Source organism: Stenotrophomonas sp. STEN038 (assembly GCF_056759895.1).
In genome coordinates, this window is record NZ_JBRRDW010000023.1 from 1 (window position 1) to 57,671 (window position 57,671).

Annotated in this window: 51 protein-coding genes and 1 other RNA gene (1 of these 52 running past the window's edge); 17 read left to right on the forward strand and 35 right to left on the reverse strand. The window is 63.1% G+C overall.

Going from position 1 to position 57,671, the window contains the following annotated elements; translation table 11 throughout:
• Positions 1-10: 10 nt before the first annotated feature.
• A complete protein-coding gene (locus tag ACVOLS_RS11085) occupies positions 11-574 on the reverse strand; it encodes a DUF262 domain-containing protein (RefSeq protein WP_481545652.1) in 564 nt (187 codons plus the stop codon).
• 466 nt (positions 575-1,040) lie between these two features.
• On the opposite strand from ACVOLS_RS11085, the gene ssrA reads away from it, so the two are divergent.
• Positions 1,041-1,394, forward strand: a transfer-messenger RNA (tmRNA) gene (ssrA, locus tag ACVOLS_RS11090).
• Positions 1,395-2,348: 954 nt separating this feature from the next.
• Here ssrA and ACVOLS_RS11095 read toward each other — a convergent pair.
• Positions 2,349-2,726 (reverse strand): DUF7079 family protein, encoded by a 378-nt coding sequence (locus tag ACVOLS_RS11095; protein ID WP_481545653.1) that lies wholly within the window; start codon positions 2,724-2,726, stop codon positions 2,349-2,351.
• Positions 2,727-2,930: 204 nt separating this feature from the next.
• Here ACVOLS_RS11095 and ACVOLS_RS11100 point away from each other — a divergent pair, with 204 nt between their 5' ends.
• From ACVOLS_RS11100 to ACVOLS_RS11130, 7 genes are all read left to right on the forward strand, one after another.
• Positions 2,931-3,380, forward strand: coding sequence for an N-acetyltransferase family protein (locus ACVOLS_RS11100; RefSeq protein ID WP_481545654.1), 450 nt, complete (start codon positions 2,931-2,933; stop codon positions 3,378-3,380).
• A gap of 247 nt (positions 3,381-3,627) precedes the next feature.
• Positions 3,628-3,915 (forward strand): hypothetical protein, encoded by a 288-nt coding sequence (locus ACVOLS_RS11105; RefSeq protein ID WP_481545655.1) that lies wholly within the window; start codon positions 3,628-3,630, stop codon positions 3,913-3,915.
• Positions 3,916-4,115: 200 nt separating this feature from the next.
• A complete protein-coding gene (locus ACVOLS_RS11110) occupies positions 4,116-5,111 on the forward strand; it encodes a C13 family peptidase (protein WP_481545656.1) in 996 nt (331 codons plus the stop codon).
• Positions 5,112-5,198: 87 nt separating this feature from the next.
• Complete coding sequence (gene dbpA, locus ACVOLS_RS11115; RefSeq protein WP_481545657.1) at positions 5,199-6,575, forward strand: ATP-dependent RNA helicase DbpA; 1,377 nt, start codon at positions 5,199-5,201, stop codon at positions 6,573-6,575.
• A 36-nt stretch (positions 6,576-6,611) separates the two neighbouring features.
• Positions 6,612-7,703 (forward strand): sensor histidine kinase, encoded by a 1,092-nt coding sequence (locus tag ACVOLS_RS11120; protein ID WP_481545658.1) that lies wholly within the window; start codon positions 6,612-6,614, stop codon positions 7,701-7,703.
• Positions 7,700-8,413 carry a LytR/AlgR family response regulator transcription factor gene (locus tag ACVOLS_RS11125; protein WP_481545659.1) on the forward strand — a complete coding sequence of 238 codons (714 nt, stop codon included), beginning with the start codon at positions 7,700-7,702 and terminating at the stop codon, positions 8,411-8,413. The genes ACVOLS_RS11120 and ACVOLS_RS11125 overlap by 4 nt, the downstream gene beginning before the upstream one ends.
• 113 nt (positions 8,414-8,526) lie before the next feature.
• On the forward strand, positions 8,527-9,864 hold the full coding sequence (locus tag ACVOLS_RS11130) for an acyl-CoA thioesterase/bile acid-CoA:amino acid N-acyltransferase family protein (RefSeq protein ID WP_481545660.1): 1,338 nt from the start codon (positions 8,527-8,529) through the stop codon (positions 9,862-9,864).
• A gap of 7 nt (positions 9,865-9,871) precedes the next feature.
• On the opposite strand, the gene ACVOLS_RS11135 is transcribed toward ACVOLS_RS11130, so the two are convergent.
• From ACVOLS_RS11135 to ACVOLS_RS11160, 6 genes are all read right to left on the reverse strand, one after another.
• Positions 9,872-10,216 (reverse strand): hypothetical protein, encoded by a 345-nt coding sequence (locus tag ACVOLS_RS11135; RefSeq protein WP_481545661.1) that lies wholly within the window; start codon positions 10,214-10,216, stop codon positions 9,872-9,874.
• On the reverse strand, positions 10,216-10,998 hold the full coding sequence (locus ACVOLS_RS11140; protein WP_481545662.1) for a thioesterase family protein: 783 nt from the start codon (positions 10,996-10,998) through the stop codon (positions 10,216-10,218). The genes ACVOLS_RS11135 and ACVOLS_RS11140 overlap by 1 nt, the downstream gene beginning before the upstream one ends.
• 34 nt (positions 10,999-11,032) lie before the next feature.
• Positions 11,033-11,575 (reverse strand): adenine phosphoribosyltransferase, encoded by a 543-nt coding sequence (locus ACVOLS_RS11145; RefSeq protein ID WP_481545663.1) that lies wholly within the window; start codon positions 11,573-11,575, stop codon positions 11,033-11,035.
• Positions 11,576-11,590: 15 nt separating this feature from the next.
• Positions 11,591-13,153 carry a protein adenylyltransferase SelO gene (locus ACVOLS_RS11150; RefSeq protein WP_481545664.1) on the reverse strand — a complete coding sequence of 521 codons (1,563 nt, stop codon included), beginning with the start codon at positions 13,151-13,153 and terminating at the stop codon, positions 11,591-11,593.
• A 51-nt stretch (positions 13,154-13,204) separates the two neighbouring features.
• Complete coding sequence (locus tag ACVOLS_RS11155; RefSeq protein WP_481545665.1) at positions 13,205-13,897, reverse strand: glutathione S-transferase family protein; 693 nt, start codon at positions 13,895-13,897, stop codon at positions 13,205-13,207.
• A 162-nt stretch (positions 13,898-14,059) separates the two neighbouring features.
• Entirely contained in the window at positions 14,060-14,269 is a 210-nt protein-coding gene (locus ACVOLS_RS11160; protein WP_054659637.1) for a cold-shock protein, read from the reverse strand.
• A 309-nt stretch (positions 14,270-14,578) separates the two neighbouring features.
• On the opposite strand from ACVOLS_RS11160, the gene ACVOLS_RS11165 reads away from it, so the two are divergent.
• Positions 14,579-15,064, forward strand: coding sequence for a YaiI/YqxD family protein (locus tag ACVOLS_RS11165; protein ID WP_481545666.1), 486 nt, complete (start codon positions 14,579-14,581; stop codon positions 15,062-15,064).
• A gap of 3 nt (positions 15,065-15,067) precedes the next feature.
• Here ACVOLS_RS11165 and ACVOLS_RS11170 read toward each other — a convergent pair whose 3' ends face one another.
• Positions 15,068-15,937 carry a pseudouridine synthase gene (locus ACVOLS_RS11170; protein WP_481545667.1) on the reverse strand — a complete coding sequence of 290 codons (870 nt, stop codon included), beginning with the start codon at positions 15,935-15,937 and terminating at the stop codon, positions 15,068-15,070.
• A gap of 63 nt (positions 15,938-16,000) precedes the next feature.
• Here ACVOLS_RS11170 and ACVOLS_RS11175 point away from each other — a divergent pair, with 63 nt between their 5' ends.
• The 3 genes from ACVOLS_RS11175 (at position 16,001) to ACVOLS_RS11185 (ending at position 20,023) form a co-directional block, all read left to right on the forward strand.
• Entirely contained in the window at positions 16,001-16,549 is a 549-nt protein-coding gene (locus ACVOLS_RS11175; RefSeq protein WP_481508481.1) for a YaeQ family protein, read from the forward strand.
• 6 nt (positions 16,550-16,555) lie between these two features.
• Positions 16,556-17,746, forward strand: coding sequence for a BaiN/RdsA family NAD(P)/FAD-dependent oxidoreductase (locus tag ACVOLS_RS11180; protein ID WP_481545668.1), 1,191 nt, complete (start codon positions 16,556-16,558; stop codon positions 17,744-17,746).
• A gap of 207 nt (positions 17,747-17,953) precedes the next feature.
• The gene (locus tag ACVOLS_RS11185) at positions 17,954-20,023 is read left to right on the forward strand and encodes an EAL domain-containing response regulator (protein ID WP_481545669.1); all 2,070 of its coding nucleotides are present in this window, start codon (positions 17,954-17,956) and stop codon (positions 20,021-20,023) included.
• Positions 20,024-20,263: 240 nt separating this feature from the next.
• Here ACVOLS_RS11185 and fabV read toward each other — a convergent pair whose 3' ends face one another.
• The 10 genes from fabV to ACVOLS_RS11235 form a co-directional block, all read right to left on the reverse strand.
• Positions 20,264-21,523, reverse strand: coding sequence for an enoyl-ACP reductase FabV (fabV, locus tag ACVOLS_RS11190; RefSeq protein WP_481545670.1), 1,260 nt, complete (start codon positions 21,521-21,523; stop codon positions 20,264-20,266).
• A 189-nt stretch (positions 21,524-21,712) separates the two neighbouring features.
• Positions 21,713-22,681: a protein translocase subunit SecF gene (gene secF, locus ACVOLS_RS11195; protein WP_481516205.1), complete on the reverse strand. Its 969-nt coding sequence runs from the start codon at positions 22,679-22,681 to the stop codon at positions 21,713-21,715.
• A 61-nt stretch (positions 22,682-22,742) separates the two neighbouring features.
• A complete protein-coding gene (gene secD / locus ACVOLS_RS11200) occupies positions 22,743-24,587 on the reverse strand; it encodes a protein translocase subunit SecD (RefSeq protein WP_481545671.1) in 1,845 nt (614 codons plus the stop codon).
• 57 nt (positions 24,588-24,644) lie between these two features.
• A complete protein-coding gene (yajC, locus tag ACVOLS_RS11205; protein ID WP_481513552.1) occupies positions 24,645-24,974 on the reverse strand; it encodes a preprotein translocase subunit YajC in 330 nt (109 codons plus the stop codon).
• Positions 24,975-25,100: 126 nt separating this feature from the next.
• A complete protein-coding gene (gene tgt, locus ACVOLS_RS11210; protein WP_481545672.1) occupies positions 25,101-26,240 on the reverse strand; it encodes a tRNA guanosine(34) transglycosylase Tgt in 1,140 nt (379 codons plus the stop codon).
• 74 nt (positions 26,241-26,314) lie between these two features.
• Positions 26,315-27,316: an ABC transporter ATP-binding protein gene (locus ACVOLS_RS11215; RefSeq protein ID WP_481545673.1), complete on the reverse strand. Its 1,002-nt coding sequence runs from the start codon at positions 27,314-27,316 to the stop codon at positions 26,315-26,317.
• On the reverse strand, positions 27,306-28,958 hold the full coding sequence (locus ACVOLS_RS11220; RefSeq protein ID WP_481545674.1) for an ABC transporter permease: 1,653 nt from the start codon (positions 28,956-28,958) through the stop codon (positions 27,306-27,308). The genes ACVOLS_RS11215 and ACVOLS_RS11220 overlap by 11 nt, the downstream gene beginning before the upstream one ends.
• A gap of 72 nt (positions 28,959-29,030) precedes the next feature.
• Positions 29,031-30,113, reverse strand: a complete 1,083-nt coding sequence (locus ACVOLS_RS11225; RefSeq protein WP_481545675.1) for a Fe(3+) ABC transporter substrate-binding protein — start codon at positions 30,111-30,113, stop codon at positions 29,031-29,033.
• 93 nt (positions 30,114-30,206) lie between these two features.
• Positions 30,207-31,250: a tRNA preQ1(34) S-adenosylmethionine ribosyltransferase-isomerase QueA gene (gene queA / locus ACVOLS_RS11230; protein WP_481545676.1), complete on the reverse strand. Its 1,044-nt coding sequence runs from the start codon at positions 31,248-31,250 to the stop codon at positions 30,207-30,209.
• Between the two features lie 93 nt (positions 31,251-31,343).
• Positions 31,344-31,775 carry an Lrp/AsnC family transcriptional regulator gene (locus ACVOLS_RS11235; protein WP_481545703.1) on the reverse strand — a complete coding sequence of 144 codons (432 nt, stop codon included), beginning with the start codon at positions 31,773-31,775 and terminating at the stop codon, positions 31,344-31,346.
• 118 nt (positions 31,776-31,893) lie between these two features.
• Here ACVOLS_RS11235 and ACVOLS_RS11240 point away from each other — a divergent pair, with 118 nt between their 5' ends.
• Positions 31,894-33,390, forward strand: coding sequence for an aminotransferase class III-fold pyridoxal phosphate-dependent enzyme (locus tag ACVOLS_RS11240; protein ID WP_481545677.1), 1,497 nt, complete (start codon positions 31,894-31,896; stop codon positions 33,388-33,390).
• Between the two features lie 110 nt (positions 33,391-33,500).
• Here the strand turns inward: ACVOLS_RS11240 and ACVOLS_RS11245 are convergent, their stop codons facing one another.
• The 4 genes from ACVOLS_RS11245 to ACVOLS_RS11260 all read right to left on the reverse strand — a co-directional run bounded on the left by ACVOLS_RS11245 (position 33,501) and on the right by ACVOLS_RS11260 (position 40,259).
• On the reverse strand, positions 33,501-34,925 hold the full coding sequence (locus ACVOLS_RS11245) for an efflux transporter outer membrane subunit (protein ID WP_481545678.1): 1,425 nt from the start codon (positions 34,923-34,925) through the stop codon (positions 33,501-33,503).
• The gene (locus tag ACVOLS_RS11250) at positions 34,919-35,656 is read right to left on the reverse strand and encodes an SDR family oxidoreductase (RefSeq protein WP_481545679.1); all 738 of its coding nucleotides are present in this window, start codon (positions 35,654-35,656) and stop codon (positions 34,919-34,921) included. Before ACVOLS_RS11250 ends, ACVOLS_RS11245 begins: the two co-directional genes overlap by 7 nt.
• Before the next feature lie 130 nt (positions 35,657-35,786).
• On the reverse strand, positions 35,787-38,957 hold the full coding sequence (locus ACVOLS_RS11255; protein WP_481545680.1) for an efflux RND transporter permease subunit: 3,171 nt from the start codon (positions 38,955-38,957) through the stop codon (positions 35,787-35,789).
• A gap of 105 nt (positions 38,958-39,062) precedes the next feature.
• On the reverse strand, positions 39,063-40,259 hold the full coding sequence (locus ACVOLS_RS11260) for an efflux RND transporter periplasmic adaptor subunit (protein WP_481545704.1): 1,197 nt from the start codon (positions 40,257-40,259) through the stop codon (positions 39,063-39,065).
• A 513-nt stretch (positions 40,260-40,772) separates the two neighbouring features.
• On the opposite strand from ACVOLS_RS11260, the gene ACVOLS_RS11265 reads away from it, so the two are divergent.
• Entirely contained in the window at positions 40,773-41,795 is a 1,023-nt protein-coding gene (locus ACVOLS_RS11265) for a LysR family transcriptional regulator (RefSeq protein WP_481545681.1), read from the forward strand.
• A 75-nt stretch (positions 41,796-41,870) separates the two neighbouring features.
• Here the strand turns inward: ACVOLS_RS11265 and ACVOLS_RS11270 are convergent, their stop codons facing one another.
• The 5 genes from ACVOLS_RS11270 to ACVOLS_RS11290 form a co-directional block, all read right to left on the reverse strand.
• Positions 41,871-42,350, reverse strand: coding sequence for a hypothetical protein (locus ACVOLS_RS11270; protein ID WP_481545705.1), 480 nt, complete (start codon positions 42,348-42,350; stop codon positions 41,871-41,873).
• A 208-nt stretch (positions 42,351-42,558) separates the two neighbouring features.
• Positions 42,559-43,170, reverse strand: a complete 612-nt coding sequence (locus ACVOLS_RS11275) for an inorganic diphosphatase (protein ID WP_481545682.1) — start codon at positions 43,168-43,170, stop codon at positions 42,559-42,561.
• 4 nt (positions 43,171-43,174) lie between these two features.
• Entirely contained in the window at positions 43,175-44,530 is a 1,356-nt protein-coding gene (locus ACVOLS_RS11280) for a purple acid phosphatase family protein (protein WP_481545683.1), read from the reverse strand.
• A 32-nt stretch (positions 44,531-44,562) separates the two neighbouring features.
• On the reverse strand, positions 44,563-45,672 hold the full coding sequence (locus ACVOLS_RS11285; RefSeq protein WP_481545684.1) for a phytase: 1,110 nt from the start codon (positions 45,670-45,672) through the stop codon (positions 44,563-44,565).
• Entirely contained in the window at positions 45,669-48,188 is a 2,520-nt protein-coding gene (locus ACVOLS_RS11290; RefSeq protein ID WP_481545706.1) for a TonB-dependent receptor, read from the reverse strand. The genes ACVOLS_RS11285 and ACVOLS_RS11290 overlap by 4 nt, the downstream gene beginning before the upstream one ends.
• 204 nt (positions 48,189-48,392) lie before the next feature.
• On the opposite strand from ACVOLS_RS11290, the gene upp reads away from it, so the two are divergent.
• Both upp and ACVOLS_RS11300 read left to right on the forward strand, forming a co-directional pair.
• The gene (gene upp / locus ACVOLS_RS11295) at positions 48,393-49,025 is read left to right on the forward strand and encodes a uracil phosphoribosyltransferase (RefSeq protein WP_481545685.1); all 633 of its coding nucleotides are present in this window, start codon (positions 48,393-48,395) and stop codon (positions 49,023-49,025) included.
• 56 nt (positions 49,026-49,081) lie between these two features.
• Complete coding sequence (locus ACVOLS_RS11300; protein WP_481545686.1) at positions 49,082-49,492, forward strand: g-type lysozyme inhibitor; 411 nt, start codon at positions 49,082-49,084, stop codon at positions 49,490-49,492.
• Positions 49,493-49,631: 139 nt separating this feature from the next.
• On the opposite strand, the gene ACVOLS_RS11305 is transcribed toward ACVOLS_RS11300, so the two are convergent.
• The 7 genes from ACVOLS_RS11305 to rsmD form a co-directional block, all read right to left on the reverse strand.
• A complete protein-coding gene (locus ACVOLS_RS11305) occupies positions 49,632-50,429 on the reverse strand; it encodes an alpha/beta hydrolase family protein (RefSeq protein ID WP_481545687.1) in 798 nt (265 codons plus the stop codon).
• 135 nt (positions 50,430-50,564) lie between these two features.
• The gene (locus tag ACVOLS_RS11310; protein ID WP_481545688.1) at positions 50,565-51,455 is read right to left on the reverse strand and encodes an MBL fold metallo-hydrolase; all 891 of its coding nucleotides are present in this window, start codon (positions 51,453-51,455) and stop codon (positions 50,565-50,567) included.
• Between the two features lie 492 nt (positions 51,456-51,947).
• The gene (ggt, locus tag ACVOLS_RS11315; protein ID WP_481545689.1) at positions 51,948-53,690 is read right to left on the reverse strand and encodes a gamma-glutamyltransferase; all 1,743 of its coding nucleotides are present in this window, start codon (positions 53,688-53,690) and stop codon (positions 51,948-51,950) included.
• Entirely contained in the window at positions 53,687-53,971 is a 285-nt protein-coding gene (locus tag ACVOLS_RS11320; protein WP_481510864.1) for a YfhL family 4Fe-4S dicluster ferredoxin, read from the reverse strand. The genes ggt and ACVOLS_RS11320 overlap by 4 nt, the downstream gene beginning before the upstream one ends.
• 313 nt (positions 53,972-54,284) lie before the next feature.
• Positions 54,285-54,773, reverse strand: a complete 489-nt coding sequence (locus ACVOLS_RS11325) for a hypothetical protein (protein ID WP_481513534.1) — start codon at positions 54,771-54,773, stop codon at positions 54,285-54,287.
• Positions 54,774-54,812: 39 nt separating this feature from the next.
• Positions 54,813-55,316: a pantetheine-phosphate adenylyltransferase gene (gene coaD, locus ACVOLS_RS11330; RefSeq protein ID WP_303746714.1), complete on the reverse strand. Its 504-nt coding sequence runs from the start codon at positions 55,314-55,316 to the stop codon at positions 54,813-54,815.
• Positions 55,313-55,933, reverse strand: coding sequence for a 16S rRNA (guanine(966)-N(2))-methyltransferase RsmD (gene rsmD, locus ACVOLS_RS11335; protein ID WP_481545690.1), 621 nt, complete (start codon positions 55,931-55,933; stop codon positions 55,313-55,315). Before rsmD ends, coaD begins: the two co-directional genes overlap by 4 nt.
• A 215-nt stretch (positions 55,934-56,148) precedes the next feature.
• Between rsmD and htpG the strand changes: the two genes are divergently transcribed.
• Positions 56,149-57,671 carry the 5' portion of a molecular chaperone HtpG gene (gene htpG, locus ACVOLS_RS11340; RefSeq protein WP_481545691.1) on the forward strand. 382 nt of this gene lie beyond the right edge of the window, so only the first 1,523 of its 1,905 coding nucleotides appear in the window; its start codon is at positions 56,149-56,151; its stop codon lies beyond the right edge, outside the window.

Genomic DNA, 57,671 nt, shown 5'->3' on the forward strand with positions numbered 1-57,671 from the left:
CTTCGGCAGATCAATGGCCGGCGTGACCACCGGCGTCTTCTTCTTGCGTGGCATACATGCTCCTTGGCAGCATCATGGTATGCCTCTCACACAAAATTTCTGACACCCTCAAGGTTCGCCGTTCATTGTCGTCCAGATTCTTATAGGCCTTCCCCTTGAACTGAGTCTGCACGTGTTTGAGCTCAAATTCCTTCTGATTGAGCACGCCTTCGTAGAAAGCTCTCATTGTCAATAGGCGCTGCTGGCCATCGAGAACGAGCAGGCGTTTGTCTGATTGTTGCACCAGAAAAATTCCAGGCACAGGCAACCCAAGCAATAGTGACTCGACAAACCGGTCACATTGAACCTTCGACCAAATGAACTTTCTTTGGAACGCCTCGACCTCAAACGCAAACTCGTTGGCGGGATCAAACGAAGGAATGATGATGTCCTTCTGATTGAGGCGCTTCACCAAACCGTCAACGGGATAGTCCGCTCCATAGAACGTAAGGTCGAATTTGTACTCAACTGATTCCTCATCAGTATCATCTTCGACCACAGCAACGGGATTCTCCGTCTGCTCTTCCTGACTCATTCCTTGCTCCTATCCTTTGACTTGCACATCTGACCAGGTCCGACACTTGGCTTCCAGGCAGCCGTACCCAGAGAGAAACTTTGCTACGGTCCATAGAGCCACTTAAAAAGGCCTAGTTACCTCTCACGCCCGGTGGGCATGAGTCGAAAAAAAAGCGACACGCAGCTATTCTGCATGCACGGCTGTTCCGAGTACACGGGGATCTAGCAGCACGCTGCTGCGCCTCAAGGTGCGCCATGCTGTCGACACCCTCATGGCTGAGGAGAGCCAAAGCGTGATGACCGCCCTTGTTGGCCCCCTGCCCCCCCCCCCGCGAAGAAGAGGTGGCGGCTCCGTGCACCAAGCGAACGGCCCCATCGATGGTGACGATTCAGGCTTTTCCCTGTAGCATTCACGCCGTCAGCGAGACTTTTGGCAGCTTTTCGTCACGTTTCACCCAAAAGTCGTTACAAATCAACGTTAAACCGGGGGTGCACTGGTTTCGACGGGGGTTGTGAAGTCGCTTGGCGCATGCCGAGGGGGTAGCTTTCCTCGTAAATCCAGCTGCAAAACTCTAGTTGCCAACGACGACAACTACGCTCTCGCCGCTTAAGGCGTAAGCCCCGAACCCACTTGTGCCCGTGCTCGTGGATGTAGGGTCATTATCACGGAACCGGCTGTGACGGCTGCCTGTCAGTCACGGCTTAACCAAAACAGGCTGGTCCTGGGGTGCGCTTTGCACACCGTGCTGCCACAGGACGAGACCCAACGGTGAGCTAAGCATGTAGTGCCGGGGATGGAGTGCCTTCGGACGGCGGTTCAATTCCGCCCACCTCCACCATTAGATGGACCGTCAAGGTCCCGATCAGGCCGGAAACCCAATAGCAGCACGGGTTTCCGGCCTTTTTTGTTTCCGCGCCTTTGTACGTTTCAGTCGATGGAACGGTTGGAGACGGCGGGATGCAACATCGGGTATCCAGGACATTCCCAGAATCCATACCCCTTATCGACCCTGGCTACCAAAACGGTACTGTCGCCGGGCATAGCTTCCATGCCACCGCCCATACGATCCTCGACGAGATGCTGGGCTTCCGGCCACCCATCACCGAGCACCAGCTCGCATCGAGGTTCGCGAGCCCAACGGCTGGCCCTACAGCCGGACCTCACACCCGCCATGGCCCAGGGAGATGAGGCAGGAATGGGCGGCGCATCCCGCTTACGTCACTCCCGATGTCGGCTGGTGGCTGACTGGATCGCAATATGCGCCAGTCGGCATGCCATTCAACGGGCGCCCAAACAAGAAAAGCCACCAAAGGTGGCTCTCCGTTTCTACCTACTATCCCATCAACCCGGTGCGGGTGGTTGCGTCGTGCCGTAAGGCTTACAGCCAGTGAGACCACACACGTACCAAACTCCACCGATCTGGATCGTGAAGGCTGCTGCCGTTCCTGCAATTCCCAAGAGGCTCAAGCCCAGAAGCAAACAAGCAATCTTCCTGCGAGACTTCAACATGGTGCTGTCCTTGTCATTGCGCCAGTTCCTTACTGGCAGGCCGAGATTAGCCCAGCTTCCCCAGATCTTTGCAAGTTGCCCATAAATCGAAGGCGCCTTGCGTCCTGAGCGCCTTGCCTTGGTCCTCAGCCGCACAAGATCGTTCGATGCGGCTACAGGTTGGAGTGCCGACCACAGTTGCTATGGGCTACAGAGCCGGATTGTCGACTCCCCACAGTTCAATGCCAGTCCAACGACGGGCGCCCACTCAGATTCACTGGAAAGCGCCGTTGGTTTGAATGCCTCACCTGCGCGCACGCTCGTCACTTCTGTGCTGGACAATGCCGGCGCTGAGCTTGCACCACCAGCTTGCCGAGTATGGATACAGCCATTTGCGAGGCAAGGGTTTGCCGAACCGGGATTTGCGAAGCACGCGCGCCTTGAGCCAGTCGATCTCGAATCCGGCCCACTCGGGCGCAGGAAGCATCGCGATGTTGAATGAAACGGCAGGGCGCACTTCGTTCCAAAAGATGGCTTCCAGTTCTTCAAGCGAGTACTTGGACATCGCGCAGGCGCGAGTAATGTCTGCAAGCAAAATCGACGGATCAGTGTCCATCCAGAAATTCTGCAGTTGATCCCACACCGGAGCGCGATCTTGAATGTCCTCGTATGGTGGTCTCATGCAAGCAAGCTACCAGATAGCTGCTGCCGTGCCGCCCGTCGTCGGAGATGGTGCACACAGCACCTGTAGCTTGCTTGGATCTGGATCGAGTCGCACCATGACCTGTTCTTGCTACGCGCAGATGATCGGTTGCATTGTCCGCTCTTCGAGCTGTCAGCTTAGTCACCGTCGAAGCCATCAGAACCAATCGCAAGGAAATAGAAAATGGGAATTTCCGTTCGCCCAGCCACTGCTGCTGACATGGAGCCCGTCGCCTCGCTCTTTGATCAATACCGGCGGTTCTATGGTCAAGTTTCCAATCCCGGCTTGGCCCGCGAGTTCATTGGTGCCCGCCTGCGGGAGGGATCTTCCCTGATCCTGGTTGCCGCTGGTTCCGAAGGCCATCTTCTCGGTTTCACCCAACTCTATCCGCTGTTCGATTCCGTTGGAGCTACGAAGAGCTACGTTCTCTACGACCTGTTCGTATCTCCAGACGCTCGCCGCCTGGGCGCAGCCAGAAAACTGATGGTTGCTGCTGTTTCTGTTGCAAAGGAACTTGGCGCTGGACGCATTGAGCTGCAGACCGCAAAGGACAACGTTCCAGCGCAAAGACTCTATGAGGGTCTCGGGTGGGCGCGAGACAACGACTTCTACATCTACGCGATCACACCGTAAGACAGCACCGATCTTGGTCGACCAGACAAGCCGCCCAGATCGGCCCATCCACACGACCCTCACGTCGATATCGGCGCACGCCTGGTTGGCGATTCAAGCGCCCTTTGGCACCCGTCCAGCCCTCTTCGACATACGGCCTTGTCAGATAAATCCTAGTCTCAGTGAGGTGTATCCCTCATTGATGTAAGGGTACCCCCGACAGCACCATTACAGACTCTTGGCTGTCCGCCATCGCACCAGGTGCTGTATGGACTACGACAAGTTGCGTGACCACTTCGATGTTCTGGCGCAGCAGGTCGTGCAGGACGCCACCTCGCTTGGCGAATACGAGCGCAAGCAGAAGCTGCTGGAGATGCATCAGCTTGTCGACAGGATCGTCGAAGTGGTGCCGGACGATGATGAGCAGGCCAGCATCCTGTGCAGGCTGGAAGACCTGGTCTACCGCGCCAACAGCGCCATCAATGCTGCCGAGCAGCTTGAGAACCTCAGGAAGAAGTCCGCACTGGCCTATGGCTGGTCATTGCAGCCGGACTGAGCATCAACCCGACCGATGGGAAATAGCCCTGACGGCATTTGCCCGGCTGCAGCGCGCGCTCCAGACATCCTCCAGCAGTCCACTACGCATCCAGGCTTCAACTCCGGCACCATAGCCATCAAGGCTGCCTGCTGGCAGCCACTGGATGCAGCACGGTCGACACGACCTTGCCGCCATACCCACCGTCATGGATAACGGCAATGGCAGCCCAACGCAGCTCGCAGCATTCCCCTTCTCGGCTGGTCAAAGCCATTGCAAGCGTATTGCTGACGGCCTGTGCGGCATGGCCTGCACTCGCTGGCGCCGCCGCAGCACCCGAGCGGCAAGCCACCACACCCAAACTCGAAGGCAGCCAACTCACGATGCTGGACGCCGCATTGGCGGGCTTGCCTGCCCAGCGCCCGGGCGTGACCGATATCTACGTGCTCGGCGTGGCCGGTGATACCGACGAAGATGTCTTCACCAATGAGGTCGCCTATCTGCGCGAGCTGTCGGCCAAGCGCTGGGGTGCCGAAGGCCGCATGATCAGTCTGGTCAACCGGCCCGCCCTGGGCCATGGCGGCCCACCGCAGGTTCTGGCTACCGCCGACAGCATCGGCCATGCGCTGAACGGGCTCGGGCACAAGCTGGATCCGAATGAAGACGTGCTGTTCCTCTACCTGACCAGCCACGGCCTGCATGACAATAGCGTCTACCTGCACACCGGCCGCGACCAGGAAGACTATCTGGCACCGGCACAGCTCGCGCGGATGCTGGATCAAGCCCAGATCGGCAATGCGGTGATCGTGGTCTCGGCCTGTTTCTCGGGCGCTTTCGTACCGGCACTGATGTCTCCGCAGCGCATGGTGATCACCGCCGCGCGCAAGGACCGCCCATCCTTTGGCTGCGGCAATACCGACAGCGCCACCTGGTTTGGCCGCGCCTTCCTGGTCGAGGCCCTGAACACCACCAATGACTTCGCCCACGCCTACACACTGGCTGCAGGCACCGTCCGCCGCCGCGAGAAGGAGCAGGGCGAGCTCCCCTCCGAACCGCAGTTCAAGAACGGCAGGACGGTGGTAAACGTGCTCGAACAATGGCGCGCGGGCTTGCCAGAGGCTCCCGCCGTGCCCTATCCCTTCGTTTACCAGCGCCCATCCGGGACCAAGACCGTCACACCCAAGAGCAAACCTGCCACCAATAATCGCAAGGGGTGAAGCCTCCCCTTGGCCGCTGGATGAAGCCTGCGGTGCTACCCATTCAGGATGGCAAGCGCCGCCGGCCGGCTTCTGCGAAAATATGGCATGACTGACTTCTCTTCCCTGCCGCTGTCGCCGGCACTCGCTCCTGGCATCGACGCGCTGGGCTATACCTCGATGACGCCGGTACAGGCGTTGGCCCTGCCGCCAATCCTGGAAGGCCGCGACGTGATCGCGCAGGCACCGACCGGCAGCGGCAAGACCGCCGCCTTCGGCCTGGGCCTGCTCAACCGGCTTGACCTGTCGATCAGCCGCACCCAGGCGCTGGTGCTGTGCCCTACCCGCGAACTGGCCGACCAGGTCGGCAAGCAGCTGCGCAAGCTGGCCACCGGCATCCCCAACCTGAAACTGCTGATCCTCACCGGCGGCATGCCGCTGGGCCCGCAGCTGGCCTCGCTGGAAGCGCATGACCCGCAGGTGGTGGTCGGCACCCCCGGCCGCGTGCAGGAACTGGCGCGCAAGCGCGCGTTGAACCTGGGTCAGGTCCGCACTTTCGTGCTGGATGAAGCCGACCGCATGCTCGACATGGGCTTCGAAGAGCCGATCCGCGAAATCGCCGGCCGCACCCACAAGGAACGCCAGAGCCTGCTGTTCTCGGCCACCTTCCCGGAAGCGATCCGCGAACTGGCCCGCGCCCTGCTCAACGAGCCGGCTGAAGTCACTGTCGATGGCCAGGCCGAAGCCCCGGCCATCCAGCAGCTGTTCTTCGAAACCGAGCCGGCCAACCGCCAGAAGGCATTGGGCGGCTTGCTGCTGAAGTACACGCCGGAGTCGGCGGTGGTGTTCTGCAACACCCGCAAGGACGTCGACGAAGTGGCCAACTCGCTGCGCCAGTTCGGCTTCTCGGCGTTGGCGCTGCACGGTGACATGGAACAGCGCGACCGCGACGAAGTGCTGATGCAGTTCTCCAACCGCAGCTGCAACGTGCTGGTCGCCAGTGACGTGGCCGCACGCGGCCTGGACGTGGAAGACCTGGCTGCCGTGGTCAACTACGAGCTGCCGACTGACATCGACACCTACCAGCACCGCGTAGGCCGTACCGGCCGTGCCGGCCGCAACGGCCTGGCATTGAGCTTGGTTGCCGGCCGCGAGCGCAATCGCGCCGATGCACTGGAAGCCCAGCAGGGCAAGCCGCTGAACTGGCAGAAGACCCCCCTGGCAACCTCGCGTCCGGCAGAGCTGCCGCAGGCGGCGATGACCACCCTGCGCATCGATGGCGGCAAGACCGACAAGCTGCGTGCTGGCGATATCCTTGGCGCACTGACCGGTGATGCCGGGCTGTCGGCCAAGGCGATTGGCAAGATCGACATCTTCCCCACCCGCTCCTATGTGGCCATTGCCCGTGAGCAGGCTGGCAAGGCTTTGGCACGATTGGAAGCCGGCAAGATCAAGGGCAAGCGTTTCCGCGTTCGCAAGATGTAAGCAGGCGCCGGCCCAGCCCGGCGCTTGAACACGGATATGTCTTCCCTGCCCGACACCAGCTCTTCCAGCATTGCGGGTGATACGCACGCCACGGCATTCCCGTGGCGTGCAGCATGTGCGGGTTGGCTGCTGCTGACCTTGGTCACCTTGCCAGCGGTACAACTGACCGGACCCGCAGCCGGTAGTCTGGCTCCTGTCGAGCTGATGCGTTCCCTGCTGTTCCTGCTTGGCATCCACAGCCTGTGGCTGCTGGCGACACCGTGGCTATGGCAGCTGTGCGCGCGCTGGCCGCTGGGCATGGGCAGCGACCTCAAAGCGGCGGGCAAGCTGCTGGCCGCCGGCATCTGCATCATTCCTGCGCTGTCGCTGATTGGCTGGCTGTTTGGGTACTGCCTCTCGCAACTGGCGCTGCCACGCACGCTGCCCGACAACTGGCTGCATGCGGTTATCGCCACCAGCCTGTTCGCGCTCCCAACCTATGTTGCTGTCATCGGCATCGGCCAAGCGTTGACCTATATCCGACGCTATCGCCGCCGTGGCGAGCTGCTGGCGCAGGCGCGCGAGCAAGCCTTGCGAGCACGCCTGAATCACCATTTCCTGTTCAACGCACTCAACGCCATCGGCGCACTTGGCTATCGCGACGCCGAGCGCGCTGACGCTGCCTTGGCGCAGCTGGGTGAGTTGTTACGCAACCTGCTGCAGAGCGAACCCTTCGTCGCCCTGCGCGAGGAAGTGGCGCAGGCGATGACCTTCATCGAACTGCAGCGACTGCTGCAGCAACAGCCGGTGCAGGTGCAACTGCAGGCCAGCGCCGATGCATGGGATGCGCGCGTGCCCAGCCTGCTGTTGCAGCCATTGATCGAGAACGCCGTGCGCTTCGCCAGCACCTCGGACACGGACGACGCCACGATCAGCCTGCAGTTCGAATCGCGCGATGATCTGCTTCACCTGCAGATCCGCAACCCGCTTGGCGACGCGGCCGCCGGCATGGGGATTGGCCTGCAAGCCAGCCGCGAACGCCTGCAGGCAATCTACGGCGAGCATGCCACGCTGCACGCGCAACGCGACGGTGCGCACTTCCAGGTCAGCATCCGGCTACCGCTTGCCAGCAGCGAGCCCACCGCATGATCCGCACCCTGCTGATCGACGACGTCGCACTGGCCCGCGAAAAGCTGCGCCACCTGCTGGGCGCGCATGCGGATATCCAGATAGTCGGCGAGGCGCCCAGCATCGCCCTGGCCCGTTCGCTGCTGGCTACCGAGCAGGTCGAGCTGTTGTTGCTGGATATCGAGCTTCCCGACGAAGATGGCCTGCAACTGGCGCGCAGCCTGCCCGCGCCTGCGCCTGCGCCGGCGATCATCTTCACCACGGCCCATGCGGAACATGCGCTGACCTCCTACGAACTAGGCGCGGTCGACTATCTACCCAAGCCACTGGATGCGAACCGGCTCGCCATCGCGCTGGATCGGCTGCGCAGGCATCTGGCACGCGAGACCATCAACCCGCTGGCACCGCTATGCATCCGCAACGGCGGCCGCAGCGACTACGTGTCCCCCACCGACATCGACTACATCGACAGCGCCGGCCATTACGCCTGCCTGCATGTCGGCAAGCAGGTGCACCTGCTGCGCGAGAGCATTGGCCGGCTCGCCGAGCAGTTGGCGCCGGCTGGCTTCGTGCAGGTGCAGCGCGCGGTAATCGTCAATTGCGCACGGGTGCGCTGTCTGCTGCCACGCCGCAATGGCGATGCGACGCTGGAACTCCTGGATGGCACTCAACTGCCGCTGAGCCGGCTGCACCGCGACGCGTTCGAAGCGAAGATGGGTAAGGCCGGCTGATACGCACGGCTCATGCCACACCCGGCACGGCCTGCGCCATTGGTGGCGTCCACTTGTTCCGTTGCACTTCCAGCAGCGGCAACATCGCGGGCCGCTCCTCGTTCACAACACCCATGCTCAAGCATCTCCTGCTTCCGCTGCTGCTCAGCTGCAGCTCCCTGGCCTTTGCCGCCGAACTGCGCGTACATCCCGTGGACGGTCCAGCCGATCAACCGGTGCAGATCAGCGTTGCCGGGCTACTGCCAAGCCAAGCCGTGAAGCTGCAGCTTTCCATGCAGGACAGCAGTGGTAGCCGCTGGCTGGCGCACGCCAACTACCGCGCAGATCACAACGGCATTGCCGATACCGCCACTGCCGGCGCCGAGGCTGGCAGCTACGCAGGTGTCGATGCAATGGGGCTGTTCTGGTCGATGCGGCCGGAATCGGGCAAGGGTCGACCCACGCCACTGCCCATGCGCAATGAAGCCGACGGCCTGCGCCATGCGCCAGCAACGATGCAATTGGAGGCTTTCGTCGATGGCAAACGGATCGGGCAACAGACCTTGCTGCGGCGGATCAATGCAGCCAACGTTGTTGCCACGCCTTTGCAGCTGCATGGCGTGGTCGGCAACCTTTATCACCCCGCTGGTGCGCTGGAGGATGGCCGCCGACACCCTGTCGTGATCACCCTCGGCGGCGCTGAAGGCGGCATCGACACCGCGAATCTGTATGCAGCCTGGTTGGCATCCAACGGCTTTGTTGCAGTCGCCGTTGCCTATTACCGGATGCCGGGGCTGCCCAAGGATCTGATCCGCGTACCGATCGACCCGGTCAGCAACACGGTCGACTGGCTGCGTACCCAGCCCTTTGCCGGCAAGGTCGGCGTGATGGGCGGTTCCTGGGGTGGCATCGTAGCGATGGCATCCGCCGCACATGATCCGCGCCTGCAGGCTGCGGTGTCGTGGGTAGGCAGTCCCGCGCCATTCCGCGGCATCCGCCGTGATGTGCCGCCGGCTGACTTCCGCGCCGTCGATGAGCCCGCCTTGAGCGTCGGTGGCCGCGATCTGCCGTTCCTGCCCTATGTGGAACAACACAACTGGAACCAGCCCGGTCCTCATGCTGCGGCGCTGGAGCGGGCAATGCTCCCCATCGAACGCATCAACGGCCCGCTACTGCTGGTCGCTGGCGGTGACGACCAGCTCGGTGTTTCCGGAGAGATGGCGGCGTTGGCGATGCAACGCCTGAAGCGTCGCAGTGCGCCGCAACCAGACGCCTTGTTGTATTACTCGGACGCCGGCCACCTGATCACACCCTTCCTGCAGCCCACCACCTTCCGCAGCGACACCGGCCCTTACATCCCGGTGGGCGGCACTGCCGAAGGCTATGCCCGCGCCGACCGGGAAAGCGGCCCGGCAGTGTTGGCCTTCCTGCAGCAGGCGCTCGCCGAAGGGGACATCCGGCTGACGCGTTGAACCGGCTTCAGGCCGCGCGAGCGCGCAGCGTCACCCGGAACGCCGCGGCAACAATCGCCACGCTGGCTGCGACAAACAGCGCTAGCGCGGCGGTCTCGCCCATGCCGCGATGGATCAGCAGCAGGTACACGCCGATGCAGGTCGCCAGCGCATACAACGGCCAGGCAACACGGCGAAAACCGCTGCGAAAAACGCGCCAAGCCAACAACGCGCTCAGCAACCAGCCACAGGCAAACGCCAGCGGGTCCAAGGCGAGCGAGAACTCATAGACATTGCAGATGACGAACCACGCAGTCCAGCCAAGCATCGCCAGCAGCAACGCCAGTCCACCCAACACACGCATGGCACGCATCAGGCGAACACCGCCACGCTCTGGCGGCCGCGCATCACCACCCGGCCCTGCTCATCCCAGACCTGCATGTCCTGCGATGAATAACCGTCGCGCGCATGCTGGCTGAAAGAACGCAGCAGGAACCACTCGCCCTGCGGCGCTGGCTCAAGCAGCTCTACGTTCCAGGTGATGGAGCTTATCGGTGCAGGAGCGCTGAAGCTGGTGAACGCTGCCGGCGGCATCGCATCGCCCATCGCGATCAGAGCCACGGCAGGATCCACTCCACTGGCATCCCGGTGGCGAATCCAGGTCAGCAACTCCGGAATCTCCGCAGCCGACACCGGCATCGCGCCACCGGCAGGACGCATCTGGAAGTTCTGGGTGAAGGCCGGCGCGAACGGCATCGCCGCCATATCGAAGTCGCGGTACGCGGCGGGACCGTTGGCCGGCAGCTCGCCAGCGAAATCATGCGCAACCGCGCTTTCACGGGCGCGACCGAACACCAATGACAAGCGTGCCGCCAACGCCTCGTCGGAGTACACGTCCACACCAATATTCACCACCGACTTGCCCTCACGCAGCACCGCCGGCTCAAAGCGCAACTGGCCAGCTGCCGGCCCTATGAAGGTCACCTGCATCGAGCGCAGCGGTGGCAGCGCTGATGCGTGGCTCTGCATTGCTGCAGCCACGCCCAACGCACTGAGCACACCACCGTAAGCCGTGCGGCCCTGGCGCCAACTGTCAGGGAGCAGCAGCCCTTGTTCACCATCGAAGGAAGACAGCAGCTCACTCAACGTCGGCATCCGGGACTCCGCGAATTGGGGGTGGATCAGGCGCTCAGTAAACCAGTGTAGCGGTCAGCGGCAGGCCAGCAGGCCAGCGCTCACGGCCACCAAGGCCATCCAGTTCGACCAGCACCGCGCCACCAAGGACGTGTGCCTCAAGCTGGGCGGCGAGCTGCAAGGCAGCAAGCAAGGTGCCACCGGTAGCCAGCACGTCGTCGACCAGCAGCACGCGCGCACCCGGCGGGGTTGCGCCGACGCTGACTTCGATGCGATCAGTGCCGTACTCCAGCGCGTATTCCTGCTTCAGCGTCGCGCCCGGCAACTTGCCCGGCTTGCGCACCGGCACGAAACCCACGCCCAGCTCCAGGGCCAATGCGGTACCAAGAATGAAGCCGCGCGCCTCCACACCAAGCACCGCATGCAGGCCGGCATCGCGCCACGGCTCGGCCATGGCCTGGACGGCGGCACGGAAGCAGGCGCCATCACCCAGCAGCGGGATGATGTCCTTGAACAGGATGCCGGGCTTGGGGAAGTCGGCGATGTCGCGGATCGGGCGCGACCATTCGGGGTAGGCAGAGGTGGTCATATCAGTCATTCAAGAAGAAAGTGCTCAGGAGCTGCACGACAGCATCGAGCAGCCGGCGCGGTCGCGCGCCCATTCCGGACGCTTGTCGGCAAATGCCTCGCGCCCGGGTTGTTCGTCGTAAGGATGCCGCATCACGTCAAGCAAGTCCGTGATTCCGGCCAGATCGCCTTGTTCGGCACGGTCGATGGCCTGCTGGGCCAGCCAGTTGCGCAGCACATACTTGGGATTTGCAGCCTGCATGGCATCAAGGCGCTGTTGCGACGACTGCCCAGCGTCCCGGACCCTCGCGGCGTAGCGCTGCAACCAGTCGATCAGTGCCGGCAGCACCTGCTCGCGGGCAGCTGGCGAGTAGAAGGCCTGCTCCAGCGGGGAGATCCCCGGCGCGTCGATATCAATGGCCGCCAAGGCGCGGAACGCCAGCGTCATGTCCATCTCGCCTTCCTGCAGCAACTGCTGGAACTGCGTCATCAACTCGGCGTCGCCGTCGCGGAATTCACCCAGGCCGAGCTTGGCGACCAGATGCGCACGCTCTTCGGCTTCATAGCGTTCACGGAAGCCATCCAATCCAGCCTGCAAAGGGGCCACCTCGGCAAACAGCGGCGACAACGCCTGCGCCAGCCGCACCAGGTTCCAATACGCCACCTGCATCTGCGTACCAAAGCGGTAGCGGCGGCCCTGCGCATCGGTGGTGTTCGGCGTCCAGTCCGGATCGTAGTCCTCGACCCAGCCATAAGGGCCGTAATCCAGGGTCAAACCAAGAATGGACATGTTGTCGGTATTCATCACGCCGTGTACGAAACCGACCCGCATCCACTGCGCCACCATCACCGCGGTACGCGTGCAGACCTGCGCAAACCAGTCGGCATACAGCGCCTCGCCATTGCCCTGCAGCTCGGGGTAATCACGGGCAATGCAGAAATCGACCAGTTGCCGCAGCAGCGCGACATCACCGCGCGCCGACGGCAGCTCGAATGTGCCAAAGCGGATGAACGAAGGTGCGACCCGGCACACCACCGCGCCGGGCTCGGCCTGCGGATGGCCGTCGTAGAACATGTCGCGCATCACCGACTCACCGGTGCCGACCAGGCTCAGTGCACGGGTGGTAGGCACGCCGAGATGGTGCATGGCTTCGGAGCACAGGAACTCACGCAGCGACGAGCGCAGCACCGCGCGGCCATCAGCACCGCGCGAATACGGGGTTGGGCCAGCACCTTTGAGCTGCAGCTCCCAGCGCTTGCCGTCAGCCAGCAACTCACCCAGGGAGATGGCGCGACCATCGCCGAGCTGCCCGGCCCAATGGCCGAACTGATGGCCGCCGTAGTTGGCCGCCCACGGCTGCATGCCCGCAAACAAGGCGTTGCCACCGACTACCTCGGCAAATTCCGGGCTGGCAACGGTTGCTGCGTCAAAGCCAAGCAGCGCTGCGACCTCGGCCGAATGCGCCAACAAGCGCGGCGCGGCAACCGGCGTCGGCATTACTGCTGACCATGCGGCTCCCACTACCTCGCGGCGGCGCGCGCCGGTTTCGGGGTCGCCGGGCAGCTCGCGCTGGAAGCGGTTATCAAATTGCGGGGGCGTGACGTTCATCGTCTCAACGTGGGGGCTGACGGGCCATGCTGCAAGCTCGCCCCGCCATACTCAGCGCGCGCCGCCGATAAGATCCAAGGCACCACCGCGCTGCTCGGCCCGCTGATAGGCCGGTCGCTCGACGATACGCGCCAGGAAGGCCTGCAGCTTCGGGTAGTCGGTCATGGGACCGGCGCGGACTGCCGCCGCCTGGATAGGAAAACTCATCTGGATGTCAGCCGCACTGAAATGCTCGCCGGCAAACCAGGTGGATTGGCCCAAAGCCTGCTCCATCCAGCCCAGGTGCAGGCGCAGCTGCGGACTGATGAAGGTCTTCATCACCTTGTCGACGATGCTGTGGGCGATCGGCTTGGCGAAAAATGGCAGCGGCGCCTTGCGCACCTTGGCAAACACCAGACTCATCACCAGCGGCGGCATCGCCGAGCCTTCGGCGTAGTGCATCCAGTAGTGATAGTGCAGGCGCTCAGGCGCTTCTACCGGCACCGGCTGCGGCGACAGCTTGCGCTCCGGGTCGTAACGGTCGGCCAGGTATTCGAGGATGGCCCCTGATTCGGCCAGGATCAGCGCCCCGTCCTGTAGTACCGGCGACTTGCCGAGCGGATGCACCTTGCGCAGTTCTGCTGGTGCCAACCAGGTCTTGGGATCACGCTTGTAGCTGACCACTTCGTAGGCCAGACCGAGTTCTTCCAACATCCACAGCACGCGCTGCGAGCGCGACTGTTCCAGATGGTGCACCGTGATCATCGCTAGCTCCAACTTCCTTCAATCGACACGAGACCACATCCTAGCCAACACCGCAGAACGCAGCGTCAGTGCGAGGCGATGCCCGATGCGAAAACACAAATAAAAACGCCGGAAGCTTTCGCTTCCGGCGTTCCAAGCAACCTTACGGTAGCAAGGGGTCGATTAGACCGCCTGCACCTGGTCAGCCTGCATACCCTTCTGGCCCTGCACGGCGACGAAAGTCACCTTCTGGCCTTCCTGCAGCGACTTGAAGCCGTTGCCCTGGATGGCGCGGAAATGCACGAACAGGTCCGGGCCGCTTTCCGGGGTGATGAAGCCGAAGCCCTTAGCGTCGTTGAACCACTTGACAGTGCCGGTCTGACGATCAGACATGTACTAACTCCTGAAACATAAGTTGAAATAATCGCGGCCACCGGGTATCGGGGCCGAGACTGAGTTGCAGGCGTTGGTAAAGCGGATCGATGAGCCGATCAAGAAGATCAACTGCATCAGGCCACGATTCACGGTGACCCTTGCAAGCACAGTGGGATGGACAATACGCCGCTTTGTTCCAAAAAGCGATAATTACCGTATTCAGAAACCCAATTTGATTCAGTTCGTCTATTAAGTTGCTGAAAATAGTCAATTTTCTGACGATAGCCCGAAACCAGCAAAGTCCGAAAATCCAATAGACTGCGCGGCATGAGCCTTGAAGACGCCGTTTCCGCCACTCCTTCACCCACCCGGATCTGGGTCGATGCCGATGCCTGCCCCGTGGTGATCAAGGAAATCCTGTTTCGCGCCGCCGAACGGGCCAAGGTCGAAACCGTGCTGGTCGCCAACCAATGGCTGCGCACCCCACCCTCGCGCTTCATCCGTGCCATGCAGGTGCCGGGCGGGCCGGATGTTGCCGACGATGCCATCGCCGAGCGGGTCAACCCCGGCGACCTGGTCGTTACCCAGGACATTCCGCTGGCAGCGCGTGTTCTGGAGAAAAACGCCGTCGCCCTGAATCCGCGCGGGGAGCTCTATACCGCCAATACCATCGCCGAGCGATTGTCGGTGCGCAACTTCATGGAAGAACTGCGTGGTGCAGGCGTTCAGACCGGCGGCCCGGCGACCTTGCATGCGCGCGACCGCCAAGCCTTCGCCGCCCAGCTCGACCGCTGGCTCGCGCAGCGGCGCTGAAGCTCACACCAGCGCACGCGCACTGCGGAATTCCCGCTGCTGGCCGTTGAGGGGATCAATGAAGGCCAAGCGGCGTGCCAACAATTGCAGTGGCTGCCGATAGTCATCCGGCGCACGCTCGATCAGTTGCGGATAGAAGTCGTCACCTAGAATCGGTGCACCCAGCGCCGCCATATGCACGCGCAGTTGGTGCTTGCGCCCACTCACGGGCTCCAGCGCATAGCGCCAGACATCATCACGGCGCTCGATGACATCCACCCGGCTCAGCGCATTGGTCTCGCCCGCCAGCTCAGCCATGCGGAAGAACGGCTCGCCGCGGCCAATGCGGCTACTGCGCCGCAGCGGAAACTCCAGCGCTGGCAAGGCTGGAGCCAAGGCCTCATAGCCCTTGTCGATGCGTCGCTCGGCGAATAGCCGTTGATACGAAGCACGCGTATCCGGGTTGCAGGAGAACAACACCAGGCCGGCGGTACCGCGATCAATCCGGTGCAGCGGCACCAGTTCGCGATTGCCGGTGCTGGCGATCAGACGTGCAAGCAGGGTCTGGCGCACAAAGCGACCGGCCGGGGTAACCGGTAGGAAATGCGGCTTGTCGGCCACCAGCAGATGCTCGTCCTGATGCAGGATCTGCTCGGCGAACGGCACTTCCGGCTCATCAGCAACCTCGCGGAAGTACTGGATCTCCTGCCCTGCCCTCCAAGGCTGCGTCGGCAACAGCGGCTGGCCATCGCCGCCCAGCACCCGCCCGCGCGCGAACCGGCCCAGCCATTGCGCCTGGCTTACCGCCGGAAACCGCGCGCACAAACCCTCCAGCAGGCTGGTCCACGGGCCTGGCGCTAGCTGCAGGCGGCTGGGCAGATCATGATCAAGCACGTCGGGGCGGGTCCGTTGCGGGGCAAGGCATTATGATGGGCGGTCTTTGTACCCGGTATTCCCATGGCCCTCACCGCCACCATCCGCAAGGCCGAGCTGCAGATCAGCGACATGGACCGCGGCTACTACGCGACCCATAACCTGACCCTGGCCCAGCATCCCTCCGAAACCGACGAGCGCCTGATGGTGCGCCTGCTCGCTTTCGCCCTCAATGCCGAGGACCGGCTGGAGTTCGGCAAGGGCCTGAGCAGCGAGGACGAACCGGACCTGTGGCAGCTGGACTACACCGGCGATATCGAGCAATGGATCGACCTGGGCCACCCGGACGAATCACGCGTGCGCAAGGCCTGCAACCGCAGCCGCCGCGTGCAGATCGTCAACTACGGCGGCAATGCCTCCGATATCTGGTGGCAGAAGCAGAGCAAGCACCTGACCCGCTTCAACAACCTGTCGGTGGTCGATCTGCCGTCCGCGTTTGTCGAACGCTGGGGTGAACTGGTGCAGCGGGCAATGCGCTTCAGCGTGCTGATCCAGGATGGCGAGGTGCAGATCCTCAATGATCAGATCCAGTTGGACGTGATCCCGGTCTGGCGCAAGCGTCCGGCGGAGTAAGCAGTAGTGGCAGACAAGCTAATCCGCTGCGACGTACTGGTGATCGGCGCAGGCGCGGCCGGGCTGATGTGTGCGCTCACCGCCGGCCAGCGCGGCCGTATCGTGCAGGTGATCGATCATGCCAACAAGGTTGGCAAGAAGATCCTGATGTCCGGCGGTGGCCGCTGCAACTTCACCAATACCGGCACCACCGCAGCGAACTTCATTTCGAACAACCCGCATTTCTGCAAATCGGCGCTGGCGCGCTACACGCCAGCCGACTTCATCGAGATGGTCGAGCGCCACTCCATCGCCTATCACGAGAAAGAGCTGGGCCAGCTGTTCTGCGATATCTCGTCCAAGCAGATCGTAAAGATGCTGCTGGACGAGTGTTCCGATGCAGGCGTGCAGATCCGCACCGACTGCGGCGTGCAGCAGATCGAGCGCGGTGCCGATGGCTTCCACGTACGCACCGCGCAGGGGTATTTCCACAGCGCTTCGGTGGTGATCGCCACCGGCGGACTGTCGATCCCCAGCATGGGCGCCAGCGGCTTCGGTTACGAGGTGGCGCGCAACTTCGGCCATGAACTGCTGCCGACCCGCGCCGGTCTGGTACCCCTGACCCTCAGCGGCACCCACCAGGAGCGCTTTGCCGAGCTCAGCGGCGTTGCCCTGCCGGTGGAGGCGCGCTGCAACGGCCAGAGCTTCCGCAATTCCATGCTGATCACCCATCGCGGCGTCAGCGGCCCGACGATCCTGCAGATCTCCTCATACTGGCAGCCCGGCAACGACCTGCGGCTGGACCTGCTGCCCGATCACGATGCAGCTGAATGGCTGCGGCAGATGAAGCGCGAACGCGGCGCCTCCGAGCTGCGCACCGTGCTGTCGGAGGTCATGCCACGCCGACTGGCCCTGCGCCTGTGCGAGCAATGGCTGAAGGACAAGCCGATGCGGCAGATGGACGAGCCCGAACTCAAAGCCGCCGCCAGCCTGTTGTCCGACTTCCCGCTGGTGGCCAGCGGCACCGAGGGCTACCGCACCGCCGAGGTCACCCTGGGCGGCGTGGATACGCGCAAGGTGTCGTCATCGACGATGGAATCGCAGCTGGTGCCGGGCCTGCACTTTGTCGGCGAGGTACTGGACGTGACCGGCTGGCTGGGCGGCTACAACTTCCAATGGGCCTGGGCCTCCGGGCGCGCCGCCGGCATGGCCGTGTAAGCGGGTTCAGCAAATGGATCCATCGAAGCATGAAAACCGTCACACGGCCGGGTGCAGCACCTGCTGATTGCGCTGCGGCCGGTGGCGACGACGGCCTGAAGCCGACCTTGAGACTACACTCACGGGAGTACGTCACAGGCAAGCGATCTGCGCATAGACGCCAGCGCCGTGCATCGTGTATTAAACCCCGTCCCCCGGGAGTCCTGAATGCAGAACGCCAAAGACATCACCTTGCGCTTGCTGATCGTTGACGACAGTGCCGAAAACGCCGAGGCCATCGTCAGCACCTTGCGCAACAGCGGTATCGCAGTACGCCCGTCGCGGCCGCAAAGCCCCGACGAGCTGAGCCAGGCGCTGAGCCAGCCCATCGATCTGGTGCTGGCGGCCAACTCTTACGCCATCCCGCAGTTGCTGCTGACCCAGCAGGTCGCGGCCAGCGGCAAGGACATTCCGATGATCCTGCTGACTGACAGCATCGATGCACAGATGCTGCTGGATTCGGCCGCCAATGGCATCCGCGCCATCGCGCTGCGCCATCAGCCGGATCACCTGTTGTCGGTGGTGCAGACCGAATGGACCGACCTGCAGGCACGTCGCGGCCTGCGCCGGATCGAAGCACAGATGCGCGAGACCGAGCGTCGCTGCGACGCACTGATCTCGTCCTCGCGCGATCCCATCGCCTACATTCACGAAGGCATGCACATCCGCGCCAACGAAGCCTATCTGGACATGTTCGGATTCGAGTCGTTCGAGGATGTGGAAGGCATCTCGCTGCTGGACATGGTAGCCCCGCAGCATGTGGAGAACTTCAAACAGCTGCTCAAGTCCCTGAGCAAGGGCGAAGCGCCGCCACCGCAGTACGAAGTGCACGCGCGCAACCAGGACGGCGATACCTTCCCGGCGACGATGGAGTTCACTGCCGCCACGTATGAAGATGAGAGCTGCTTCCAGATCGTATTCCGCCGCCGCGAAGAGTTCGACCCGGAGCTGGCACGCGAAGTGGAGGCCCTGCGTCAGCGCGACCAGGTCACGGGCCTGCTCAACCGCCCGACCTTCATGGTGCAGCTGGAGAAAGCCGTCGCCCAGGTTGGGCGCAGCGATGGCCAGTACGGCTTCCTGCTGGTCGAGCCGGATCACTATGCACGCCTGCTGCCCGATATCGGACTGGATTCAGCAGACGCATTGATTGCAGCCCTCGGCCAGAAGCTGGCCCAGGCCATTGGCGAAGACGCGCAGCTGGCGCGTTTTGGCGAACACAACTTCGCCCTGCTTACCGAGGGCGACTACACACATACGTCGCAGATGGCTGAACGAGTACGCGGCGCTTTTGCCTCGTCGGTATTCAGCATCGGCCAGCGCTCGGCCACTGTCACCGTCAGCATCGGCGGCGTGCAGGTGGGCGAGAAGATCGCCAGCGTTGGTCAGGTCCTGAACCGCGCCAATGACTGCGCACGCGCTGCCACCGAACTGGGCGGCAATACCGTCAAGGTATTCGACCCGGGCGCGGCCGACCGCGTCGAGGAAGAGCGTATCCAGAGCTGGGTACAGCGCATCCGCCAGGCCGTGGCTGGTGATGGCTTCCATCTGCGCTTCCGCCCCGTGCTGAACCTGATGGGCGAGCCGATCCAGCTGTACGACACCTCGCTGCAGATGGAAAACAATGGCGAGATGGTGGGTCCTCCCAGCTTCCTGCCGATCGCGCAGGAACATGAGTTATTGGCGCCGATCAACCGCTGGGTGGTGGCCAACGCCATCCGCGCGCTGGGCGAACGCCGCCGCGGCGGTCACCGCACACACCTGATGGTGCGCATCACCCCGGAGTCGTTCTCCGACCCCGAATTGCTGACGGTGATCCGCAACGGCCTGCAAGCCGAAGGCGTGGAAGGCGCGCAGTTGTGGCTGCAGATTCCCGAGGCGAAGGTATTTACCAACCTGCGCAACGCGCAACAGTTCCTGGCAGATGTCACTGCACTGGGCTGCAAGGTTGGCCTGGAGCAGTTTGGTTCTGGGCTGGATTCGTTCCAGCTGTTGGCGCATTTCCAGCCGGGCTTCCTCAAGCTGGACAGTGCCTTCACCGCTGATCCGGCGCTGGCCAAGGAACAGCTGGAGAAGACCCAGGAAATCACCACCAAGGCGCAGTCTGCTGGCATCTTGACCATCGCCGAGTTCGTGGCGGACGCGTCGACGATGAGCTTGTTGTTCAGTGCCGGCGTGGATTACGTGGAAGGCGATTTTGTCGGGCCGCCGACGGCTCAGATGGATTTTGAGTTTGGTTGATGGGTGATTGGGCTGCGTTCTGACGTTTCGCGCTAGAAGCTGCCCTCACCCCAACCCCTCTCCCGCTGGCGGGAGAGGGGCTAGCAATGCTTGGGTTCGCAGTGCACTAGCAGCCGAGGCGATCCGAGCCCCTCTCCCGCCAGCGGGAGAGGGGTTGGGGTGAGGGGAAGCTCCTAGCTAGAGATGCAAAAAAGAAGGCCGCGCAAAGCGCGGCCTTCTCACACATAAAATCGCAAAAAATCAGACCTCAACAATCCCCGGAATAGCCACATCCGGATTCACATCGGCCTCGTAATCCACGCCGTCGATGCCGAACCCGAACAGGCGCAGGAAGTCGGCCTTGTAACCGGCCAGGTCGCTGATCTCGTACAGGTTCTCATTGGTCACCTGCGGCCACAGCTCCAGCACCTTGCTCTGCACTTCCGGCGCCATTTCCTTGTAGTCCGCACGCAGGCGGCCTTCACCGTCCACCAGCGCGATCTCACGGCCCTGCGCATCCTGCAGCTGCTGGCGGATATGCTCGGCCGCGTTGGCGCCGCCCTGCGGGCCGTTGTACAGAATGTCGTACAGGGTATCGAGCTGCTCGATGCAGCCTTCGTGCGTGCCCTGCTCTTTCATCACCTTGAACAGCAGCGACAGATACAGCGGCATGGTCGGGATCGCCGAGCTGGCCTGGGTCACAACCGCCTTCAGCACCGACACACGCGCATCGCCGCCCAGCCCCTGCAGCTTGTCGCGGATGGCCAGCACCTTGGCGTCCAGATCCTTCTTGGCAGCACCGATGGAACCATTCCAGTAAATGGCCTGGGTGATCTCTTCGCCCACGTAGGTGAATGCAGTAGTGGTGGCACCCGGGGCCAGCACGCCCGCCTCCAGCAGTGCGTCGATCCACATCTGCCAGTCTTCGCCACCCATGACCTGCACGGTGCCGGCGATTTCCTCGGCGGTTGCCGGCTGCAACGTGGTTTCGGTCAGCACTTCCTTGTCGGTGTCCAAGCCACGCAAGGTGATCGGCGCGCCAATCGGCTTCAGCGTGGAGCTGATGATCTCGCCGGTCTTGGGGTGCTTGCGACGCGGCGCGGCGAGGCTGTAGACCACCTGATCGACCTGGCCCAGATCGGCCTTGATGATCTCGATGACCTTCTGCTTCACTTCGTCGGAGAACGCATCGCCATTGACGCTGCGCGCATACAGGCCGGCCTGGTGTGCGTACTTCTCGAACGCAGCGGTGTTGTACCAACCCGCCGTACCCGGCTTGGTCTCGCTGCCCGGGCGTTCGAAGAACACGCCCAGGGTGGCGGCATCGCTACCGAACGCAGCCTTGATGCGCGCGGCAAGACCGTAACCGGTGGAGGCACCGAGCACCAGCACCTTCTTCGGGCCGTTGGCCAGCTTGGGCTGGGCCTTGATGTAATCGATCTGTTCCTTGACCGCCGCATCGCAACCAGTCGGATGGGTGGTGACGCAGATGAAGCCGCGCACACGCGGTTTGATGACCATGAAAACCTCGGTTGGCTAAACAGAAGACAGCAGCACAAGCAGTTTGCGCGCTGAACCGGAAGGATCGTAGTGCGCTGCCGCATCGAAAACAACCAACGCCACCGCATGGACCGCCCTGCCCCCGCTCGGATTGCGGGCAAAAGAAAAGCCGCGCAGGGCGCGGCTTTTCAGCGAGGCAGTGCGGTTCCGTCAGGGACGACGGGCCAGCTCTTCCTCGTCCTTGGCCTTGGGCAGCAGATCCTGCTTGGTGACCTTGAACGGACCAATGCTCAGCAGCGGCACGGCCACGATGATCGAGGAGATGACCACGATCACAGCGCCGACCATGTGGGTTTCGGCCAGGCCTTCCATCGACTCGCCACCGAACATGTACAGCGCCAGTGCGGACAGGAAGAACAGCACCGCGGTGATGACCGTACGCGACAGCGTCTGGTTGATCGAGCGGTTCAGCACTTCCAGCGGCTCCACGCGTAGGCTGCGGAAGTTTTCGCGCACACGGTCGAACACCACGATGATGTCGTTGATGGCAAAACCCATCACCGACAACATACCGGCCAACACAGTCAGGTCGAACTCGCGGCCAACCAGCGACATATAGGCGATGGTCAGGATCAGGTCGAAGAACGCGGTGACGCTGGCGACGATGGCGAATTTCCATTCGAAGCGGGCGGCGATGTAGATCAGGAAGCCGATGACCATGAACAGCGTGGCGTAAATGCCGTTCATCGCCAGGTCCTTGCCGACCTGCGGACCGACGAACTCGCCCGGCTGCACGGTAGCGACGTTGTCCGCCGCGGTCACCGCAACGCGAACCTTCTCGGCAACCTGCTGCGCGGCATCGGCAGCATTGTTGTGCTCACCTTCTGGCGGCAGGCGGATCATCAGGTCATTGCCGCCACCGACGCTCTGCACCTGGGCATTGTCGAAGCCGGCCTTTTCCAGACGCTCACGCACCGTGTCGGCGTCGATGCTCTTTTCAAAGTGAGTACGCACCACCGTGCCACCGGTGAACTCGAGGGCGTAGTTGAAGCCCTTGAAGCCGATGATGGCGAACGAGGCCAGCAACAACACCACCATGATCGCGAGCACCGGCTTGCGGTGACTCATGAAGTCGATGTTGGTGTCGTTCGGAACGATGTGAAGTGGAAACAGTTTCATGCAAGGAGTTCCTTGGAAAACCCGCACCGGTCAGGTGCGGGCTTCTGCGAAGAGGTTCGCGTCAGATGGCCACGGAGGTCAGCTTCTTGCGCTTGGCGTAGATCAGCGTCGCCAGCGCACGCGATACGGTGATCGCAGTGAACATGGAGGCGAAAATACCGATGATCATGGTCAGCGCGAAACCCTTCAGCGGGCCGGTACCGAACGCGTACAGCGCCACACCGACGATCAAGCCCGTCAGGTTGGCGTCGAGGATGGTGCCCGAGGCGCGCTCGTAGCCCTCCGCGATCGCCTTCTTGGCTGGCATGCCCAGTCGCAACTCTTCACGGATACGTTCGTTGATCAGCACGTTGGCGTCGACCGACAAGCCGACCGACAAGGCCAGGCCGGCAAAGCCCGGCAAGGTCATGGTCGCGCCGAACATCGACATCACCGCCACCACGATCAGCAGGTTGAACAGCAGTGCCACCGAGGTGATCACGCCGAACATGCGGTAGTAGATGGCGAAGAACACCAGGGTGAAAATGAACGAGAACACCACGGCCTTGACGCCGCGGTCCACGTTCTCTTTACCCAGGCTCGGGCCGATCACGTATTCCTCGACGAAGTCCATCGGCGCAGCCAGCGAGCCGGCACGCAGCAGCTTGGCCAAGCCGTCGGCTTCGGTCTTCTCCAGACCGGTGGTCTGGAATTCCTTGCCGAACACACCGTTGATGTTGGCGACGGAGATCACTTCTTCCTTGACCCGGAAGCTGCGCTGCTCCACACCATTGACCATGGTCACCTGCGGAATCCGCTCGGTGTAGACCACGGCCATCGGCTTGCCGACATTGGCGCTGGTGAAATCAAACATGCGCTGGCCGCCGACGCTGTTCAGCGTCACGCTGACCGACGGCAAGCCGTTCTGGTCAGTGGAGGTTGCAGCTTTGACCATCTGGTCACCGGTGACGATGGTGCGCTTGTTCAACAGCACCGGGCGACCGGCGCGGTCGCGGTAGAGCTTGGCTTCCGGCGGGATGCGGCCAGTGCTGGCGGCATCTTCGGCATTGCCATCGACCACGGCGCGGTATTCCAGCGTCGCGGTGGCACCGATCATGCGCTTGGCTTCGGCCGTGTCCTGCACGCCCGGCAGCTCGACCACGATGCGGTCTTCGCCCTGACGCTGGATGATCGGCTCGGCCACGCCCAGTTCGTTGACGCGGTTACGCAGGGTGGTCAGGTTCTGCTCGATGGCGCCGGAGGCGATCTGCAGCATTTCCGCCTGCGGCACGGTTGCGGTGATCCGATCACCACTTACCGAGTAGCTGAAAGTTGGCTGCGCCTTGGCCAGGGCCGCACGTGCCTTGTCGGCATCGGCTGCGTTGGTCAGGGCGATGGCGATATCGCTTTCGCCACGACGCTCAACCGAACGGTAGGAGACGCGGTTGTCACGCAGGGTGGTACGCACGTCTTCGGTGAAGGCTTCGAAGCGCTTGTCCACCGCAGCCTTCTGGTCCACCTGCAATGCGAAGTGCACGCCACCGACCAGATCCAGACCCAGCACCATTGGCTTGCCGCCCAGATTGGCCAGCCAATCCGGAACGGTCGAGGCCAGGTTCAGGGCGACGGTGTAGTTTTCGCCGGCCGTCTCGCGCAGCACCTCATTGGCGCGCGACTGGGCGTCCAGCGAAGTCAGACGGACGATCAGGTTGTTCTCGCCCTCCTTCTCCACCGACTTGGCGGTAACACCGGCCTCGCTCAGCGACTTGCTGACGCGCTCTTGCAGCGCATCATCAATCTGCCCACCACGGTTGGCGGTGATCTGAACGGACGGATCCTTCTGGTAGATATTGGGCAGCGCGTACAGCGCGCTGACCGCCAGAACGATCAGAATCAGGAAGTACTTCCAGCGCGGAAATTCAAGCATTGCAGGATCCTGCGTGACGCCGGTGCGGCGTCACGACGTGACGGAAAGGGACCAGTCTCAGGCAGCGGACTTCAGCGTGCCCTTGGGCAGGACGTTGCCGACCGAGCCCTTCTGCACGCGGATGCGGACGTTGTCAGCCACTTCCACGGTGATGAAGTTGTCGCCGATGTCGGTGACCACGCCAGCGATGCCGCCGGAGGTCAGCACTTCGTCACCCTTGGCGATCTTCTCCAGCATTGCCTTGTGTTCCTTCTGGCGCTTCATCTGCGGGCGGATCATCAGGAAGTACATCACTGCGATCAGCGCGATGGGCAGCAGGAAGGTGCCCATGCCCGGTGCGGCCGGAGCGGCCTGGGCGACGGGGAGCAGGATAGCCATGAGAGTCATTTTGTAATCCTTGATGTTGGGCGGCACCCATGCAGGCCGGATGGCCTGCAGCAGTTACCGCGAAACGGGGTCAGCCGTGAAGTATGCCACGCGTCCGGGAGCGCGTCCCGGACCGCGTGAAGACCGCTACTCCCCCGACAACGCCGGGACACTCAGGCCCCGGGCTGCATAGAAGGACTCGCGGAAGGCCAGGAAGGTTCCCGCCTCGATGGCCGCACGCATGTCGGCCATCAGCTTTTCGTAATAGAACAGGTTGTGCAGGGTACCCAGCATCGGCGCCAGCATCTCGTTGCAGCGATCGAGATGACGCAGATAGGAGCGCGTATAGCCACCGGTGCAGGCGTGGCAGCCGCAACCCGGCTCGATCACGTCCATATCGCGCTCGTAGCGGGCGTTACGGATGCGGACCGTGCCGAACGAAGTGAAATAGTGACCGTTACGGGCGTTCCGGGTGGGCATGACGCAGTCGAACATGTCCACGCCGCGGGCCACGCCTTCGACCAGGTCCTCCGGCCGCCCTACACCCATCAGGTAGCGCGGGCGGTCGGCCGGCAGGATCGGATGCATGTGGTCGAGCATGGCGTTGCGCTCGTGCTCGGGCTCGCCCACGGCCAGGCCGCCGATGGCATAGCCGTCAAAGCCGATCTGCTGCAGGCCTTCGGCCGAGCGGCTGCGCAAGTCGGTGTGCACCCCGCCCTGGACGATGCCGAACAGCGCCGCATCGTTGCCCATCGCGTCATGCGCGTTGCGGCTGCGCTGGGCCCAGCGCAGGCTGAGCTCCATCGACTTGCGCGCCACCGGCTCGGTGGCCGGGTACGGGGTGCATTCGTCGAAGATCATGACGATGTCCGAATCCAGCACCTCCTGGATCTTCATGCTCTCTTCCGGGCCCAGGAAGACCCGCGCACCGTCGGTCGGCGAAGCGAAGGTGACGCCTTCTTCGGTGATCTTGCGCCGATGCGCCAGCGAAAACACCTGAAAACCACCCGAATCGGTCAGGATCGGGCCATTCCACTGGCAGAAGCCATGCAGGCCGCCGTGGTCGGCGATGACATCGAGGCCGGGGCGCAGGTACAGATGGAAGGTGTTGCCGAGGATGATCTCGGCACCGAGCGCGCGCACCTGCTCTGGCAGCACGCCCTTGACCGAGCCATAGGTGCCGACCGGCATGAAGGCCGGGGTCTGCACGGTGCCGCGCGGGAAGGACAGCTGACCACGGCGGGCGCGGCCATCGGTGTTCTGGAGCTTGAACTGCAATCTGGACATGGAAGCATTGAGGCGTCAGTTACGCCAATTGTCGCGGATATGGGCCAGCAGGGCGAACTTTCGCCCCGGAACAGTCAGTCGGCGAAGCGGACCGGCGCTGGATCCTGCCAGGTGAGGCCGATCTCGGCGCCGATCTCGGGCAGTTGACCGGGGCCGAAATCCAGCTCCACCCGCTCGCCACCGGCCAGACGCACCCAGCCGCTGCTACCCGGCCCGCGAAATACCACGCTCTCGACCCGCGCGCGCAACAGCGCGGCGGGGTCCGGCAGCAAGCTCTGCGGTCGCACAAGCACCCGCCCGCCCCCGCCAATCCCAAGCTGCGCCGCCTGGATCAACGAACCACGGCCGATGAAGCCGGCCACGAACGGATCCATTGGCGCCTGATACAGCGTCTGGGCGCTGCTCCATTGCAGCAAGCGGCCCTCGTGCATGACGCCGATGCGGTCGGCCATGGCGAAGGCCTCGCTCTGGTCATGGGTCACCATCAGCACCGTGGTGCCTGCCGCCTTGAGCAGATCGCGCAATTCGCCGGCAAGCCGCTGGCGGGTATCCACATCCAGATTCGAGAACGGCTCGTCCAGCAGCAACAGGTCCGGCGCCGGTGCCAAGGCACGCGCCAAGGCCACGCGCTGCTGCTGCCCGCCTGATAGTTCATGCGGGTAGCGCTGCTCCAGACCTGGCAAGCCCACGTATTGCAACAAGGCCTGCACCCGGGCTTGACGCTGAGCACGCTGCAAGCCGCGCAGACCAAAGCCGATGTTCGCCGCCACATCCAGATGTGGAAACAGCGCGTAATCCTGAAACATCATCCCAACCCGGCGCTGCTCGGCCGGAAGCGCCCGCTGCGCCGAAGCCAGCTGCCGTCCAGCCAGCACGATGCGGCCCTGCTGCAGCGGCTCAAAGCCGGCAATGCTGCGCAGCACCGTTGTCTTGCCGCAGCCGGAAGCGCCCAGCAGGCAGCCGATCTCACCGCGACCGAGCTGCAGCGACAAGCCCCCCACCACCGGCTTGAAACCGCCCGCGACGGGATAGCCAATGTGCAGGTCTTTCAACACCAGTTGCGCATCAACGTGCATCTTCAACTCCATACGCCGCGCCGGCGCGCGCCAGCAGAATCACCGGCAGCAGGCCGCTGACGACAATCAACAAGGCTGCCACCGCACCTTCTTCATAGGTCCCGCGTGCGGCCTCGGCATACAACCAGGTGGCAAGCGTTTCGAAATTCATTGGCCGCAGCACCAAGGTGGCCGACAGCTCTTTCATCGTGTCGACGAACACCAGCAATGCGGCCGCAGCCAAGGCCGGGCGCAACAGCGGCAGATGCACCCGCCGCAGCATGCCCGCCGCACCCTCGCCCAGATTTGCAGCGGCCTGATCCAGCGACAGCGGAATGCGCGCCAGCCCCGATTCAATTCCACCCACCGATACCGCGAGAAAGCGCAACGTATATGCCAGCACCAGCACGGTCACCGACCCCATCAACAACATCTGTGGCTGACCACCGAGCAGCACCAGCAATCGGCTGGCCATGGCATCCAGTCCACCCAACGGCAGCAACAAACCGATCGCCAGCACCGTGCCGGGGATTGCATAGCCCAGCGTGGCAGTGCGACTACTGGCCACGGCCAAGCCATGACGTCGCCGCGCCTGCGCCAGCCGCAGCGCCCAGGCCACCAGCAGGCCGAATGCCATCGCCACAACGGTTGCCAGCAAGGCCACCCGCACCGTGTTCCACAGCGCGACCAGCAGCTGCGGCGAGATGCCAGCAACCTGCAGCCGCTCCACCGCTTCCCAGAGCAGATAGACCGCCGGCACCACGAAGCCCAACAGCACCGGCAGCAGCCCCAGCAGCAACGCGAGCAAGGCTCGAGCGCCACGCAGCTGCTGCGGTTGCAACGGCCGCGGCCGCAGCACGCTGGCATAGCGCTGGCGGCGCCGACCATAGCGCTCCAGCGTCAACAACAAGGCCACCACACCGAGCATCGCCAGCGCGATCTGGGCGGCGCCTGCTAGGTCGCCGCGACTCACCCAGGTGGTATAGATCGACACAGTGAGTGTCTGCACGCCAAGGAATTCGGAGGCACCGATGTCGTTGAGGGTTTCCAGCAAGGCCAGCGCTACGCCTACCGCAATCGCCGGTCGCGCCAACGGCAGCGCCACCCGCCAGAACACCTGCAGTGGTGTCGCGCCCAGGCTGCGTGCCGCTTCCAGCAAGCCTGCGGCCTGGGTCATGAACAAGGCACGGGTAGTCAGGTAAACGTAGGGGTAAAGCACGAAGCCCAACAGCACGATGCAGCCGCCAAGATGGCGGATATCCGGCAGCCGGAACTGGCGCGGACTGTCATAGCCCAGCAGGTCGCGGATCAAACCCTGCACCGGACCAAGCGGATGCAGTACATCCAGATAGGCGAAGGCGGCGATATAGGTGGGCACGGCCAAAGGCAGCAGCAATGCCCAGCCCAGCAGCTTGCGCCCCGGGAACGCGAACGCCGTCACCAGCCACGCGCTGCCCGTACCAAGCACACCGACCAATACGCCAACGCCCAGCAACAACAAGCCGGTGTTGAGCAGCGCGGTTGGCAACACATTGGCCCATAGATGCGTCCACAGCCCGGCACTGCCATCGCTCGCCGCCCACACCAAGCCCAGTACCGGTGCCAGCATCAGCACCGCCACCGATGTCGCGCCAAGCAACCACGGGTTCCATCGCCACGTCATCAATCACTATCCATCACAAAACAACAGGCCGGCACCGCATGCGCGGCACCAGCCCGTCGGGAACCGCAAGGTTCAATTATCGAAGCCGACCTTGTCCACCAGCTCACTGGCCAGCTTGCGGTTGGCAACCACCTCAGCCAAGGGCAGCGGGTCCACCTTCATCGGCCCGAAGCTGGCGACCACCGGGTCCAATGCCACGCCCGGCTTCACCGGATATTCGTAGTTGGCACGCGCATACAGGCTCTGCGAGCTGTCGCGGACCAGGTATTCCAGCAGCTTCACCGCATTGTCGTGGTTGGGCGCATGACGGGCGACAGCGGCGCCGGAGATATTGACGTGGGTGCCGGTATCGGCGGCGCTGGCGAACACCGGCCGCACCACCTGGATGGCATCGCCCCAGCTGCGCTGCTCGGAGCCTTCTTCAGCATTCTTCATGCGGCCGACGTAATACGCATTGGCCACACCGATATCGCAGATACCTGCAAGGATGTCGCGCGCGACGTCGCGATCACCACCGGCAGCCTTGCGTGCCAGGTTCCCCTTGACGCCGCGCAACCAGGCTTCGGTCTTCTCCACACCGTCGTGCGCGATCATCGCCGCGAACAGACTGGTGTTATAGGGATGCTGACCGGAACGGATGCATACCCGGCCCTTCCATTTCGGGTCGGCAAGGTTTTCGTAGGTGAAGCCGGTAAGGTCCAGGTCCTTGTCGGCGTAGACCACGCGGTCACGCAGCGACAGCGCAAACCACTGGCCTTCGGGCGAGCGCAGGTGCGCGGGAATGGCTGCTTCCAGCACCGGCGACTTCACCACTTGGGTGTGGCCGGCTTCGACCACGTCGAGCAGGCGCCCGGTATCCACGGTCATCAGCACGTCGGCCGGCGACCGTTCGCCTTCGGCAGCGAGCCGCTCGGTCAAACCATCCTTCAGCAATACGGTGTTGACCTTGATACCGGTGTCGGCGGTGAACGCATCCAACAGCGGCTGCACCAGGGCGGGCTCGCGCGTGGTGTAGAGGTTGACCTCACCAGCGGCGGTAGCTTTCTGCGGCGCGGCAGCAGAGGCGGGGTTGTCACCGCTCTTGGCGCAGGCACCAAGCAGGACGAGGGAACACAGGGCAGCCAGATGGCCGGCGGCACGCTTCGGATGACGCATGGATTACTCCGGAAGTGGTCGTCGGTCCCGGCCACGATGGCCGGACACGGATCAAATGAGAACTTATCTCATTTGATCCGCCCGTGCACTGCGTCAAACAGCCGCACCCTCAACTGCCGGGAACAACAACATCGCATCGCCGTAGCTGAAGAAGCGGTACTTCTGTTCGATGGCGTGCGCATACGCTTGGAAAACACGCTCCTTGCCTGCGAACGCGCTGATCATCATCAGCAAGGTGCTTTCCGGCAGATGGAAGTTGGTCACCATCGCATCGACGCTGCGGATGCGGTAACCCGGGGTGATGAAGATCTGGGTTTCGCCGGCATACGGATGCAGTTCACCCTCGCGCATAGCGCTTTCCAGCGCCCGCACCACGGTGGTGCCAACGCCGATCACACGGCCACCGGCAGCACGGGTGCGGCGCACCTGCTCGACCAGCTCCGCGCCGACATTGAGCCATTCGCGGTGCATCACGTGCTGCGAAAGATCGTCCACCCGCACCGGCTGGAAAGTGCCGGCACCAACGTGCAAGGTTATATGGCCAAACTGGACCCCACGCTCGCGCAGCTGCGCCAGCAGTGCTTCATCGAAATGCAGACCGGCGGTCGGTGCAGCCACGGCGCCAACCTGCTTGGCGAACACCGTCTGGTAGCGCTCACGGTCGTCCACGCCCGGCTCACGGTGGATATAAGGCGGCAGAGGCAGGCGGCCTTCGTGCACGAGCCAGGATTCCAACGATTCGGGGATATCAAAGCGCAGCACATAGAACTCGCCGTCGCGACCAAGCACCTCTGCTTCGCCGCCGGCATCAAGCTGAATGCGGCTGCCGGGTTTGGGCGACTTGCTGGCGCCGATCTGGGCGCGCGCCTGCTGGCCGCCGAGCAAACGCTCGATCAGGATTTCGACGCGACCGCCGCTGGCCTTCTGCCCGAACAGGCGTGCCGGGATGACGCGGGTGTCGTTGAACACCAGCAGATCACCGGGCTGCAGCAATCCAGCCAGATCACGCACCTGACGGTCGTCGAACGGCGCCGGTGCCGGCGGGACCAGCAGCAGACGGCTGGCCGAACGCTCGGCCAAGGGAGCCTGGGCGATCAATTCCTCAGGCAGGTCATAGGTGAAATCGGACTTCTTCAAGGCCGGAACTTCGTACGGGGAGCCGACTATTGTAGCTCTCAGGGGCGGAAGAGCTGGTTTTTGGCTTTGCCGTTGGCTCCGCTCCCCGCTACCTCACCGCTCAAACTTGGTTGAAAGAATAATCGCGCTATTGGTCCGCTCCACCCCATCGACCGCACCGATGGCATCGGTCACGACGTCCATCTCACTGACCCCGCCGACCACCACCATCGCGATCAAGTCATGGTTTCCACTGACCGAGTGCAACGAACGCACCTCGGTGATATCGCGCAGCGCCTTGACCACCGCCGGCATCTTCTTCGGCAGCACGGTGATCAGCACGTGCGCCCGCACCTGACCCTGCTCGTAGTCCTCGTGGGTGCGCACCGTATAGCCGGCAATTACCCCCAACTGCTCGAGTCGGTTGATCCGGCTCTGCACCGTGGTTCGCGAGAGGCCAAGCCGGCGGGCAATCTGCGCGGTTGACGCGCGCGCATCCTCACGGAGCACGGATAACAGGCGTTCGTCGGCAGGGGAAATATTCACATTGCGAACCAGCTTCGTCGATTCGACGAAATTACCCGAAAATCCGTCGAGATCATAGCTGCCATATGTCCAGAATCTCCAGATAATGGGTATATACAAGAAACTTCTGGAGATGAGCATGACCGTACTCGGCCCCCTCGCCCCGCTTCGCGCGCACGCTGGCCAGCGCCTGACACAAGGCCTGGACGACGCCAGCGTTGAACGCCTGGCCGTCGCTCACCCGGACCTGGCCGGCGCCATCGCCGCTGCCGCCAGCGAATACGCCCGTATCAAGGACGAAGCTGCCGACCTGCTGGATCTGGACGAACAGGACCAGATCGACGCCATGCAGGCCGGCTTCGTCAATTTCTATGCCGACGACGCCATCGTTCCCTATATCGCCCTGGCCGCCTGCGGCCCGTGGGTAATCTCGCTCAAGGGCGCGGTGCTGTATGACGCCGGCGGCTACGGCATGCTCGGTTTCGGCCACACCCCGGCCGATGTGATGGCCGCTGCGGCCAAGCCGCAGGTCATGGCCAACATCATGACCCCGAGCCTGGCCCAGCGCCGCTTTGTGCAGGCCATGAAGAAAGAGATCGGCCACAGCCGCGGCGGCTGTCCGTTCACCCACTTCATGTGTTTGAACTCCGGTTCCGAGGCGGTCGGCCTGGCCGCACGCATCGCCGACATCAACGCCAAGCTGCAGACCGATCCGGGCGCACCGCATGCCGGTGCCACCATCAAGCGCGTAGTGATCAAGGGCAGCTTCCACGGCCGCACTGATCGTCCCGCCCTGTATTCGGATTCCAGCCGCAAAGCCTATGACCAGCATCTGGCCAGCTACCGCGGCGAGAACAGCGTCATCACCGTTGCGCCTTACGACGAAGCAGCGATGCGCAAGGTGTTTGCCGATGCCAAGGCCAACAACTGGTTCATCGAGGCGGTGTTCCTGGAGCCGGTAATGGGCGAAGGCGACCCCGGCCGCGCAGTGCCGGCCAGCTTCTACAAGCTGGTCCGCGAGCTGACCCGCGAGCACGGGAGCCTGCTGCTGATCGATTCCATCCAGGCCGCACTGCGCGCACACGGCACCCTGTCCTTCGTTGACTACCCGGGCTACGAGACACTCGACCCGCCGGACATGGAGACCTATTCCAAGGCATTGAACGGCGCGCAGTTCCCGCTGTCGGTGCTGGCCGTCACCGAACATGCCGCCAAGCTCTACCGCAAGGGTGTGTACGGCAACACCATGACCACCAACCCGCGCGCGCTGGACGTGGCCGTTGCCACCCTCGCCCGCCTGTCGCCGGAAGTTCGCCAGAACATCCGTCTGCGCGGCGAGCAGGCCGTGCAGAAGCTGGAAGCGCTCAAGGCCAAGCTCGGCGGCCTGATTACCAAGGTGCAGGGCACCGGCCTACTGTTCTCCTGCGAGCTGGCCCCGCAATTCAAGTGCTATGGCGCCGGCTCCACCGAAGAGTGGCTGCGCATGCACGGCGTCAACGTGATCCACGGCGGCGAGAATTCGCTGCGTTTTACCCCGCACTTCGGCATGGATGAAGAGGAGCTCGACGTGCTGGTGGACATGGTTGGTCGCGCGCTGGTTGAAGGCCCGCGCCGGGCGCAAGCTGACGCTGCCTGATTTTCCGTGATGCGTAACGAAACAGGCGGCCATTGGCCGCCTGTTTCGTTTTGTAGCGCTAGAAGCCCAGCCACCCAAGGGGAGAGAGGTTGAGGACCGGGAACGCCTTCTCACCGCACGCTGGTGACCGCCAACGCAGGACCGGGTTGCCCGCCCCAGCCGCCCAGTGCCTTGTAAACAGCAACGACACTGACGTTCACCGAAGCCTCCGCTGCGGCCAATGCATCATCCGCGGCCAACTGGTTGCGCTGCGCATCCAGCAACGCCAGAAAGTCCTCGGAACCTTCCCGGTACCGCAGCTGTGCCAAGGACTCCGCCTTACGTGCCGCCTGCGCCTGCTCGGCCACGATACCCAGCCGCGCCTGCTGTTTGGCATAGCGGGTCAATGCGTTCTCGGTGTCTTCCAAGGCCAGCAGCACCGCCTTCTCATACTCGGCGGCTGCGCCATCGGCCTGCGCCTTGCTCGCACGCAGGCGTGCCCGCACGGTGCCGAAGTCGAATGCCGCCCAGCTGATTGACGGGGTCAACGACCAGGCCTTGTTGTTGCCGTTCACCAGACCCGAAGCATCGCCGCCAAGGAAACCGACGAAACCACTCAGGCTGATGCGCGGGAACAGATCGGCAGTTGCCACGCCAACACGCGCCGTGGCTGCAGCCAGGCGACGCTCGGCCATGCGCACATCGGCACGCTGCCGCAACAGGTCGCTGGTGTCGCCCAGCGGCAAGGCCTTGGCGAATGCCGGTACTTCGCGCGGCTGCAGCAACGCGTCCAGCGAACCGGGACGCTGCCCAAGCAATACGGCAAGGCGATGGCGCGACTGCACCTCGGACACTTCCAGCAACGGAATATCCGCCTCGATCGCCTTCAAACGGGCACGGCTGCTCTGCACATCCAGTTCACTGCCAGCACCGAGCTCCAACCGGGTTTCGGTCAAACGCTGGGTCTCGCGCAGATTGACCAAGGTGTCGCGTGCAACCGCGATCCGCTTCTGCGAGCCACGCAGTTCGAAATAGTTGCGGGCCACTTCGGCTGCCACCATCACCTGCGCATCGGCCAGATTGTCGCGTTCGGCACCGAGGTCGGCGCGTGCAGCTTCGGCTGCACGGCGCTGCCTGCCGAACAGATCCAGTTCCCATCCAGCATCGAAGCCGAGTTGGTAGGTTTCGCTGGAAACACGCTCACCACCCAGCGTCGCATCCGGCTGCATGCGCCGATCCTGGCTGCCACCCGCAGTGATATGCGGCAGCTGATCCAAGCGCTGCTCGGTGAACACCGCCCGTGCAGCGCGCACGCGGGCCATGGCGATCTGCAGGTCCAGATTATCGCCGAGCGCATCGTGCACCAGCTGCCCCAGGACCGGGTCATCAAACTGCGCCCACCAGTTGGCCACCGGCGGCGCAGTGGAGAACGCGGGATCTGCCGCACCCTGCAGGCTCACCGGCTCAACCGGCGCTGCCTTGTAGTTCGGGCCAACGCTCACGCAACCGGCCAGCAAGGCGCTGGCCATTGCGGTTACCAGCACGCGTATCACCACGGCAACACCTCGCCGAGGTAGCTGAAGCTGCCCGTCGGACCATCGGCCGCAATCAAGGCCATGCCCACGCTGGAACGCGCGCCTTCGGCGACATCGATCTCGCCTTCGCCACCGTTCATGTCGGTCTTGACGTAGCCCGGGTGCACCGCGTTGACCTTGATCGGGCCTTCGCGCAATTCATGCGCCAACTGCACCGTCCAGGCGTTCAGCGCGCTCTTGGACGCGTTGTAGGCCGGAACGATGAAACCGTAGATCGGAGAACCCGGCTGCGCATGCAGGGTCAACGAGCCGAGGATACTGGACACATTGACGATGCGCCCAGCCGGCGCAGCGCGCAGCAGCGGCAGGAACGCCACAGTCACTTCAACCACCGCAAACAGATTGGTGTTGAAGGTACTGCGCCAGGTTTCCAGCGACTGACCGCTGGCGCCGGCCTGCAGGTCGTCGACCAGCACGCCTGCATTGTTGACCAGGATATCGAGCTTGCCGTGCAGCTGGGTCACACGCTCAACCGCTACCGCAATGCTGTCGGTATCGTTGACGTCGAGCTGGATGGCTTCGACCGGCAGGCCTTCTGCCTGCAGCTCCTGCGCCTTTGCGGCAGCAGTGTCGTAGTTGCGCCCGGCCAGCAGCGTGTGCACGCCTGCGGCGGCCAACTGGCGCACGGTCTCAAGACCGATGCCGCGGGTGGCGCCGGTAACCAGGGCAACTTTGGTGTTCTGGGTATTCATCTGCTTTTCCTTGGGGGAATGAATTGATACAAGCCCGATAACATTTCAAACCGTCCTTGCCGGTGAACGTGGCAAGGACCTGCGGGAGGCAACACATCTGCAGCGTCCCGCAACGGAGTTACACCTGCCATCAATGGTGGATGGTCGGCTCACCATGCTGGACCAGCTTGCCACCACCGTTACGTGACACGAACTTGCGCAGCGCCACATAGAACACCGGGGTCAGGAACAGGCCGAACAGGGTCACACCCAACATGCCAGCGAATACGGTGATACCCGTGACCGAGCGCACCTCGGCACCCGCGCCATGCGACAGCACCAGCGGCACCGTGCCGGCGATGAAGGCGATCGAGGTCATCACGATCGGGCGCAGACGCAGACGGCAGGCTTCCAATGCCGCCTCGACGATACCCTTGCCGCCCATTTCCAACTCGCGGGCGAACTCGACGATCAGAATCGCGTTCTTACACGCCAGGCCCATCAACACCACCAAGCCTACCTGCACGAAGACGTTGTTATCACCGCCGGTGAGCCATACCCCGAACAATGCCGACAGCAAGGTCATCGGTACGATCAGGATCACCGCCAGTGGCAGCGACCAGCTCTCGTACAGCGCAGCCAGCACCAGGAAGGCCAGCAGGATCGCCACCGGGAACACGATGAAGGCAGCCTTGCCCTGGGTCGCCTGCTGATAGCTCAGGTCGGTCCATTCGGTGACCATGCCGGCCGGCAACACCTGTCCTGCGATCTCGGTGAGCTTGTTCATCGCCTGAGCCGAAGACAGCATGCGCGGGTCGGCTTCACCGGCCAGATCAGCCGCCGGGTAACCATTGAAGCGCAGCACCGGATCCGGACCGTAGGTTTCCTTGACGGTCACCATCGAGCCAATCGGCACCATCTCGCCGCGATCATTGCGCGTACGCAGCTTGCCAATGTCTTCCACGCTGTCACGGAACTGACCATCGGCCTGCGCGATCACCTGCCAGGTACGGCCGAACTGGTTGAAGTCGTTGACATACGCCGAACCCAGGTAGGTCTGCAGCGTGTCGAACAACTCGGTCAACTGTACGCCCTGCGCCTTGGCTTTCACGCGGTCGACCTCCGCATCCAGCTGCGGCACGTTGGCCTGGTAGCTGGTGATCGGATAGGCCATGCCCGGCGTCTGTGCGACGGCGCCCTGCATGCTCTGTACCGCGTTCTGCAAGGCGCCATAGCCGAGATTGCCACGGTCCTCGATGAACATCTGGTAGCCGTTGCCGTTGCCCAGACCAAGGATCGGCGGCGGCATCATCGCGAAGGCGAAACCTTCCTGCAGTCCGGCGATCTTCTGGTTGATCTCGGCATTGATCTGCGCGGCGGTACGCCCCTTGCGCTCGTTGAACGGCTTGAGCGGGATGAAGGCCACGCCGGTATTGGGCGTGTTGGTGAACTGCAGTGCATTCAAACCCGGGAACGAGATGGTGTGGGCGACACCATCGGTTTCCTGGGCAATCTTGGCAACCTTGCGCAGCATTTCATCGGTGCGTGCAATGGACGAGCCTTCCGGCAGCTTCACACCAGCGATCAGGTACAGCTTGTCCTGGGTCGGGATGAAGCCAGGCGGCACCAGTTTGAAGATCACCCCGGTACCCACCAGCAGCACGGCATACACAACGAACACCGCGCCGCGACGGCCGAGAATGCGCGACACGCCGCGCTCGTACTTCTCCGAGCTGGTCTTGAAGAAGCGGTTGAACGGACGGAACACCCAGCCGAACAACTTGTCGATCAAACGGCTCGGCGCATCCTTGGCAGCGCCATGCGGCTTGAGCAGGCGCGCAGCCAAGGCCGGCGACAGGGTCAGCGAGTTGATCGCCGAGATCACCGTGGAGATGGCAATCGTCACAGCGAACTGCTTGTAGAACTGGCCGGTAACGCCGGACAGGAAGGCCATCGGCACGAACACCGCACACAGCACCAACGCAATAGCGACGATGGGGCCGGACACTTCCTTCATCGCCTGATGCGCAGCCGCCGTTGGCGACAGGCCTTCTTCGATATTACGTTCGACGTTCTCCACCACCACGATCGCGTCATCAACCACGATACCGATCGCCAGAACCAGACCGAACAGGCTCAATGTATTGATCGAGAAGCCCAGCATGTACAGCGCTGCAAAGGTACCCACGATCGACACCGGCACCGCGATCAACGGGATGATCGAGGCACGCCAGGTCTGCAGGAACAGGATGACTACCAGCACCACCAGGGCGATGGCTTCCAACAACGTGGTCACCACGGCCTTGATCGAGTCACGCACGAAGATGGTGGTGTCGTACACCGCCTCGTACTTCACGTCGGCCGGGAAAGTCTTCTGCAGCTCGTCCATGCGGCCGATCACCGCGTCGCGGATCTCCAATGCATTTGCACCGGGCGCCTGGAAGATACCGATGCCAACCGCATTCTTGCCATCCAGCTGCGAGCGCAAGGTGTAGTCGCCGGCACCCAGTTCGATACGCGCCACATCAGACAGCCGCACCACTTCGCCGTCGGTACCGCTCTTGAGCACGATGTCGCCGAACTCCTGCTCGCTACGCAGGCGGCCCTGCGCGTTGATCAAGGTCAAGAACTGACTGTTCGGCATCGGCTCGGCACCGAGCTGGCCCGCCGATACCTGCACGTTCTGCTCACGCATGGCACGCACCACGTCGCTGGCGGTCAAACCGCGCGAAGCGACCTTGTCCGGATCCAGCCAGGCGCGCATGGCGTAATCGCCGCCGCCGAAGATCTGCGCGTCACCAACACCCGGAATACGCGCCAGCCCGTCCTTGACATGCAGACGTGCGTAGTTGCGCAGGTACAAGGTGTCGTAATTGCCCTTGGGCGAGGTCAGGTGCACGACCATCAGGAAGGTCGGCGACTGCTTCTGGGTGGTCACACCCTGCCGCCGCACGTCCTCAGGCAAACGTGCCTGCGCCTGCGCGACGCGGTTCTGCACCCTCACCGCTGCTTCATCAGGATCGGTGCCCGGACGGAAAGTGACGGTCATCTGCAGCACGCCATCGGAGCCGGCCACCGACTTGAGGTACATCATGCCCTCGACGCCGTTGATGGCCTCTTCCAATGGCGTAGCCACCGTCTCGGCGATCACCTTGGGATTGGCGCCCGGGTACACGGTACGCACCACCACCGACGGCGGCACCACTTCCGGGTACTCACCAATCGGCAGGAACGGAATGCTGACCAGGCCAGCGGCGAAGATCACGATCGACAACACCGCCGCGAAGATCGGCCTGTCGATGAAAAATCTGGAAAAATCCATGGGAAATCCTTGGAAAAGCTGGCGTCAGGCTGCAGCCGCCCTGCCCGCCCCATCGGGAGCAGACAAACACGGCCGACAGCCACGCCGGCAAAGGTAGTTGGCGGCTTAGTTGATGCTGCTTACGGCCTGGGTGGCCGGTGCAGCAACGCGCTGCATCGCAACCGCCTTGGCCTGCACCGGCATGCCTGGCATGAACACTTTCTGCACGCCGTCGACGATCACCTTGTCGCCAGCAGCCAGACCCTGTTCGACGATGCGCAGGCCCTCGGCATTGCGACCAAGCTGCACATCACGACGCTGCGCCTTGTTGTCCTTGTCCAGCACGAACACGTACTTGCGGTCCTGGTCGGTCAGCACCGCCTTGTCGTCTACAAGTACCGCCTGGAACTGGCCACTGCCCAACAGCTGCACGCGAGCGAACAGGCCCGGAGTGAACTGGCGACCGGCGTTGTCCAGCAGCGCACGCACGCGGATGGTGCCGGTGCTGCGGGTGATCTGGTTATCGAGGAAATCGACCTTGCCTTCATGCGGATAGCCCTGCTCACCGCTCAAGCCAATCTTCACCGGCAAGGCCTGATCGCGCTCACTCGGACGCTCACCATTGCGGGCCATCTGCGCATAGCGCAGGTAGGTGGACTCGTCGGCGTCGAAGTAGACGTGCACCGTATCCAGCGACACCAGGGTGGTCAGCACACTGGCTGCATCACCGGCGGTGACCAGATTGCCGGCGGTGACCATCGCGCGTCCGGCGCGTCCATCAATCGGCGCACGCACCTTGGTGAACTCCAGGTTGAGCCGTGCTGCATCAAGTGCCGCCTGCGCGGCCTGCACCTGCGCGCCGGCCTGATCAGCACTGGCGCGGCGTTGCTCTGCGGTTTCCGCAGCGATGGCCTGTTGCTCGGCCAAGCGACGCGCACGCTCGGACTCGCTGCGCGCCAAGCCAGCCTGGGTGCGAGCGCGATTCAATTCAGCCTGCGCGCGATTGAACTCCGCCTGATAGCTGCGTGCGTCGATGGTGAACAGCACATCACCCTTCTTCACCTCTTCGCCTTCGACGTAATTGACCTTGTCGATGTAGCCCGACACGCGCGGACGCAGCTCAACGCTCTGCACCGCCTCGATACGGCCACTGAACTCGTCCCACTGCGCAACCTGCTTGATCAGCACCGGCGCAACACTGACTTCGGGTGCTGGCGGAGCGGCGTTTTCCGCGTGGCCGCCGCTGCAGGCGACCAGGACGGCCAGACTCAGCGCTGACATGCCTGCCAAGGCAACGCGGCGCAGCGTGGGTGATGGGGAGATACCTTTCATTTCGTGCTCCAAGGGGGAGGTGATCAGGGGATTACGGGAAAACAAAGCGGAGCTCGGCATCGCCGCGGCAGCAGTCCGTCAGGCGACAATCTGCGCAGCTGGACCTTGGTCGGCCAGAACCGCGCCGGTTGCGGCAGGATCACTGTCCCGTCCGCGGAAATTTTTGGACCACCAATGGGACAAAGCCACCCAGAACTTGCCGCAACAAAGCCGCGCGCTCGCGCCAGGGCGCTCTCGGTGCATTTACCTGCAAGTCGCCAAGCAAGGCCTCAAACTGCAATGGATTCAATCGATTGCAGGCAATCTTTGAAGGCAAAGCATTGCGGTAACTGGGTTCGCGGCGTGACGCTGACAGGGCCATTGGGGAGCGCATGCGCATGACGGCATGTCCGGATTAGGTACAGGCGTACAAGATAGGCCTGTAATCCAGACTTGATTAGTACGGATTGAAGGGAATAATCATCCCGTCGCCGGCACAATTCCGTTGCCGCAAGAGTCCTACCCATGGCCAACGATCTCAACGACACCCTGATCTTCGTCAAAGTGGTCGAACAGGGCAGTTTCACTGCCGCTGCGCGATTGCTCGGCCAACCCAAGACCACGGTCAGCCGCAAGGTGCAGGAGTTGGAGACCCGGCTGGGCGCGCGCCTGCTGCATCGGACCACGCGCCGCCTGGGCCTCACCGAAGCCGGGACGGTCTACTACGAGCACTGCCAACGCATCGCCCGTGAACTGGATCAGGCCGAAAGCGCGGTCAGCCAGTTGCAGTCCGGTCCGCGCGGCTGGCTGCGTTTCACCGTGCCGTACTCCATTGGCACCTGCTGGATTGCACCGCTGCTGGGTCAGTTCCAGAGTGAATACCCGGAGATCCGGGTCGACATGCACCTGGGCAATGAGACGCTGGACCTGATCTCAGGTGAAGTGGACCTGGCATTGCGCGTCGGCGCGCTGCCCGACTCCAACCTGATCGCCCGCAAGCTCGGCAGTCTGCGCACCCAGGTATTCGCCAGCCCCGCCTATCTCGCCGTGCACGGTGAGCCCAAGCACCCCGATGAGCTGCAGTTCCACCGCACCTTGGCGATCCGCAAGACCCATCATGGACAGACTCAGCGCTTTACCTGGACGTTGGCCGAAAATGGCGGCGAGATGCGAGAGTTTCCAGTCAATCCGCTACTTGTGGCAAACGACCCGTCCGCACTGAACGCCGCTCTCGTGGCCGGTGAAGGCCTGATGCTCAGCAGCGATGTGATGGCCAAGCCCTTTGTCGAATCCGGCATGGTGCGGCAGATTCTGCCCGGCTGGACCGGCCCGGACTACGACTTCAATGCGGTGTTTGCCGGCGGCCGACTGGTGTCCCCGAAGGTACGCGCGTTCATCGACTTCCTGGTCGCCAAGCTCAACTTCGACGCCAACTACATGATGCTGCAGTGCCCCAACGCCAAGCGTCTGGCCGACATCGAGCAGGAGTATCAGCAGCGTTCGAAAGGACACCCCAAGCTACGCGTGGTCGAAGCACTCAGCGCCTGAGCGCACAGCCATGCATCAAACGGGAACGGCGGCCATGCAGGCCGCCGCTTCTGGTTGCATCAAGCATCTGAAGTATCAGTAGCCGCGGTAATACGGCCACAACGGCACGATCTGCACTTCCTTGCAGCCGTCGTAGCGGCTGCAGCTGCCAAAGTAACCCGGCCCGGAATAGCGCTGGCGGGCATCGCGGTTATAAGGACTGTTGTAGAAGTCCGGACGAGAAAAGTGGCCGGAACCATAGTAGCGGTACGGTGTCTGGCCGATGCTGGATTCGCTACGGAAGGTCTGCGCCAACACCTGCGCGCCATCGTTCTCGACATAACCGTTTTCGTTGTCGTAGCGCACCAGCCGGTAATAGATCGTCTCGCCGCCCTGCTTGCGGCTGTGCAGCTGCTCCATCTGCCCGCCGCCGGTATCGGCGTAGGCCTTGCCGTTCTCAAAGAGCACTTCGCTGGGGTTGACGATCTCCTCCTCCAACGGCGGCGCGGCTCCCGCGCTCGCTGCTACTGCCAACAACAAGGCCGCTACGGCCAGCTTGTTCCACGCCTTACCCATAATGCGCATGACCACCCTCCTTGATTGGGCACCTGCCGCTAGCGGCAGCCCGCCGTGATCGCCCAGCCAATACTCCTGGCTGAGCCGTCATTGCTACGTGCTGTCATCACGGCGCCAGTGCTACCGGCACCCGCGATGACCGCTCGGGACGAAACCGCATTCATTATAGGAGGAAGCCAACAGCGAAGCCGTGAAACCGGTTCGATACTCAACGCGCAGGCCTGGCCTGCTGGTAGCCATCCAGTGCCCGACGTATCACCTGCTTGGCTTCGGCGGCATCGCCCCAGCCATTGAGCTGGATGTCTGCGCCGCCGGGCAGCTGTTTGTAGACCCGGAAGAACGCTTCGAAGCGCTGGATCTCCACCGCAGGCAGGTCCTCCAATGCACGCACCTTCGCATAAGTTGGATCGACTGCATCCACCGGCACGCCAACGATTTTCTCGTCGGCCTCGCCTTTGTCGACCATCCGCAACACGCCCAACGGGCGAAAGCGCACAACCGCACCCGGCTGGATCGGCAAGCGGGTCAGCACCAACGCATCCAGGGGATCACCGTCGCCGGCCAAGGTCTGCGGCATCGAACCGTAGTTGGCCGGATAGGCGACCGGCATAGATAGAAAACGATCCACCCGCAGCTCGCCATGCTCGCCGAGTTCGTACTTGATCGCGCCGCCAGCCGGGATTTCCACCACCAGCAGCACTTCCTCAGGTGCATTGCCTGGCTGCGGCAACGCGAAGGGATGCAACAGTTCAGCCGCTGCCACCAGCGGCGAAGTGATCGCCAGCACCATCCCGCATAGAACTGCCTGCATCGTCTTCATCCGCTCACTCCCAGCAACGGTCGTCGCGGCCTTTGGGCGAGACTGCACGCGGGCAATCACGCTGCGGGATGCGCCCTTCGGTGACCTCACTGAACTGCTTGCCGCCATCGACGTTGCGGTTGATCTGGAAGGCGTCATACAGACGACCGGTTGCCGTACGCGCTTCGTAACGCAGACCCTTGTCGTCCAGCCGCAGCACCTGGAACAACTGGGTATCCTCGGCAGTCGGCTTCATCGTCGCGCGAGCCTCCGGCGACAGGCGGTACTGCTTGGGACCGGCGACGGACGAGACGTATTGCGGCAACGCTGCACCAGCATCGGCTCGGCGACCATAGGTGTGATCGTGGCCCTGCAGCACCAGATCGACCTTGTGCCGCTGCAGTACAGGGCGGATCTCGCTGGCAAGCACTGAGCTGTCCCGCTCCGCGCGCAACGGATACAGCGGCTGGTGTACGACCACGATGTTCCAGGGCTGGCGGCGGCTTTCCAGCACGCCCTCCAACCAGTTCGCCTGCGCCTTGGCGGTACCCAGATCCAGCGCCGACGTGCCGTCCAGCACCACCACGCGCAGGCCCTGATAGTCGAACCAATAGGTCGTACTGGCAGCAGCTGGCGCGCCATTGTTCGGCAACGCGAAGGTAACTGGCCAATGCTTGCCCAGCACACGCCGTTCCTGCGGCGTGTCCTCGAACTCTTCGAAGTACTCGTGGTTACCAGCGGCCGGTGCGACTGCCGTGCCCGGCAGCAACCAGCCACCGGCGGCAAACCACTCGCCCCATTCGTTGTCATCCTCGCCATCACCACCACTGACCAGATCGCCAGCAAACAGCGTCAACCGCGCATCCGGCGCAGTCTGCCAGCCCTGCCGGATCACCCGACTGACATGGCTGAGGTTCTTGTTCTGGGTATCGCCGAAGTACAGAACGGTCAGCGGCTGACCGGCGGCAGCGGCCGTACGGAAGTGCTGCCATGCACTCCAGGTGCCCTGCCCCCGCACCCGATAGGCATACAGCGTGTCCGCCTGCAGACCCTCAATCAGCGCACGATGGTGCTGGCTGTTGCCGTTCTCGGTCTGCAGCAGCTGGCTGCTCGCAGTGAGCTGTCGCACCTGGCCCATGTCTGGTGAGTCGCCAGCCACTGTGATTTCCAGCAGCGCCGGCTGGGCCAGCGGCGCGGTACGCCACGCTACCGCGAAACCGCTGCTGGCATCCTGCGCTGGCGACGCGACGATGCGGTCCGGGAAGCCACTGGCCGCGTAGTGCCGGCTCCCCGCCGGCACCTGCGTATTGGGCTCGGCAGCTGGAGCGGCCCCCACCGCTCCAGCTGCGCCCAACAACGCTGCACCAATCAGAACGACCAACGGCAGTCGCCGCCTCAAAGAGCCATGCCCCCTCACTTGCCACAGTCCTGCGGCAACGACAGCGCCTTGGCGATGTCACGCCAATCGAAGGCCACCACACCTTGATCGTCGTGCACCGCGTACAGCGCACCCTGCGGGAAGCGTGCCGAGACCTGCTGGCTGTTCCAGATACCGTCGGTATTGGCCACGGTATTACCGTGGAACGAGCCCACCGGTGCCAGCGTCTTGCGATCGAACAGGTGGAAGGTACTGCGCTCCTTGCCCTGCTCGGTGGTGATCCACCAGCCGCCATCGCCACAGGTACGCAGCATCACGCCTTCGGCCTGCGCCTTGAACTGGCCGCGACCAAAGGTCTCGCCACTGAAGTCACCGGCAAGGTTGTAGACCTTGAACTCACTGGCATAGGTTTCGTCTTCTTCGGCGATCAACAGACGGTCGTTGGCCGGATCGCCCCAGATCGACTCGACCACACGTAGCGCGCCCTTCGGCGAGCTGTCGCCGATGCTGCGCACCAGCCTGGCCTGCACCGCACCGCCATCAACGGTCACGTGATAGCGACGCACGCGTTCGTTCAAACGCTCCAGCGCCGGCAGGATGTCGTTACCCGCCGCATCCTCGCCATCGTCGTAGGAGTCGGTGACGTACAGGTCATAACCGCCCTGCACCGGGTTCACCCACAGGCCATAGGGCTTGCGCAGATCATTGCCCGCAAACACGCCCAACGGCTTGAAATCCGGCAGCTGCAGCACCTGCACCCGGTGGTTGTCGCGTTCAACGATGAACACCAGGTCGTCCTGCACGGCAATGCCATTGGGACGGTCGAACTGACCCAACGCGGTGCCAGTGCTGCCGACGTCACGCAGATGCCTGCCGGTCTGGCCGTCGTAGACCACCAGCTTGTCGGTGGCCTTGGCGGTGGCGATCAGCCACAGCCGGCCATCGGCACCGCGCCAGCTGGCCGGCGAATCGATGTTGTCAGCCGGCGTCATTGGCGTCAGGAACGCCTCGGCTACCAAGGTGGACGGGGCAGCGGTCGCGCCCTCGGCAAGATCGGCCGCAGTAGGCGGCGTGCTGGACTTCGGCACCGGCTGGCAGGCACTCAGCACCAAGGCAACGGCGGTAGCGAGCAGCGCGGCCCTCACAGTGCCACCTTCACGCCGATCGCGTAGGTGCGGCCGTATTCCTCGTTCTGCAGGGTGCGCGAAGATATGCCCTGATACAACTCCAGCGGCTCATCCAGCAGATTGGAGGCTTCCAGATACAGACTCACGTTCTTGCTCAGTTTGTAGTCGAAGCTGAAGTCGAGCTGGGTATGCGGCGCGACATAGATATCAAATGCACGGCTGTCGCCGATGGTGTCCAGGTACTCACTGCGATAGACGCCAGCCAGACGAGTACTGAGACCACCCCACTCATAGCCGATATGCGCGCTGTAGATGTTCTTGGACGCACGCGGCAGGTTGAAGTCCTCGCCCTCGCGGTCGGCGATGCCCGGATCGAAGTCGGTATCCAGCCAGGTGCCGCTGGCACCGACCAGCAGGCCAGCCCATGCGCCCGGCAGGAAGCTCAGCTGCTGCTGCCAGTTGAACTCGGCGCCGAACACCTTGGCCTTGTCACCATTGATCGAGCGGGTCACGTCGAAACCCGGGTACTCGGGATCGATCTTGCTCTCGACCTGCACGATGTAGCCATCGATGGACTTGTGGAACAGGCCCAGCGAGATGATGCCGCTGTCGCCCAGGTAGCGCTCGAACGAAAAATCCAGATTGGTGGATTCGTACGGGTCCAGGTTCGGATTGCCGATACGCGCTTCCTTGTCGTCGCGGTTCACGGCCAAACGCGGCGAGACGTCACCGAACGACGGGCGCGCCACCGTCTTGTTGACCGAACCGCGCAACACCCAATCATTGTTGGTGTCATAGCGCAGATGCAGGCCCGGCAGCACGCTCGTATAGCTGTTGTTGGCGATACGCGGTGTCACGACGACGGTCTTGCCGTCGCTGGCGATATCCACGTCGTTGCCCGTTGCATTGAACTGGGTGTTCTCGACACGGACACCACCGATCACGCGCAGCGCACCGATGTCCCAGGTGCCCATCGCATAGGCCGAGAGGATGTCTTCACTGGCGACGTAGTCCTCTTCCAGCGAGGTCATCTTGTTGCCGGCAACGTCGCCGGACTTGGCGCTGTACTTGCTGCCGTTGGCCGCCCACCAGGCGCGCATCGCCGCCGAGCTCATGCCCTGGCCGAGGCTGCCACCGCGATGATCCAGTGTCTTGCCGTTCCAGCTGGACAGATCGACCGCCGGACCGTTTTTCAATTCCACCTCATCCACATTGACATCACGCTCGCGCCAACGGCCCAGCACGCCGAACTTGTAGCTGGCCTTGTCGCCGTCGAAGCGGATGTTGAGCTGCGCGCTGCGTTCGCTGTCGTCGATCTGCTTGGGCGAGAGCACCACGCGATCGAACACATAGTTGCCGTTGTCCATCCAGCCACTGTCACTCAGGCTGATGCCAGGGATGCCGCTGTTCTGGTTGAGCGTGGCCGACATATCGCCACCGTCATAGTCAAAGCGCGCTTCCATTTCATCATTCACCCGCTCGCGGGTCTTGGTATAGCCCAACTTGTAATCCAGCACCGCGCCGCTCAGGCGGTTTTCACCTCCGAGGCTGACCGCAAAGGTGTTCTCTTCCTTGGTGCGGTAGCGCATGCGCTTGCTGATGGCATCAGCCGGCAGATCGTCCACCTGATAGCGACCGCCGCCCAGGGCGGTGATCGAGCCCGCATCACCAAAGCCAAAGATCGTGCGCTGCCGCGTTTCGGCATCGTCGAACTGGCTGTACAAGGTGCGCAGGTAGTAGCGATTGTCGTCATCCGGACGCCAATCAAAGTTCAAGTTTGCACCAGTGCGTTCGCGCTCGATGGTGTACTTGCGGCGCTGCACCTCGACCGCAACCAGATCATCCTCAGCACCACCATCGAACTTGCCGTACTCCACTTCGGTGTTGTCAGATTCAAACGTACGCTTCTGGTAGTTCACACCCAGCGCAACACCGAAGGTTTCCGCAAACACTTCGCTGTAATTGAAGGCGGCCTTCGGGCTGGTCTCACCCGACAGCTCCTGGTGGCTGCCCTCCAGCTTGCCCTTCAGGGAGCGGCCATCACGATCGAAAGCGGAAGCCGATTCCACCACCACCGCGCCACCAATGGCATCACCCGGCATATCCGGCGTGGCCGACTTGATCACCCGCAGGCGCTCGGTGGACTCGGACGGAATCACGTCCAGTGGTGCTGCGCGTGAGGAGTCCTCCGGTGTGCCGATGGCGATACCGTCGATGCTGACGCTGTTCAAGGCCGCATCCAGGCCACGGATCACCACGAAGCGACCCTCGCCCTGATCGCGGGTAACGCTGACGCCGGGCAGCCGCTGCAGCGACTCGGCGACATTCATGTCCGGGTAGTCACCCATCGCGTCGGAGGCAACCGCATCCTGCACGCCATTGGCGTCGCGCTTGAGCTCGACGGCGCGGATCTGCGCCTCGCGCTGTGCTCGTACCTCGATGCGCTCCAGGTCGATGGCAGCTGCCGCACCGCTGGCGAGCGTGGTCGTGCCATCGGCCGTGGCCTGTTGTGCATATGCAGGCGCGACAGCCATGCAGGCCACCGCGGTCGTCACCGCCACCACCAAGACGCTCTTGCGCACTACCGCCCCCAATCTGTGTAAAGGATGGGTGTGCACGGTATGTCCGTTCAATTGCATGACTGTTACAGACGCGCGGCTGCAATATTTCAGTCCGTTACTGGCTGGGTACAGCAGGACTGCGGCAAACTATCCGCTCTTCCCTGTCATCACACCGCCATGAAAATCGTCGAAGTCCGCCACCCGTTGGTCCAGCACAAGATCGGCCTACTCCGCGATGCATCCATGAGCACCAAGGATTTCCGCGAGGTCGTCAACGAACTTGGCACCTTGCTGGCCTACGAGGCCACCGCCAATCTTGAAACCGAAAGCCACACCCAAGCGGGCTGGGCCGGCCCGGTGCAGGTCCAACGGATTGCCGGCGCCAAGATCACCGTGGTACCTATCCTTCGCGCCGGCCTTGGCATGCTGAGCGGCGTGCTGTCGCTTATTCCGGCCGCGCGCGTCAGCGTTGTCGGCCTGCAGCGTGACGAGGAAACCCTGCAGCCGGTGCCCTACTTCGAGCGACTGACCGGTCGCCTGGAAGAACGCGACGCACTGATCCTGGACCCGATGCTGGCCACCGGTGGCACCTTGATTGCCACCATCGACATGCTCAAGCGGGCCGGCGCACGCCGCATCAAGGGCATCTTCCTGGTCGCCGCACCGGAGGGCCTGAAGGCGTTGGAAGCCGTGCATCCGGACGTGGAGGTCTATACCGCCGCCATCGACGAACGCCTGAACGAGAAGGGCTACATCATGCCGGGCCTGGGCGATGCCGGTGATCGCATCTTCGGCACCCGGATCGGTTGAGCGTCGCGGCAGCCAGACGGTTGCCGCCGCCCCTCCCCACGCAGACGGTGAATACGATGAAACACATCATCATTCTGGTTCTGGCCACAGGGTTTGCACTCGGCACGCAGATTGCCGCTGCCGCCGACAAGGTCACCACGACGCCGGTGCAGTTCGCCAAGAACACGCACAGTTTCAGCACCAGCCATAGCCTGCTTGGCTATGACAGCGTCAACTACACGCTGGATGCCAAAGCCAGCCAAACCATGCAGGTCAGTCTGACCGGCAACAGCAACGTCGGCTTCAACATTTATGCCCCCGGTGATGTTCCCGGTGTTGCCATCGCCCTCGGCAGTGGCAACACCGGGCAGGCGTGGAACGGCACATTAGCTGCATCGGGAATCTATACCGTGCAGGTCTACCAAGTGCGTGCAGCCGCCCGCCGCGGTACGCAGGCAGCCTATACGATCACCTTTGCAATTCATTGACGGTGATCCCCGCCATGCGAGACGGCATGGCGGAATCGGCTACGCCAGCAAGCGCGACCCTGCTGCACGACCAGTGCACTGAAAGCAGCTCACACAGATCAGGATGCCCCGTGCAGCCGGCTTGGCCGAGTGCTCCCCATCAACGCCGTAACCAGCGCTCATCTGCAGCAGCGGGTGCTGCCAGCAGGGTCCGCGCCTGCTCATCCTTGAGCAGTTCGGCACGCAGGAAAGCGGTGCCTAGCTCGCGCGCCCGCTCGAACAGCGGCTCCGGCTCCCCGCCGATCAGGTTGTGGTCGCCACCGGCAAGCACCACGCTGGTCTTGTTGCCGGCAGGTGCAGTCTCGACGGGATAGAGATGATCGACAGGATCACTGACAAAGCCCGGCACCAGGTCCTTGTCGCCGGTGACCAGCAACAACGGCACTGCCAACGAGGCATATGACTGCTCATTGATCAGGCCCGGAATCCGCCCCGGCGACGAGAAGCCGACTACCGCCACCACCGATGGATCTCGCAGCGGCCCCAGGCTGCTCAGCGCGCCACCAAGCGTCGCCGAAACCAGTGTGCCCAAGCTGTGACCGGCGGCAGCGACAGGCACTCCCGGCCAATGCTCCGCCGCGTAGACGCTGACGGCGCGCATGTCGGCGAAACGCTCGCTCAAACCCTGCTGCAGCGAGAACCGCTCACGCTGCGGATACTTCATCGAGTCCACATGCAACGGAGCCAATACCACGAATCCGGCATCGGCCCATGACTGCAGCAGGCGCTCGTAGCGCTCCGGCCAGGCCCCGTGCCCGGTGGAAAACAACACGACGCCACGTACCTGAGCAGGCTCCCATATTGCCAACGTGGTGGAGCGCTCGGCACTGATACGCAATGGCAGTACCTGGGCAGGCGCCGCCAACACACTGGCAGCCGGCCCCAGCAACAGGAGCACAGCAAGCCCGGCGCGTCGCAGAAGAGAAGGAAGTTTCAAAACATTGCCCCGGATCTGGATGATGGGACCAATGTCGGTTTTGAAGGCTTCCGCAATCAGTGCCGGAAGTCAGTTTTTTCCCTGCCGTTGGTCAGTTCAGGCAGCTAGCGAACGCGCCTTCAACTCACCCACCTCATGGGTGGTGCCAAAGCGCCCCTTCTCATCACGCACCACCTGCGCCATCGCGCAGTGCGGATCGTGGGTGAAGAACAGGTGCACATTGCGCGCCAGCTTGTCTTCCAGGAAGGCGCGCTTTTCGTCGATCAGCAACTCGGCATTGCGGTCGTAGCCCATGGTGATCGGCACGTGCACCCAGGAGCGCCCGGGGATCAGATCAGCGCAGAACACCACGCCGCCGCGCGGCTGGCCGTTGACCCGCTCGGGGCCGACGATCTCGGCCAGCATCAAGCCTGGTGTATGGCCATCGCTGAAGCTGAAACGCACCGACTCGCCCAATGCTTTCGAATAGGCACCGCTGACGATTTCCAGGCGCCCACTGGCTTCCAGCAATCCAGTCAACTCGGGAATGAAGCTGGCCCTATCACGCGGGTGCGGATGTTTGGCCCGTTCCCAGTGCTCAGCACCAATCACGAAGGTCGCATTGGGGAACAACAGCTCCGGCTCACGACCTTCCGACCACGGTGCCAGCAAACCGCCTGCGTGATCGAAATGCAGATGACTGAGCACGACCACGTCGATGTCTTCATGCTCGAAGCCTGCTTCACGCAGTGAGTCGATCAACACATGACGCGGCTCCTGCACACCATAGCGCTCGCGCAGCTTGGGCTCGAAGAAAGCACCGATGCCGGTTTCGAACAACACCGTCTTGCCACCCAGCGGACTGGCCAACAGTGCCCGGCATGCCAGCTCGATACGATTGGCGTCATCGGCCTGCGCCCAGCGCTCCCACAACGCCTTCGGCGCATTGCCGAACATTGCGCCGCCATCGAGTTTTTGCGAGTTACCGCGAATCGACCATAGTTTCATATGAAAAATTCTACCCGCTGCGCGTTAAATATTCGCAAGGATCTGGTGCCGAATAATTGACGGGGAACGGCATGGATAGGGAACGCAGTGTTGCTTGATGTCTGGGGTGATGAGTCGCCGAGGAGCCGTAGTTTGGGTTTGGGTTTGGGTTTGGGTTTGGGTTTGGGTTTGGGTTTGGGTTTGGGCTTGGGTTTGGGTTTGGGTTTGGGCTTGGGTTTGGCCCTGCCCTTGCTCTCATGCCGTCATTCTCGCGCAGGCGGGAATCGCTCTTGCTCTTCGCTCTTTGCTTATTCACTTCCCCCGCTCCCCCAGGCGGAGAAGCAAGTACAAAAACTGGAGCAGGAGCGATTCCCGCCTTCGCGGGAATGACAGCTGCAAAAAACCAGAGCAGGAGCGATTCCCGCCTTCGCGGGAATGACGGCAAAGATCAAAAGCCGACGCCCTTCCCGCGGCTAAACAAAAACCCCGCCTAAGCGGGGTTTCCTGTTTACCTCAGTCGGCCTTACCCGACTTGCGGACCTCGGCACTGCCTACCGGGTTACGTGGATCGCTGCCGCCACTGAGTACATTGCTGCGTCGGTCCCACTCCACCGTCTGCAGGTTGCCCCAGACGTGGCTGGAGCCACGGCCACCTTCGGCCGAGTCGCCCGGCAGTTCGACCTTGTGGCCCATCGCCTGCAGCTGCTTGGCCACTTCCGGCGAGAACGCACCGGTCTCAGCCGAAATTTCATCCGGCAGCCACTGGTGGTGATAGCGCGGCAAGGCGGCTACCTGCTGCGCGTCCAGGCCTGCGTCATAGCCGAGGATGCCGAGCAGGACCATGGTGATGATGCGGCTGCCACCCGGCGTGCCGATCACGACGACCTTGTCGTCGTTTTCCATGAAGGTCGGCGTCATCGAGCTGAGCATGCGCTTGCCCTTGGCCGGCGCGTTGGCCGCATAACCCATCACACCGAAGGCATTGGGCGTACCCGGCTTCAGCGCGAAGTCGTCCATCTCGTTGTTCAGCAGCACACCGGTGCCGGCCGGGATCAGACCGGAGCCGTACAGCAGGTTCACCGTCTGGGTACCGCCAACGCGGTTGCCTTCGCTGTCGATGATCGAGAAATGGGTGGTCTCATCATCTTCCAGCGGCGTCGGGTTGCCCGACAGCAGGTCGCTGGGCGTGGCCTTTTCCGGGTGGATGGTTGCACGCAGGCCCTGCGCATAGTCGCGGCTGGTCAGCACCTTCTGCGGGATGTCGACAAAGTCGGGATCGCCGAGGAAGAAGGTACGGTCGCGATAGGCGCGACGCATCGCTTCCACCACCAGGTGGGTGCTGTGCGCCTGATCCATCTTGTTCAGATCCCAGGGTTCGAGGATCTGCAGCATCGAGGCCAGCGCGATACCGCCGGAGGACGGCGGCGAGGCCGTGGTGATCTTCCAACCACGGTAGTTGAACACGATCGGCTCACGGGTCTTGACCGTGTAGCCGGCCAGTTCCTCTGCAGTCCATCGCCCGCCGGCCTGCTTCACGCCGGCCAGCAGCTTGCGCCCGGTCTCACCGCGATAGAAGCCATCAAAGCCGTTGGCCGCCAGCAACTGCAGCGTATGCGCCAGCTCCGGCTGCTTGAAGATGTCGCCCTCGGCGATCGGCTTGCCGTTGCGCAGGTAGACCTCGCGGGTGCCCGGGTAACGGTCCATCACTTCACGCCGGCTGGCATAGCCGCGGGCCATGCGTGCATATACCGGGAAACCATCGGTGGCGACGCGGATTGCCGGTGCCAGCGACTCGCTCAGCGGCAACTTGCCATGCTCGCGCGCCAGCTTCACCAGCGCCGCCGGCAGGCCAGGGATGCCGGCCGACCACGGGCCATTGACCGAGCGGTCACGGTCCAGGTTGCCGTTCTTGTCCAGGAACTGCTCCGGCGTTGCGGACTCGGGCGAGGTCTCGCGCGCATCCAGCATCAGGTCCTTGCCGGTCTTGGCGTCGTGCAGCAGGAAGAACCCGCCACCGCCCAGGCCCGAGCTGATCGGCTCGACCACGGCCAGCGTCGAGGACACGGCCACCGCGGCATCGAACGCATTGCCGCCCTTGCCGAGGATTTCCATACCGGCCTGGGTCGCCAGCGAATGGCCGCTGGCAATTGCGGCGCCATCGGGGTGTGCGGCGCGGGCCGGTGCGGTATCGGCTGCCCACGCGGCCGGTGACAGCACCAGTGCGAACAGCAGCAGGGAACGGGCAACGAGTTTCATGCCGTTGGATTCTCCGATTGGTAAAACTCAGGGTGATCGCGTTGCAGGCCGGCCAGTTTGGCCAGCAGCTGATCCTCGGTTTCGACGATCTCGGGGTCCGGGTCGATGCATTCGACCGGGCACACCACCACGCATTGCGGTTCATCGAAATGACCGACACATTCGGTGCAACGGGCCGGATCGATCACATAGATCGTCTCGCCCATTGCGATGGCCTGGTTGGGACAGGCCGGCTCACAGACGTCACAGTTGACGCAGAGCTCGTTGATTTTCAAAGACATTGTTGCGGTGTTCCCGTCAGAGCGGGGCTTGCAACCGGCGCCTGCCGGTTCATCGGTCCTGCTGTTCATGGCCTGCCAAGGGCAGCGCCGACAGCAAGCTTACCGGATACTGGTTTTGCCGGGGCTGGGGTGACGGCAATGCCGCCGCCCCACACCGTTCCGCCCGTGAGGATGCTGCCGCTTGGCAACCTCCAGATTGGGCAGGTTTACTTTGGCTCAAACCAGAGCCGCAGCACAGCCAGAGCGGTCCCCGCCTTCGCGGGGATGACGCACTGGCAAAGGCGGGGTCGCTACGCGGCCCCGCGCCAGTGCGTCACTTGGCTTCGACGAAGACGTAGTCGGCGCCGGTCGGCTTGACGATGGTCTGCACGCGGGCGTTGTCAGCGGCGTCGCCGATGAACACCACGCGCACACCCTTCATCGAATCAGCCTGCACGTCCTTGAAGCTGGTCTCGATCAGGTCGGCCATCTTGGCCGAAGCCGACGAACCGAAAGCCAGCATGTTGCCCGGCTGGATGCCACGGCCGACGGCGCCGGTGGCGCTCTCAGCCTGACGGTCGTACTTGGCAGCAAATTCCGGATCCGATTCCGGCGGCAGGTAGTACAGGAACGGGCTGGCGGTGATGTTGCCCATGTTCTGCACGGCAACCGCCTGCAGGTACTTCTTCCAACCTGCGTCGTCATCCTTGGCCGGGGCGACCAGCGCCTGCTGCGCTTCGACTACCGGTGCTTCTTCTTTCTTGCAGGCGGTTACAGCCAGCACCATCGAGGCGGCAAGCAGCACGCGCATCGTGTTCTTCATGATCGTTCTCCCGTTGAAAAGTGGTGGTACTGAAAAGATTTACTGCCCGCGCGCTTCGCGGGCCTTGCGCAACGCTTCAAGCACAGTTGCCGGCACGAAGCCGGAGACATCCCCGCCCAACCGGGCGATTTCACGCACCAGCGAGGAGGAAATGAAGCTGTGCTGCTCGGAGGGGGTGAGGAACAGCGTCTCCACCTCCGGAATCAGATGCCGGTTCATGCTCGCCATCTGGAATTCGTATTCAAAATCGGACACCGCGCGCAGGCCGCGCAGCAGCACCCCGCCGTGCACCGAGCGCACGAAGTGGGCCAGCAAGGTGTCGAAGCCGACCACTTCCACATTCTCGTGGTGCTGCAGGGCTTCCACTGCCAAGGCTACGCGCAGCTCCAGCGGCAGCGTCGGGCCCTTGGACGGGCTCTGCGCCACGCCAACTATCACCTTCTCGAACAGCGGCGCGGCACGGTTCACCAAGTCGATATGACCATTGGTGATCGGGTCGAAAGTGCCCGGGTATACGGCGATGCGGCGATTGGCTGAGGTCATGCGGGTTCGGTCGCGTTCATGTCGCCGCGAAGTGTAGCAGCGGCCCGGCGATAGAGGGCATAGGCCACCTCACGAGTACTGCCCTCGCGGCGCAGCTGCCATTCCGGCGGCAACTGCAGCGCCGCGCCTACCGGCGCTTCCACGTAGAGCCAGGCGTCTGCGGTCAAATGCCGGGGCAGACGTTCGATCACCTGTTCCCACAAACCTGCGGCGAACGGCGGATCCAGGAACACCACATCGGCCCGTGCCGGGGCAGCGCTGCCCAGCCATTGCAGGGCATCACCGGCAATTACCTCAACCTGTGTCCCCGCCCCCAGCTTCCCGACCACACCTCGCAGGGCCGTCACCAGCTGCGGATCACGCTCCACCAGCTGTGCCGAGGCCGCGCCACGCGATACCGCCTCCAGGCCAAGCGCGCCGCTACCGGCGAACAGGTCCAGGACACGGGCGCCGGGCAGCTTCGGCATCAACCAGTTGAACAGGGTTTCGCGCACCCGATCGCTGGTCGGGCGCAGGCCCGGCAATTCAGGAACCTGCAACCGGGTGTTACGCCAGCGCCCACCGACGATGCGCACCTGGCCGCTGGCGGCTGGCGCCTTGCCTCGGACCGGGCTCATCCGCCCCGCACCGGCAAAACCAAGGACAAAACGCGGCAAATCAAATACATCGGCAACCTGGATCCAACAGCTCTGAGTGCTGCAGATGATAGACCAGCACCCGCTCCGGCTGCGGCCCTGGCTGCGCCAACCTTGAAATCGACCCATTCACCCTTACCCATGCTGCAGTCACCGCGCAGCTGCGCGACCTAATCAGCAACGGAGCACCCCGACCGATGACCGAGCAGAATCACAAGGAAACCCGCGGTTTCCAGACCGAGGTGAAGCAGCTGCTGCACCTGATGATCCATTCGCTGTACTCGAACAAGGAAATCTTCCTGCGCGAGCTGGTGTCCAATGCCGCCGACGCCGCCGACAAGCTGCGCTTCGAAGCGTTGACCCAGCCCGAGCTGCTCGAAGGCGGCGCGCCACTGCGTATCCGCATCGAGGCCGACCCGGCCGCGCGCACCCTGACCATCGACGACAACGGCATCGGCCTGAGCCGCGACGAAGCCATCGCCCACCTCGGCACCATCGCCAAGTCCGGCACCGCCGAGTTCCTGAAGAACCTGTCCGGCGACCAGAAGAAAGATTCCAACCTGATCGGCCAGTTCGGCGTGGGCTTCTATTCGGCCTTCATCGTTGCCGACCAGGTCGACGTCTACAGCCGTCGCGCCGGCCTGCCCCCCAGCGAAGGCGTGCATTGGTCGTCCAAGGGCGAAGGCGAGTTCGAGGTCGAGACCATCGACAAGCCCGAGCGCGGCACCCGCATCGTGCTGCACCTGAAGGAAGGCGAAGACAGCTATACCGACGGCTGGCAGCTGCGCAGCCTGATCAAGAAGTACTCCGACCATATCGGCCTGCCGATCGAGCTACAGAAAGAACACCACGGCGAGGAAGCCGACAAGCCGGCCACCCCGGAATGGGAAACCGTCAACCGCGCCAATGCGCTGTGGACCCGTGCCAAGTCCGAGGTCAAGGACGAGGAATACAAGGAGTTCTACAAGCACATCGCGCACGATCCGACCGACCCCCTGGCCTGGACCCACAACAAGGTCGAAGGCAAGCTGGAGTACACCTCGCTGCTGTACACCCCGGGCCGCGCACCGTACGACCTGTACCACCGCGACGCGCCCAAGGGCCTGAAGCTCTATGTGCAGCGCGTTTTCATCATGGACCAGGCCGAGCAGTTCCTGCCGCTGTACCTGCGTTTCATCAAGGGCGTGGTGGATTCCAACGACCTGCCGCTGAACGTGTCGCGCGAAATCCTGCAGTCCGGCCCGGTGATCGACTCGATGAAGTCGGCGCTGACCAAGCGTTCGCTGGACATGCTGGAGAAGCTGGCCAAGGACAAGTCGGAAGAATACGCAGGCTTCTGGAAGAACTTCGGCCAGGTGCTGAAGGAAGGCCCGGCCGAGGACTATGGCAACCGCGAGAAGGTCGCCGGCCTGCTGCGCTTCGCCTCCACCCATGACGGCAGCGGCGAGCAGAGCGTTGCCCTGGCCGATTACGTCGGCCGCATGATCGAAGGCCAGGACAAGATCTATTACCTGACCGGCGAAAGCTTCCAGCAGGTCAAGGACAGCCCGCATCTCGAGGTGTTCCGCAAGAAGGGCATCGAAGTGCTGCTGATGACCGATCGCATCGATGAGTGGCTGATGAGCTACCTCACCGAGTTCGACGGCAAATCCTTCGCCGATATCACCCGCGGCGACCTGGACCTGGGCAAGCTTGAGACCGAGGAAGACAAGAAGGCACA

Coding starts and splice junctions, on each gene's coding strand:
- ACVOLS_RS11085 (WP_481545652.1), bottom strand. CDS start 574: ATGAGTCAGGAAGAGCAGACGGAGAATCCCGTTGCTGTGGTCGAAGAT.
- ACVOLS_RS11095 (WP_481545653.1), bottom strand. CDS start 2,726: ATGAGACCACCATACGAGGACATTCAAGATCGCGCTCCGGTGTGGGAT.
- ACVOLS_RS11100 (WP_481545654.1), top strand. CDS start 2,931: ATGGGAATTTCCGTTCGCCCAGCCACTGCTGCTGACATGGAGCCCGTC.
- ACVOLS_RS11105 (WP_481545655.1), top strand. CDS start 3,628: ATGGACTACGACAAGTTGCGTGACCACTTCGATGTTCTGGCGCAGCAG.
- ACVOLS_RS11110 (WP_481545656.1), top strand. CDS start 4,116: ATGGCAGCCCAACGCAGCTCGCAGCATTCCCCTTCTCGGCTGGTCAAA.
- dbpA (WP_481545657.1), top strand. CDS start 5,199: ATGACTGACTTCTCTTCCCTGCCGCTGTCGCCGGCACTCGCTCCTGGC.
- ACVOLS_RS11120 (WP_481545658.1), top strand. CDS start 6,612: ATGTCTTCCCTGCCCGACACCAGCTCTTCCAGCATTGCGGGTGATACG.
- ACVOLS_RS11125 (WP_481545659.1), top strand. CDS start 7,700: ATGATCCGCACCCTGCTGATCGACGACGTCGCACTGGCCCGCGAAAAG.
- ACVOLS_RS11130 (WP_481545660.1), top strand. CDS start 8,527: ATGCTCAAGCATCTCCTGCTTCCGCTGCTGCTCAGCTGCAGCTCCCTG.
- ACVOLS_RS11135 (WP_481545661.1), bottom strand. CDS start 10,216: ATGCGTGCCATGCGTGTGTTGGGTGGACTGGCGTTGCTGCTGGCGATG.
- ACVOLS_RS11140 (WP_481545662.1), bottom strand. CDS start 10,998: ATGCCGACGTTGAGTGAGCTGCTGTCTTCCTTCGATGGTGAACAAGGG.
- ACVOLS_RS11145 (WP_481545663.1), bottom strand. CDS start 11,575: ATGACTGATATGACCACCTCTGCCTACCCCGAATGGTCGCGCCCGATC.
- ACVOLS_RS11150 (WP_481545664.1), bottom strand. CDS start 13,153: ATGAACGTCACGCCCCCGCAATTTGATAACCGCTTCCAGCGCGAGCTG.
- ACVOLS_RS11155 (WP_481545665.1), bottom strand. CDS start 13,897: ATGATCACGGTGCACCATCTGGAACAGTCGCGCTCGCAGCGCGTGCTG.
- ACVOLS_RS11160 (WP_054659637.1), bottom strand. CDS start 14,269: ATGTCTGATCGTCAGACCGGCACTGTCAAGTGGTTCAACGACGCTAAG.
- ACVOLS_RS11165 (WP_481545666.1), top strand. CDS start 14,579: ATGAGCCTTGAAGACGCCGTTTCCGCCACTCCTTCACCCACCCGGATC.
- ACVOLS_RS11175 (WP_481508481.1), top strand. CDS start 16,001: ATGGCCCTCACCGCCACCATCCGCAAGGCCGAGCTGCAGATCAGCGAC.
- ACVOLS_RS11185 (WP_481545669.1), top strand. CDS start 17,954: ATGCAGAACGCCAAAGACATCACCTTGCGCTTGCTGATCGTTGACGAC.
- fabV (WP_481545670.1), bottom strand. CDS start 21,523: ATGGTCATCAAACCGCGTGTGCGCGGCTTCATCTGCGTCACCACCCAT.
- secF (WP_481516205.1), bottom strand. CDS start 22,681: ATGAAACTGTTTCCACTTCACATCGTTCCGAACGACACCAACATCGAC.
- secD (WP_481545671.1), bottom strand. CDS start 24,587: ATGCTTGAATTTCCGCGCTGGAAGTACTTCCTGATTCTGATCGTTCTG.
- yajC (WP_481513552.1), bottom strand. CDS start 24,974: ATGACTCTCATGGCTATCCTGCTCCCCGTCGCCCAGGCCGCTCCGGCC.
- tgt (WP_481545672.1), bottom strand. CDS start 26,240: ATGTCCAGATTGCAGTTCAAGCTCCAGAACACCGATGGCCGCGCCCGC.
- ACVOLS_RS11215 (WP_481545673.1), bottom strand. CDS start 27,316: ATGCACGTTGATGCGCAACTGGTGTTGAAAGACCTGCACATTGGCTAT.
- ACVOLS_RS11220 (WP_481545674.1), bottom strand. CDS start 28,958: ATGACGTGGCGATGGAACCCGTGGTTGCTTGGCGCGACATCGGTGGCG.
- ACVOLS_RS11225 (WP_481545675.1), bottom strand. CDS start 30,113: ATGCGTCATCCGAAGCGTGCCGCCGGCCATCTGGCTGCCCTGTGTTCC.
- ACVOLS_RS11240 (WP_481545677.1), top strand. CDS start 31,894: ATGACCGTACTCGGCCCCCTCGCCCCGCTTCGCGCGCACGCTGGCCAG.
- ACVOLS_RS11250 (WP_481545679.1), bottom strand. CDS start 35,656: ATGAATACCCAGAACACCAAAGTTGCCCTGGTTACCGGCGCCACCCGC.
- ACVOLS_RS11255 (WP_481545680.1), bottom strand. CDS start 38,957: ATGGATTTTTCCAGATTTTTCATCGACAGGCCGATCTTCGCGGCGGTG.
- ACVOLS_RS11265 (WP_481545681.1), top strand. CDS start 40,773: ATGGCCAACGATCTCAACGACACCCTGATCTTCGTCAAAGTGGTCGAA.
- ACVOLS_RS11270 (WP_481545705.1), bottom strand. CDS start 42,350: ATGGGTAAGGCGTGGAACAAGCTGGCCGTAGCGGCCTTGTTGTTGGCA.
- ACVOLS_RS11275 (WP_481545682.1), bottom strand. CDS start 43,170: ATGAAGACGATGCAGGCAGTTCTATGCGGGATGGTGCTGGCGATCACT.
- ACVOLS_RS11290 (WP_481545706.1), bottom strand. CDS start 48,188: ATGGCTGTCGCGCCTGCATATGCACAACAGGCCACGGCCGATGGCACG.
- upp (WP_481545685.1), top strand. CDS start 48,393: ATGAAAATCGTCGAAGTCCGCCACCCGTTGGTCCAGCACAAGATCGGC.
- ACVOLS_RS11300 (WP_481545686.1), top strand. CDS start 49,082: ATGAAACACATCATCATTCTGGTTCTGGCCACAGGGTTTGCACTCGGC.
- ACVOLS_RS11310 (WP_481545688.1), bottom strand. CDS start 51,455: ATGAAACTATGGTCGATTCGCGGTAACTCGCAAAAACTCGATGGCGGC.
- ggt (WP_481545689.1), bottom strand. CDS start 53,690: ATGAAACTCGTTGCCCGTTCCCTGCTGCTGTTCGCACTGGTGCTGTCA.
- ACVOLS_RS11320 (WP_481510864.1), bottom strand. CDS start 53,971: ATGTCTTTGAAAATCAACGAGCTCTGCGTCAACTGTGACGTCTGTGAG.
- ACVOLS_RS11325 (WP_481513534.1), bottom strand. CDS start 54,773: ATGAAGAACACGATGCGCGTGCTGCTTGCCGCCTCGATGGTGCTGGCT.
- coaD (WP_303746714.1), bottom strand. CDS start 55,316: ATGACCTCAGCCAATCGCCGCATCGCCGTATACCCGGGCACTTTCGAC.
- rsmD (WP_481545690.1), bottom strand. CDS start 55,933: ATGAGCCCGGTCCGAGGCAAGGCGCCAGCCGCCAGCGGCCAGGTGCGC.